The sequence below is a fragment of the Acinetobacter sp. IK40 genome (assembly GCF_035615075.1).
Classification (GTDB): domain Bacteria; phylum Pseudomonadota; class Gammaproteobacteria; order Pseudomonadales; family Moraxellaceae; genus Acinetobacter; species Acinetobacter courvalinii.
Genome location: NZ_JANBOE010000010.1, coordinates 115,343 through 170,454 on the forward strand (window position 1 = coordinate 115,343; position 55,112 = coordinate 170,454).

Genomic DNA, 55,112 nt, shown 5'->3' on the forward strand with positions numbered 1-55,112 from the left:
TGCCATCCGAGTGGAAGTCCAAATAATCTCAACCCTTTAAATTCGAGGGGAGAAAACATCATTTGAATGGCAATGACTTTGGTCACATAACCAATAAAGCCGCTGATAAAGGGAATGGAAATATATAGCCAGAAATTTTGGTGAAAATCCGCAATCATTTCTTGAAACATTATTTTATTGGTCCTTCAAGTCCTAATTGTTGCTCGTAGTCGGGCAAGCGCTAGATGATAGTAAAATGTTTTAGGACCTTGGTGATTTACCAAGACCTTGTGATGCTTAATTACCTTTTTATTTTTCCTTTCATTCAGGACATCACAATCGCATAAAAAGGCAATGATGCTGTCGATTGAATACCTGTCCGTGGTAATCCCTATTTCGAGTCATCATCTTAGCACCAATTTTTGTTTTGTGTGGAGCAGAATAGGCAAGAATTGTTGATTTAACTCTCCTTATTCTGGAGGTATTTATGGAATTTTACTTTAAATTTCAGTGCCGATTTTCAGGTCCAATTAAAAAACAAGATAGATGATGAATTGCGGTGCGTCAAAGCGTGAAAAATGTTAGAATGTGGCGCTTAATTCATTTGCCTTTAAGATGAACCATGACGACCAATACTCAAATTACTGAAGATCGTATCCTTATTCTGGATTTCGGCTCTCAATATAGCCAGCTCATTGCACGTCGTGTACGTGAAGCGGGTGTCTATTCTGAAATGTATGCATTCGATATGTCTGAAGAAGACATTCGTGCGTTTAATCCGAACGGGATTATTTTATCAGGTGGCCCTGAGAGCGTACATGAAGAGGGAAGCCCACGCGCACCGCAAGTTGTATTTGAATTAGGCGTACCGGTATTGGGTATTTGCTATGGTTTACAAACCATGTCTGAGCAACTTGGCGGTAAGGTAGAGCCAGGCACAGTACATGAGTTTGGTTATGCGGAAGTTGATATTCTGGTCCGTGATAAATTGATCGGTAACTTGCAAGATCGCGAAAACCAGCTCCATGTCTGGATGAGTCATGGCGATAAAGTCAGTGCGATTCCGGAAGGCTTCCAGGTGACTGCAAGCACGCCAAGCTGTCCATTTGCTGCAGTAAGTGATGAAGCACGTCGTTTCTATGGCGTTCAGTTCCACCCAGAAGTGACTCACACCGCTAAAGGCGCTGAATTACTGTCTAACTTTGTTCATCAGATTTGTGGTTGCCGCGGTCTGTGGACTCCTGAGCACATTATCGATTTACGTGTAGAACAGTTACGTGAACAAATCGGTGATGAAAAAGTTCTGTTAGGTTTATCTGGTGGTGTAGATTCATCAGTGGTTGCTGCGCTATTGCATAAAGCCATTGGCGACCAGTTAACTTGCGTATTTGTAGACAATGGTTTACTTCGTTTAAACGAAGGTGATCAAGTGATGCAGATGTTTGCAGACAACATGGGCATCCGTGTAATCCGTGCACAGGCTGAACAACGTTTCTTGTCGGCATTGGCAGGTGAAGTTGATCCTGAGAAAAAACGTAAAATCATTGGTCGTGAATTTATCGAAGTCTTTGCTGAAGAAGCGCGTAAACTGGATGGCGTGAAATTCCTGGCGCAAGGTACGATTTACCCAGACGTGATCGAATCTGCTGCAAGCAAGCAAGGTAAGGCACACGTGATCAAATCACACCACAACGTGGGTGGTTTGCCAGAAGATCTAGCTTTTGATCTGGTTGAGCCATTACGTGACCTGTTCAAAGATGAAGTCCGTAAATTAGGTACCACGCTTGGTTTACCGCATAGCATGATTTACCGTCATCCATTCCCAGGTCCAGGTTTGGGCGTGCGTATTTTGGGTGAAGTGAAGAAAGAATATGCTGATATTCTTCGTCTTGCAGATGACATCTTTATGCAAGAGCTTCGTGACAGCGGCTGGTACGACAAAACTGCTCAAGCATTTGCAGTCTTTCAACCAGTGAAATCAGTCGGTGTTGTCGGTGATGGCCGTCGTTATGCATGGGTGATTGCACTTCGTGCGGTTGAAACCGTTGACTTTATGACAGCCCGTTTTGCGCACTTGCCATATGAACTGGTTGATAAAATCTCAACCCGTATCATGAACGAAATTAAAGATGTTTCACGTGTTGTATATGACGTGTCATCTAAACCACCAGCTACGATTGAGTGGGAATAATGAAATGAAAAGGCAGGATGAACATCCTGCCTTTTTTTATGCGATTAACAAAGAGGTAAAGCATGTCCGAAACCTTGCAACTGGAACAGTTAACAGGATATTTACAGCAGCTTTTGGGTGAATCCCTCTTTGCCATTTATCTGTATGGATCGGCTGTTGATGGCGGGCTAGCTCCAGAAAGTGATCTGGATGTTTTGGTTGTGCTGAGTCAAGCAATCACACTTCCGCAACGACAGCAACTAGCAGAAACCTTATTACAAATTTCGCATCCGATTGGTGCTGCACAACGTGCACTTGAAGTCACCATCGTACGCAAAGACCATATTCTTTCGGGATGTTATCCCCTCAGCTACGAACTACAGTTTGGGGAATGGTTGCGGGATGAGTTAAGCCAAGGCGATATACTTAGCGAACATGCAGACCCAGATCTGAGTATTTTGCTGAAGAAAGCGCAAATGCATCACCAAACCTTGTTTGGGCCAGATCTAAATTCTTGGTCGGTTATGATTCCCGATCAGCAACTCTGGCAGGCGATGGCAGACACCTATCCATCGATAGTGGCGCATTGGGATGAAGATGCGGATGAGCGTAACCAGATTTTGGCCTTATGCCGTATTTATTTTAGTTTGGTGACGAATAAAATTGCACCTAAAGATCAGGCTGCGCAATGGGTGATTGCTCAGTTACAACCGCAACATCAGCCTGTTTTGCAGCGAATGGTGCAAGAATATAAAGGTGAGATTGAAAAGCAAAACTGGCAACAACAGCATCATGCTTTACAACCTGTTGTTGATTTCCTGTCTTTAAAAATTGATGAACAGTTTAGACAGAGAGGCTTATTAAGGATTGATGAATAAAGAAGCTATTTGCAATTTCTTAATCGAATCCATTCTAGCAAAAGTACCAAAGAGCTATTTTTTATTTAAAAAATAATCTATTCCTCATTTTATATAATTTAAGACATATCCAACTTGCTGAAGCAGAAGCTTGATGATTAATCAACGATTAACAATTTAGCTCCTTTTGAAGTAAAAGACTGATGCGGTTCTGAATGATCACCCACTTGATAACTCATGCCTGCGGTTAAAATAAATTTCCTTCCATCTTTTAACCTGCTTTCTAACTCGCCTTCTAAACAGAATAAGATATGACCTTTTTCACACCAATGATCAGCTAAATAATTAGCAGAATACTCAACGAGTCTTACTCTAATTTTATTGCCTTCTTCTCCAAAATATTGTGTTCTCCAATATGCTATTCCTGTTTCACCATAATGCTCTGTTTTTTCTATTTGAGCCCAATCGGTTATTTGAAATGGGAAAGGTGCAATATTCATATCATTTTTACTCCATACATTTAATTATTTTTACAACAATGATCAAAATCGTTCTATTCAATCTAAATACTAAAAAATAATTTATTAGATATCAAAATTTTAAAAATTAAAGATATATCTTAGCTTGCTATAAGATATATTAAGATATATCTTATAATGTATAAATTAAGCAATTCGAGAACAATAAAGATGAAACAGGCATCAGCTCATCACGACAGCCAAGGTGATCTTCAGCATGCAGAGCAGCATCGCTCAGGCCGCCGTGGACGCCTTTTTGAATCAGGCCGCATGAAACTTTTGGTTCTGCATCTCATTCAGCAAAGTCCAAAGCATGGCTATGAAATCATTAAAGAAATTAGTGATCTGGTCGGCGATGGCTATTCACCCAGTGCAGGGACTATCTATCCCACCCTGACAGCTTTGGAAGAGATGAATTGCATCTCGTTGCTTGATGCTGAACGTAAGCAATACCAGATTACCGACTATGGCGACAGCTATTTAAAAGAGCAGCAAGACATGCTGTTGGCACTTCTACAAAAGCTGCGACTAAGACGTGAAATTCACAATAATGACCAGCTGATTGATATTCACCGTGCCATGGAAAATCTCAAAACCGCATTACGTTTAAAACTGAATATCGCGGACTTAAAGCCCGAGCAAATTCACCAGATTGCAGAGCAGATCGATCAGGCTGCGATTGCCATTGGGCGGCTATAGACGGGAATGAAAGCTGTGAGCGTGACAGCAAAAAAACAAATAGGTGCAATTGCTGCGTTCATTAAAAATTGTATTTAATCCATATCAAGTTCACCTGATGCAGGTCGAAATTAAGAAGAGTGCCTAAGCATTCTGGAGTAGAACGATGAAACAACATCAATATCATGTGACTGTACAACACTTAAAAGATAACAAAGGACAGGCGTCGACCTATACCGAACGTCTGGAATTTTATACTGGCAATCATGATGACATTTTCGAGATTGTTGAGCGTTTAAAGAAGGGCGAGTTTTTTGATGATCAAACCACCAAATCATTTGCAGTGGGTTTAAAGCTGTTTAGTGAAGTCATGCTGGAACATCGTGATCATCCACTCTTTGAAGATTTCTGGCCGCAGTTTGGTCAGTTTATGAAACACCTTAAACAGCAAGTGAAGAAATAGAGATGAAACTGTACACCTCGAACAATCTGATTTTATGGAAGCACTTTTAACATGCAGGAATTGAAAATAACCCCACGCCTGATCAGTAAATTGCCTGCCAAATATGCCGCCTGGATTTTGCCGCTGATTTTATCTTTTTTAATGAGTGGAGCACTGTCGTTTGTGAATATGTGGATGAGCCTAGGGTTTATTCCAGAATTTCTGCATAAATGGCCAGCGACATGGATGTTTTCTTGGTTGATTGCTTATCCGTTGGTGCTGGTTTTACTGCCATTGGTTCGGCGTCTAACGGCTTTGATTGTCGACATGCAGCCTAAATAATTATTGAATGGTTCAGTGCTAAAGATAAGCTTTTATGCTATCCGGGACTAAGATTGTCTCATGCATGACACTCTGCGTATTACCAAAAGACTATATTGAATGGGGGTGGTATTGTTAAGATCAATAAAACGACTCATTGCAATGGCATAGGTAGAAGAGAGCAATATCATGAGCAATAATAACGAATACGATATTTCTGATTCAAAAGACTGTGAAACGTATATCAATCAATTTATTCAGGAATTTACCATTCGCTCGGCTGAAATTGGGAAAGGAACCGTAATTAAGCGGGCTTTACCGAGCCGCCAGAAGCGCTTGGTGGGTGCCTGGTGTTTCCTTGATCATGCGGGGCCGGTCAGTTTTCCGGCGGGCGATGGTCTGGATGTAGGACCGCATCCGCATATCGGTTTGCAGACCTTTACCTGGATGATTGAAGGCACCATGATGCATACCGACAGTCTGGGTTCAAAACAGTTGATCCGTCCTAAACAGGTGAACTTGATGACTGCCGGTCGCGGTATTTCGCATACTGAAGTGGCGCCTGATAGTGAAACCAAAATGCATGCGGCGCAGCTCTGGATTGCCTTGCCTGATGATAAGCTCAATATGGATCCTAAGTTTGAGCATTACCCTGAATTGCCAGTGGTCAGCCAGGAACAGGTTGAGTTTACCGTGCTGGTCGGTGACTTTCTGGATACCACCTCACCTGTGCAGGTGCATACCCCTTTGGTCGGCGTTGATTTAACGGCACAAGCCGATACCAAAACCCGCATTCCACTTAATCCAAAATTTGAATATGCCTTTATGGCTTTAGAAGGCACAGCGCGTGTAAATGGGCATGAACTCACCGCTGATAACATGGTGGTGCTGGACACTGGATTGACCGAAATTGAAGTCGAGTTAAGCCAAGGCCATCGCTTGCTGTTAATTGGTGGTGAACCGTTCGAGTCACCAATCCTGCTGTGGTGGAACTTTGTAGGACGTACCATGCAAGACTTGCAGCAAGCACGCGAAGACTGGATTAATCATGATGCACGTTTTGGTGAAATTCCTGATTATCAAGGCAAGCGCTTAGAGGCGCCGGTATTACCCGACCAGATGAGGGCATCAAAATGAGCATCATTGCCAGCAGCAAAGTCTTGACCTTGCCTGAACCCTGGAAAGGTGAGGTCAGTAGCGGCACACATCAGTTTCTTACCGATAAGCCCGAACAGTTTGGTGGACATGATACAGGCCCGGCGCCGTATGATTTCCTGACGGCCAGTCTGGCCTCGTGTACCATGATCACCTTACGTATGTATGCGCAGCATAAGCAGATCGATTTGGGTGAATTTACGGTTGAGGTTGACTTTCATACCAATCGGGAACAGCAGGAGCGTATTGAACGCCGAGTTGTATTCCGGCAACCTGTGTCACAGGACTTGCAAGAAAAACTTCTCAATGTCTGTAGTAAAACCCCGGTGACTAAAACTTTGTTACGTAGTTTAGACATTCACACCATGATTCTTTAAGACTAAAGTGCTATTGTGCTTGGGCAAAACATAATTCTAAGTGCAATTGTGAGAGGGATCTGAAATCGCAATTGCACAGTAAAAAAGCAGGCACAAAAATGATTACCTTACATTATCTACAATGCTCACGTTCGTTTCGTATCCTGTGGGCATTAGAAGAACTTGGGATGGATTATCAGGTTGAGTATTATCAAAGGCTGCCGAGTTATGGGGCACCAGAGAGTCTCAAGAATATTCATCCTTTGGGTAAAGCACCGATTCTGGTAGATGATGACGAGGTGATTGTAGAGTCTGCCGTAATTCTGGATTATTTACAACAACAGTATGATTCTCAACAACAATTCAAGCCAACATCCGACAAAGACCAACGGCAGTATGCTTACTGGATGCACTATGCTGAAGGTTCTTTAATGCCTTTGCTGGTGATGACCTTGGTGATGAATAGTGTTAGCAAGCATGTACCCTGGGTAATTCGTCCGATTGCAGAGAAAATTACCGGTGGGGTAAAAGCCAGTTTTGTTCGTCCACGGGTAAAAGAACATATTCTGTATCTTGAGCAATATTTATCAGAACATGATTATTTTGCGGGTGACTTTTCTTTCGCGGATATTCAAATGGCCTTTCCACTGATTGCGATTCAAAATCGCTTGCATGGCAAGTATCCGAATATTCAAGCTTTTGTTCAACGTGTTCAGCAACGTTCTGCCTTTCAAAGGGCGGAGCAGAAAAGCTTGCATTCGCAGTGTGCCTAAAATTGAAGATTAAAAAGGGGAGCATCTTGCTCCCCTTTTTAATCGGTATCTGTTTAGCGCTTGATTACAATCGAATCAATGCCACTATGTTGTAAGGTTTGTTGCGCTGCAAGTGCTGAGTCCTGGCTATCATAAGGGCCAGAGAACACACGATACCAAGTCTGACCATTTTCCACACTTTTCACCACATCCGCAGACAAGCCATTCAGGATAATTTCGGCACGACGCGCATCGGCACTGTCAGGATCAGGATAGCTGCGGACTTGTAAAATATAAGTTGCGTGTGCTGGTGCAACCGGTTCAGTTGGGGTGAGGCCTGCTGGATCTTCTGCTGCTGGGGCTTCAGGTTTTGGCGATTCAATGATTACCACATTCCCTTGCTGTTTGGTCTCAGGAACTGCCTGTTCAGGAATTGGAGTCACTTGCTGTTGAGGCAGCAAATCATAGAAGCGGTAATCTTTATTGGTGTTTTCTTCTTGGTAATGCTCGGAAGTGACCTGATTTTTGGTCGGGACAGGTTGCCAAGGCTGCCAAAGCATCAGCATCACAGCTACGCATAGGATCGCAAGAATAGCGACAAGCATTCCTAACCACTTCGGAATGAGTGGTTTTTTAGGCTTGTTTGGTCGTTCAGATACACCACGTTGCGTTTTTCCAAACACCGGAAATTCCTCTTGATCCTATTGATTTATTTGTAACTTGAGTTTACTTAAAAACAAAGCATTATGTTTAAAAATAATGCTTTGTTTACCATATTGTTTAACAACGATGGCTTAAGTTTACATGGCTTTAAGCTTTGCTGATTACATCGTCTCAGGCGCTGATACACCGAGCAATTCCAAGCCATTGCGTAATACTTGCTGGACGTTGATTGAAAGCAACAAACGCGCTTGTGTCAGTGCCACATCATCGCCCAATACTTTATGTTCATTGTACCAAGCATGGAATAGGGCAGCTAACTCTTTAAGATAGTTACCAATCTGATGCGGTTCGTAGGCATTGGCTGCACGCACCAGAATATCAGGATAAGCAGCAAGTTTAGACAAGATCTCGGTTTCAGCATCCAGCTCTAAACGGTTGGCATGTTCGCGTGCTGCGCTAAGGTCGAAATTAAAACCAGTCGTCGCTGCTTTTTCTAACATACGGCAAATACGTGCATGCGCATATTGGATGTAATACACTGCATTATCTTTGCTTTGTGAAACGGCAAGGTCAAGGTCAAAGTCGATGTGCTGTTCAGATTTACGCATCACATAGTAGAAACGGGCAGCATCGTTACCCACTTCCTTACGCAAGTCACGTAAAGTCACGAACTGACCTGAACGCGATGACATTTGCACCATCTCGCCGCCACGCCATAAGCTCACGAACTGAACCAAAAGTACGGTGAGTTTCTTCGAATCATAACCCATGGCATCAATGGCAGCTTTTACACGTGAAATATAACCGTGGTGGTCTGAGCCCCAGATATCAATCAGGTCGGTATAGCCACGTTGTAATTTATTCAAATGGTAAGCAATATCAGAGGCGAAGTAAGTGGTTTGACCATTACGACGTTTGACCACACGGTCTTTTTCATCACCGAATTCGGTTGATTTAAACCAGATGTTGCCGTCTTTTTCGTAGAGGTAGCCACGTTGATCCAGTGTTTCAAGAGCTTCGTCAATCTTGTCGGTCAATGAATCTTCGCTGAACCATTTGTCAAAGGTGACACCAAAGTCAGCCAGGTCATCTTTAATATCATCCAGAATGGCATGTAAAGCTGCCTGATGGAACACGCGATAAGCTGCACCCAAGTGTTGTTGCGAGTTCGCAATCAAACCATCAATGTGCTTTTCTTTATCGCCTGAAAGCACAACTTTATTGCCTTCAGCATCAAGTTCTTCAGCATATTGCACATCTTCTGGTACATCTTTATAGATGTCGGCAACGGCACGAACGTGTGCATCGCCATCTTTATCAATAATTTCCTGTGCGATTTCTTTAACGTAGTCGCCTTGATACGCATTCTTCGGGAAAACCAGTGTTTGCCCGGTCAATTCTAAATAACGTAAATAAGTTGAAGTCGCCAAGATATCCATCTGACGGCCAGCATCGTTGACATAGTATTCGCGGTCAACTTTTGCACCCGTTGCTTCGAGTAAGTTCGCAACGGTCATGCCATAAGCTGCACCACGACCATGGCCGACATGCAGGCTAGAGGTCGGGTTTGCCGATACAAATTCGACCTGAATTTTTTTAGTCGCGTTGGCCTGACTACGACCATAGGCATCTTTTTGTGCCTGAATCTGGTCGAGCACCGCATAGCGCTGGTCTGCATTTAAAAAGAAGTTAATAAAACCCGGACCTGCAATTTCTGCTTTGGTAATGTCTGCCACTTCTGGTAGTGCTGCCAGAATTTTTTCAGCCAGATCACGTGGTTTCATGCCCGCGGCTTTAGAACCGATCATGGCAATATTTGAAGCAAAGTCTCCGTGACTTCGGTCTTTGGTACGGGTTAAATGGCTCGTGTTGGTCCAATCTGAAGGGAGTACACCTTGCTGTTGCAGGGTTTGTACCGCATGATCAAGAGCTGCTTGTATTGCCGTATTCATAGTTACCGAAAATAAATGTCGCGGAAAAACGTCAAATATAGCAAACTTTGCAGGCTTAAGGGGAGAGTGATTTGGCTGGAATTCACATATTCCGGTAAATCTTTTGTCAGTTCTTGTTTTTTTCGTTACAGGGTGGATGCTATATTATTGAATAACATAGCATCTTTCGATTTTTTAATCTGCTAAAATCTGTTCCAGCAATTCATCGCTTGGCGCAAAATAATAAGCGCCGTCGATTGCAGTGGTGAAATGCAATAAACGGTCATGGATCCCATCTCTGGCTGTTCCAAACATGCGTTTCAGCATTTCATCAATAATACTTAAATTATTGGTATACGCCACAAAGAAAAGCCCCTGTTCACCCTTGCCATCGCCATAAGGCAGGCTGTGACGCAAGATTTCCATTTCTTCGCCTTCATCATCTTCCACCACGGTGCGCGCGACATGGGAGTTTTCCGGTTTGATGTCATCATCGAGTTCAATCGATTCCAGTTTGGTACGACCAAATACATGTTCCTGTGCATCGACTTTGAGCTGGCGCCATTTGACCAGATCATGGGTATAACGCTGGGCAAAGATAAAGCTGCCATCTGCAAATGCACCCGCTTGTTCAGGCAGTAAAGCCGCTTCAGCACGATCGTCAGGGAATTGTGGATTCTCTGTTCCATCAATAAAGCCGGTCATGTCGCGACCGTCAAAGAAACGGAAGCAGGCACGCTCATCAAGTACCTCAACTTTATCCTGAATGCCGGTAAAGAAGGCCTGGCTCATGGCAAAGCAGATATCTGCACGGGCGCTGGCAATATGGATAAAGACATCAGCAGGCACCACTGGCATGTTAAATGCGCCACTTTGTGGGTCAAGTTGTTTAAAACCTGCAGGTGTTTGCGGGTAGAGTCGAGCCCAAAGTTCAGGACCAAATGCGATGGCTGTTTTAATCTGGTCATTCGGATGTTGCGTGATTAAACGGTCACGCGTAGACAGTAGCACTTCAATCTGTTGTTTTAATTCGGCAATGGTGAGGTCTTTTAAGCGTAAAACAATAAAGCGTGCATGATCAGAAGGTAATGGAAGAATGACAGATTGCGCAGTCATTAAAATCTCCTTAGCTTTTAAGGGATAAAAAGAATAATTGTGCCTGATGTCGCTGCAGCTGAGTAGCATATTTGTGCAATTTTATTGCCTGTAATGTCATCCAGTCTTGCTTTAAATCGATATAATTTAGTTTTTATGAGTTGATAACATTGTTATGTCTGTGCAGGTCTGGTTTGCTTTTATGTTGGCGTGCTGGGTGATTAGCATTTCACCGGGCGCAGGTGCCATCGCTTCCATGTCGAGTGGTCTCAATTATGGCTTTCGGCATGGCTACTGGAATGCAATGGGTTTACAAGTGGCATTGATTGTTCAATTCATGATTGTGGCAGCAGGGGTGGGGGTGCTGTTTGCAACCACACCTTGGGCGTTTCAGGCGGTAAAATGGTTTGGCGTGGCTTATCTGGTCTATCTGGCATATAAACAGTGGACTGCACCGATTCAAACCATTGAGATTGAGCAGGAACAATATCAATCCGCTTTCGCCTTAATCATGAAAGGTTTTGTGGTGAACATGAGTAACCCTAAAGCGATTGTGTTTTTGCTTGCGGTGTTGCCACAGTTTCTGGATTTGAGCCGACCGCAATGGTTACAGTACCTGATCATGGCCATTACTATGGTAGGCATCGACCTGATTGTGATGGCGGGTTATACCGGGCTGGCATCCAAAGTTCTCAGATTACTGCGCTCACCGACACAACAAAAGTATTTAAATCGTGGGTTTGCCGTGATGTTTAGCGGTGCAGCACTCCTATTAAGTGCGATCCAACAATCAGGTTAACAGCCTGATTAGGCTGTTTGAGTCTGGCTTTTGAGTTTTTGCACAATGAAAATCGCGGCGAAGCACAACGACATACATAGCACAATGCTTAAGCCAGTGGAAATATTCAGGGCTGCACTCGACCATAGACCAACGGTCACGCCGACCTGAGCCATTACAAAGGCCCAGATCACCATTTGTTTTGGAGAATGGGCCAGCAGGCGAGCGCTTAATGCTGGAATCACCAATAAGGCACCCATCAATAAGGAGCCCACTGCACGTAACGCCAGTACTGTAAATAATGCCAGTAATAACATAAAGATCAGGCGCTGCCAGTTGGCACTGACGCCTTCACTCATGGCAATATCGGGATCAATCGCAATCTGGATCTGCGCTGACCATGAACGGTACAGCACGACCAATGCAGCTGCAATGACCACAGCGAACATCGGTAAGTCAGTCCATTCGATACTAAGCAGATCGCCAAATAAATAGCTCAGTAACTCTGGGCGCAAGCTTGGCACCTGCTGGATCAACAGCAGGCCAGAACAGAGCAGGGTGGCAGAGCTTAAAGCCAGCAGTGCATCATTCGGCAGGCGCGAGTCATGCAGCACCCATAAAATCGCCACCAATAAGCCTGCCAGAAAGGCCACGCCGAGCCATAACGGTAAATTCAGGATGCCCGCAATCGCGACCCCAAGCAGGGTGCCATGGGCCATGGTGTCGGCAAAGAACGACATTCTGCGCCACAGCATCAGGCAGCCGAGTGGCGCGGTCAGGAACACCAGCAATGACCCCATGATCCAGGCGGGTAACAGGAGTTGTAACCATTCCATCATGGCTTAGACCTTTGGCTCAGGGTGAATATGGGGGCGTGGATCATGTGAGCAGGGCTCGGCATGGTCGCTGTGTCCGCAGTGATTATGATGATGCTGATAGAACATCCGTTGAGTGCCAAAAATGGCCTGATACTCAGGGTGTTGCTGAATGCTTTCAGGTAAACCGCTACAGCAAATATGTTTATTCAGACACACCACACGATGCGTACCTTGCATAACCCACTGTAAATCATGCGACACCATCAAGACGGCACAGCCATAGCGTTCTGGCAGGCTGCGTACATATTCGTAGAGTTCCGCTTCGGACTGGATATCCAGACCTTGCATCGGTTCATCCAGTACCAGAATGTCAGGCTGACGTAATAGCGCCCGTGCCAGTAAAACCCGTTGCCGTTCGCCCCCAGAAAGCTGCTGTACTTTAGATGACTGTAATTTCAGGATACCCGTATCACGAATAATTTCTGCACGTAAATCTGCTTCGCAAATTTCCAGATCCAGTAAGTCCTGTACTCGTAAAGGCAGGCTGGCAGAAGGATTAAACTTTTGCGGAACGTAAGCCAGCTTTAATTTCTTTGAGAAATATATTTTGCCTTTGGTCGGCGACATGATCCCGAGTAGCACTTTAATTAAAGTTGATTTACCTGCGCCATTGGGACCGATCAGCGTCACAATTTCTTTTGGATGCAGTGAAAAATCGACATTTCTTAAAATATCCCGTTCATCACGTTGAACCGAGATACCCTCCAGTTGAATAAGTGGAGTGCTTACTGAAGTGTGCTGCACTGATGACATTTTCCAGAAATTTCAATAATGCTATGTTGAGCAGAAAACTGGTCTGAGGCAGCAAGTTGGTCCAGTTGTTGAATCAGTCCCTGCGCAGAAGCTTCTTTAACAGAATGGCATTCGGTGCAAATCAGAAATGCAGCCTGATGCCCTTCTCGCGGATGACAACAGGGAATATAGGCATTAATAGAGGTCAAACGGTGAATCAGACCTTTTTCCAATAAGAAGTCTAAAGTGCGGTATACCGTTGGCGGTGCAGCAGGACGGTCGGCCTGGCCTTTTATCTTGGCCAATAAGTCATAGGCACCCATTGGTGCAGAGGCATTCAAAATGAGTTCAAGCACTTCTTTACGCAAAGGTGTCAGGCGTGCGCCAACCGCAGTACATAAAATCTCTGCTTCAGCAAGTCGCGCTTTAATATCGTGATGACCGTGCACACCATGTAAAGCATTGTCATGTTCGTGTGAACAAGAACTCATAGATTGACCTCATTATTTTTGTAGAGCCTATTGATTCTTCACTGGCACCTAATGGCTCGCTGATGTCTCAATAGCCCTGTTATCATAACATGCAATTTAGGATAACTATCTATATAAGTGAAAGGCACGACGGATCGTGCGGCAAATCTGAAAATAGACATAGGTATTTTACAACTTTTGTTATATTATAACATGCTTCGCCAAACTGAGTAATCTTGTGATGTCCCGCCTAATCGTTCTCGTCTTGTTTTCAATGTTAAGCACATGGGGCTGGACACAAAGCTTGGTGGTTTCAACACATCCCATTTACCTGATTGCAAAAGAAGTTACAGAAGGGGTAGAAGAGCCAGTTCTTCTGCTAAAAGACCAAAGTGGTCACGATGTACAACTGACCCCGGCGCACCGTAAAGCAATTCAGGATGCCTCTTTGGTGATCTGGCTTGGCAAGTCTCACGAAGCACCACTGGAAAAGATGTTGAGTCACAACCGTAAGGCGATTGCCTTGCTGGACTCGGGGATCTTGACAGTGTTGCCGCAACGTAACCTACGTGGCGCATCATTGGCCAATACCGTAGATAGCCATGTCTGGTTAGAGCCGAACAATGCAGTGCGGATCGCTTTCTTTATCGCGACCTTGCGTTCACAGCAAAATCCGGAAAATAAAGCCAGATATATGGCCAACGCCAAAGCATTCTCACAGCAGATGCTGCAGGCATCACAACAATATGAAAGCTCAAGCAAGGCCAAAAGCTACTGGTCTTATCATGATGCCTATCAATATCTGGAAAGAGCGTTAAATCTGAAATTTGCAGGGGCTTTGACCGATGATCCGCATATTGCACCGACCGCAGCGCAAATTAAGTACTTAAGAGACAATCGTCCGCAGAATAAAATGTGCTTATTGGCCGAAACGACAGCAAGTTCGAGTCAGTACCAAAAAATGAACCCGGTAGTTTTCCAGTCCGTGGATGAAAGCATGCGCGGTGAGGACAATTTTGTAACAGCGTGGAAAAAATTGGCTTCAAAAACCGATAAATGCGTAATAAGTGCACAAAATTGATGAAAAAAATAAAAATCAATTGACTCTAGCGTCAAAAAATATGGTAACGAAAAAACCAGACTTAAGTCGAGAAAAGATTGCATGTTCAGGGGTGTAACTCTATAATGCCTGCGATTCGAAACGATCATGATTAAAACTTGTCAAGCAGTTCTGCTGTAAGTGGGTAAAAAATGAGCCAAACTAGTCGCATGATTGACCGACGATTAGCAAAAGCTTTGGTCTTCTTACAAGCATGTATGATTCCCGTTGCCGCTTTGCTGGCATGGGCAATGAAAGACACAACTGCTGCTTTGAGTGCTGCGCTTGGGGCTTTGGTATGTTGGTTGGCACATTGTTATTTTGCTTGGCAGTCGTTTAGAACGGCAGGCGCAAGAGCATCAAAACAAGTCATGCTGAATATGTACCGAGGGATGCTCGGTAAGTTTGCGATTGTGATCGTGGGTTTTATATTAATTTTGAGCAATGTTAAACCGCTGTCACCGGTTGCATTGTTTTGTGGATTTATTCTCGTACAAGCGATGTCGTGGGTCGCGCCATTTTGGGTGGCGCGTCTACAAAAGCGAGTGTAAGACACATTTTAAGATTTTTGGAAGTAGAAGCGGAATCATTGCCATCCGCACGATTCGTTTCTCTTCTTTTTAATGATTGACATTGACCAGGTGTGATTTATGGCTGCTGAAGAACATGCCCTGACTTCGACCGAGTATATCAAGCATCACTTGACCAATATGACCTATGGCAAAATGCCTGACGGTACATGGAAATTGGCTGAGACTGCTGAAGAAGCTCAATCGATGGGGTTCACTGCAATTCACTTGGATTCAATGGGTTGGTCTATCGGACTTGGTGTTATTTTCTGTTTGATGTTCTGGATTGTTGCAAAAGCTGCTAACGCAGGTGTGCCAACAAAATTCCAGTCAGCAATCGAAATGATTATCGAGTTTGTTGACTCAAGTGTTCGTGATACTTTCCACGGCAAATCACGCTTAATTGCGCCATTGGCATTAACCATTTTCGTGTGGATTTTCCTCATGAACTTAATGGACTTAATCCCGGTTGACTGGGTTCCTTACCTAGCTCAACAAATTGGTGCAAGTGTGTTTGGTATGGACCCTCACCACGTGTATTTCAAGATTGTTCCATCTACTGACCCTAACATTACTTTAGGTATGTCTTTGTCAGTATTTGCCTTGATCTTGTTCTACAGTATTCGTGAGAAAGGGATCGGCGGTTTCGTCGGTGAATTGGCACTTAACCCATTCAACCCAAGTAACAAATTTGCAAAAGCGTTATTGATTCCAGTGAACTTAGTTTTGGAATTAGTAACTTTCCTTGCTCGTCCAGTTTCGTTGGCTCTACGACTGTTCGGTAACATGTATGCGGGTGAGTTGATCTTCATCTTGATCGCATTATTACCGTTCTGGATCCAGTGGGCGTTATCTGTGCCTTGGGCTATCTTCCACATTCTCGTAATCACGCTGCAAGCATTTATCTTTATGATGCTGACCATCGTTTACTTGAGCATGGCAAGCGAAAAGCATTAATGGTATTGCCTAACTGTCACCTGATGGTTGGGCTTAAATTTTAGTTTAATTTGGTAATAACCTAACCTCTGAGGAATTTTTCATGGAACTCACTTTAGGTCTAGTTGCAATTGCATCTGCTATCTTGATCGCTTTCGGTGCTTTAGGTACTGCGATTGGTTTCGGTCTTTTAGGTGGTCGCTTCTTAGAAGCTGTTGCTCGTCAACCAGAATTGGCTCCACAACTTCAAACTCGTATGTTCTTAATCGCGGGTCTTCTTGATGCTGTGCCTATGATCGGTGTTGGTATTGGCTTGTTCTTCATCTTCGCTAATCCATTTGTAGGTTAATAGCTTAATTCCTAAATCCACATATTGAGGAATAGCGAAATGAATATCAACCTCACATTGATTGGCCAAGCGATTGCATTTGCGTTCTTTGTCGCATTCTGCATGAAGTTTGTTTGGCCACCACTAATCAATGCGATTAGTGAGCGTCAGCGTAAAATCGCTGATGGCTTAAATGCTGCTGAAAAAGCTAAAGCTGACCTTGCTGATGCGCAAGCACAAGTTAAGGCAGAGTTAGACGCAGCAAAAGCACAAGCGGCTCAATTGATCGAACAAGCGAACCGTCGTGCAGCACAATTGATCGAAGAAGCGCGTACCCAGGCATCTGCTGAAGGTGAGCGTATCCGTCAACAGGCGAAAGAAACTGTTGATCAGGACATCAATTCTGCTCGCGAAGAATTACGTCAACAAGTTGCTGCTTTGGCAGTTGCTGGCGCAGAAAAAATTCTGAACCAACAAGTTGACGCAGAAGCTCATAATGCCATGCTGAATCAGCTGGCTGCTAAACTTTAAGCGAGGCGAATATGGCTGAACTCTTGACGTTAGCACGCCCGTACGCCAAAGCAGCATTTGCTTATGCATCTGAGCAGAATGCAACTGACGCTTGGTCAAATGCGTTACAACTGCTCGGTGCTGCGGTGCAAGACGAAGCATTTTCCGCTTATTTAAATCGCCCTGAGCTGACTCCTGCGGAACAAGTAGGTCTTTTTGCAAAGGTTTTAGGTGAAGATCAATCACAATCAGTGTCTAACTTTTTGACATTGCTTGCGGATAACGATCGTTTGGTTTTATTGCCTGAAATCGCTGCAGAATACGAATTACTTAAATCGCAGAACAACAACACATTGGAAGTAGAGATTGAATCTGCTTTCCCAATGGATGCGACACAAGAGCACATTTTGGCTCATGCGCTTGAAAAACGTTTTAACAGAACCGTTCAGGTCACTGTTAACGTTAATCCGGCGCTCATCGCAGGTGTTGTGATTCGTGCAGGCGACCAAGTGATAGATGACTCTGCGCTTAACAAGCTTGAAAAAATGCGGACTCGTCTTCTTGCCTAACAGCAAAAAGACTGAACTTAAAAAAGATTGAGGAATAGCGCAATGCAACAACTGAATCCATCCGAGATCAGTGCGCTCATTAAACAGCGTATCGGCGATCTGGACACCAGCGCGACCGCTAAGAATGAAGGTACCATCGTCATGGTATCTGACGGTATCGTGCGTATTCACGGTCTTGCGGATGCAATGTACGGTGAAATGATCGAATTCGACGGCGGCTTATTTGGTATGGCACTGAACCTAGAACAGGATTCAGTGGGTGCCGTTGTTTTAGGTAACTACCTAAGCCTGCAAGAAGGTCAAAAAGCTCGTTGTACAGGTCGTGTATTAGAAGTTCCGGTTGGTCCTGAACTTCTTGGCCGTGTCGTAGACGCTTTGGGTAACCCGATTGATGGTAAAGGCCCTATTGATGCAAAACTTACTGATGCTGTTGAAAAAGTAGCACCAGGTGTAATTTGGCGTCAGTCTGTCGACGAACCTGTTCAAACTGGTTATAAATCAGTTGATACCATGATCCCTGTAGGTCGTGGTCAGCGTGAGTTGATTATTGGTGACCGTCAAACTGGTAAAACAGCAATGGCGATCGATGCGATCATCGCTCAGAAAAACTCTGGCATTAAATGTGTATACGTTGCGATTGGTCAAAAACAATCAACAATTGCAAACGTGGTACGCAAGCTAGAAGAAACTGGCGCTATGGCGTATACCACTGTTGTCGCAGCTGCGGCCGCTGATCCTGCAGCAATGCAGTATTTGGCTCCGTACTCTGGCTGTACAATGGGTGAATACTTCCGTGATCGTGGTGAAGACGCGTTAATCATTTATGATGATTTGTCTAAGCAAGCTGTTGCTTACCGTCAAATTTCATTACTTTTACGTCGTCCACCAGGTCGTGAAGCGTATCCAGGTGACGTATTCTATCTTCACTCGCGTCTTCTTGAACGTGCTTCGCGCGTTTCAGCTGATTATGTTGAGAAATTCACGAACGGTGCAGTAACTGGTCAAACTGGTTCTTTAACTGCATTACCGATCATTGAAACTCAAGCTGGTGACGTATCTGCATTCGTACCAACGAACGTAATTTCGATTACTGACGGTCAGATCTTCCTAGAAACATCATTATTCAACGCAGGTATTCGTCCTGCTGTGAACGCGGGTATCTCGGTATCTCGTGTTGGTGGTTCTGCGCAAACCAAGATCATCAAGAAATTGTCAGGTGGTATCCGTACCGCTCTAGCGCAATACCGTGAATTGGCTGCGTTTGCTCAGTTTGCTTCTGATCTTGACGAAGCAACGCGTAAGCAACTTGAGCATGGTCAACGTGTAACTGAGTTAATGAAGCAAAAACAATATGCTCCTTACTCAATCGCTGACCAGGCTGTATCTGTTTATGCATCTAACGAAGGCTATATGGCTGACGTAGAAGTGAAGAAAATCGTAGACTTTGATGCTGCGTTAATCTCTTACTTCCGTTCTGAATATGCTGCGTTAATGCAACAGATCGATGAAACTGGTGATTACAACAAAGACATCGAAGCAGCAATCAAATCAGGTATTGAGAGCTTCAAAGCGACTCAAACTTACTAAGTTTATCTTTAGTTAAGTTTGGTTCACGGATCAACCTTCGGAAGCTCGAAAGAGCTTTCGACTACTAGGTTAAGCGTATGGCAAATTTAAAAGAAATTCGCGCCAAAGTAGCTAGTATCAAGAGCACGCAAAAGATTACTCGCGCGATGCAAATGGTAGCTGCTTCGAAAATGCGTCGTGCGCAAGAGCGCATGGCTCAGGGCCGTCCGTATGCCGATAATATGCGCCGTGTAATTGCTCACTTGGTCCAAGCAAACCCTGAATACAAACACCGTTATATGGTTGAACGCCCGGTTAAGCGCGTTGGCTATATCGTGGTGTCTTCAGATCGTGGCTTGGCGGGTGGCTTGAACATTAACTTGTTCAAGAAAGTTGTGCAGCATGTCAAAGCACAACAACAGCAGTCAATTGAAGTTGAATTTGCTTTGATTGGTCAAAAAGCGGTTTCGTTTTTTAAGAATTACGGCGGTAAAGTGCTTGGTGCAACCACCCAACTTGGCGATGCGCCGAGTTTGGAACAGTTAACAGGCTCAGTACAGGTAATGCTTGATGCATTTGATAAAGGCGAACTAGATCGTATCTATCTCGTTTCAAATGGCTTCATCAATGCAATGACTCAGCAGCCTAAAGTAGAACAACTTGTTCCTTTAGCACCGGCAGAAGAAGGCGATGACCTCAACCGTACTTATGGTTGGGACTATATCTACGAACCAGAAGCAGAAGAATTGTTAAATGGTTTGTTGGTTCGCTATATCGAGTCTATGGTTTATCAAGGTGTGATTGAAAACGTTGCATGTGAGCAGTCAGCTCGTATGGTCGCGATGAAAGCAGCGACAGACAACGCAGGACAACTGATTAAAGACCTACAACTCATTTACAACAAGCTGCGTCAAGCCGCGATTACTCAGGAAATTTCCGAGATCGTTGGCGGTGCCGCTGCCGTTTAACATTATTAAGTTTGAATTGAGGAGACAGCAATGAGTAGCGGTCGTATCATTCAGATCATCGGCGCGGTTATCGACGTCGAGTTTGAGCGCAATAGCGTTCCTAAGATCTATGACGCTCTCCAAGTTGACGGTACTGAAACTACTTTAGAAGTTCAGCAACAGCTTGGCGATGGTGTTGTTCGTACCATCGCAATGGGTTCTACAGAAGGTCTTAAACGTGGCCTTAATGTAACTAGCACAAATGCACCGATTTCTGTTCCAGTAGGTCCAGCGACTCTTGGTCGTATCATGGACGTATTGGGTCGCCCAATTGATGAAGCAGGTCCTGTAGCGACTGAAGAGCGTTTGCCGATTCACCGTCAAGCACCTTCTTATGCTGAACAAGCAGCTTCGACTGACCTTTTAGAAACTGGTATTAAAGTCATCGACTTACTTTGCCCGTTTGCGAAAGGTGGTAAAGTTGGTCTGTTCGGTGGTGCCGGTGTTGGTAAAACCGTTAACATGATGGAGTTGATCAACAACATCGCGAAAGCTCACTCAGGTTTATCTGTGTTTGCTGGTGTTGGTGAGCGTACTCGTGAAGGTAACGACTTCTATCACGAAATGAAAGATTCTAACGTTCTTGACAAAGTAGCAATGGTCTACGGTCAGATGAACGAGCCACCAGGTAACCGTTTACGCGTAGCGTTAACTGGTTTGACCATGGCTGAATACTTCCGTGATCAAAAAGACGAAAATGGTAAAGGTCGTGACGTATTATTATTCGTCGACAACATCTACCGTTATACACTTGCGGGTACTGAAGTATCAGCATTGTTAGGTCGTATGCCATCTGCAGTAGGTTACCAACCGACACTTGCAGAGGAAATGGGCGTTCTTCAAGAGCGTATTACGTCGACTAAATCTGGTTCGATCACATCGATCCAGGCAGTATACGTACCTGCCGATGACTTAACAGATCCATCGCCTGCAACAACGTTTGCTCACTTGGATGCTACCGTTGTATTGAGCCGTGACATCGCATCTTCTGGTATTTACCCAGCGATCGATCCACTTGACTCAACTTCACGTCAGTTAGACCCGTTAGTGGTTGGTGCTGAGCATTATGAAATTGCACGTTCTGTACAGAACGTATTGCAACGTTATAAAGAGCTTAAAGACATCATCGCAATCTTGGGTATGGACGAGTTAGCAGAAGAAGATAAATTGGTTGTTTACCGTGCGCGTAAAATCCAACGTTTCTTCTCTCAACCGTTCCACGTCGCTGAAGTCTTTACGGGTGCACCTGGTAAATTAGTACCACTTAAAGAAACGATTCGTGGCTTTAAAGGTCTATTAGCTGGTGAATACGATCACATCCCAGAACAAGCGTTCTATATGGTTGGTGGTATTGACGAAGTGATTGCTAAAGCCGAGAAACTTTAATTAGCAACTCTAATTTAAGGAGATTCTCATGGCGACGATGCAATGTGATGTTGTAAGTGTTAAAGAGTCGATTTACTCTGGACAAGTTACGATGTTAATCGCAAAAGGTGCGGGCGGTGAGCTTGGTATTTTACCAGGACATGCGCCACTCGTAACTTTGCTCCAACCGGGCCCGATTCGTGTTCAGTTGGAAAATGGTACAGAAGAAATCGTTTATGTATCAGGCGGTGTGTTAGAAGTTCAACCTCACGTTGTGACCGTGCTTGCAGATACTGCAATTCGCGCTGACAACTTGGATGAAGCGGCAATTATGGAAGCTCGTAAACAAGCTGAACAATTGCTAGCCAACCAAAAGAGTGATTTGGATTCTGCTGCTGCGCTTGCTTCGCTTGCAGAAACTGCAGCTCAGCTTGAAACGATTCGTAAAATCAAAAACCGCGCACTTTAATTATTGCTGGTTAGAGATTAAAAAAAGCCACCGTCAGGTGGCTTTTTTTATTTTCAAGGTATTGAATAATTATAAATTTTCTATAAATTACCAAGCATATTTAGAATTATTAAACCAAAGAGTAAAATCATCATGAAAATGATAAAAAGTCTTCCATTCTTGATTGTTGCGGGTTTTGTCGGGTGTGCATCGGTACCACCAGCGAACGATCAACTGAATGAACAAGCCAAGAAGCTTGCAGCGCCTTCAGAGGGCAAATCAGCAATTTATGTTTATCGTTCAAATAGTATTGTCGGTGCGGCGCTCAAGAAAGATGTATGGGTGGATGGGGAATGTTTAGGTGAAACTGCTCGTGGTACATTTTTCTTAAAGGAAGTTTTAGGAAATCAAGAGCATACAATTTCGACTGAATCAGAATTTTCACCAAATCATTTAGTATTGAAAACAGAAGCAGGTAAAAATTATTTTGTTCAGCAATTTATGAAACCTGGCGTAATGGTTGGTGGAGCAAATTTAAAACAAGTCGATGCCTTAACAGGTGAAAAAGCGGTGAGTGAATATAAACTTGCCCAAGCGGGTAAGTGTAGTAAAGCAACGATCACGCTGGATAAAAAGTAAAAATAAAGCCACCGTCAGGTGGCTTTTTTATGCTGCATCGAAAATTAAAATAAATATAGTTTAAGCGTTTGAAGCATCTTTATTGCCGAGTACCAAGGTTGCCAGTTTCACCATATCCATTTGAATGGTATTGAACTGTTTCTCGATCTTGGCAAAATCAATTTTGGAAAGATCGGTTTGACCATGCAATAACGGCATATTGAGCAGTTGCTGATTTGCACTCAATAAACTTTGGCGGATCTGATCGACTTCATTACTTTTCAAATTTAACGATAATAAAGCGTCATGTAAGCCATGCAGTTCCTGGTTTAAATCGCCTGTTGTATGCTGTAATTTTTGAACATTTTTATCCTGAATCGCTTGTTCAAGATTGCTTTGCGATTGCTTGAGCAGGGTGACATAGTCATCAGTTTCAATTTGCAACTTGGCCATATCGCGGGCGATATTCAGCATATTACCCTTGCTCAGGTTTTGGGTGTCCTGAGCAATGCTTGCTTCACGTTCTGTATTTTCAGAAGTTGTTATTGTTTGTTCAATCTCAGTGTTTTGCTCAGCTTGCTCATTGTCATGAGGGACCTGATCGCAACCTGTCAGTGTGAATAGGCTCACTGTCAGTGTGAATAGGCTCACCAAGGTGGTTACTGAGAGAATGGCTTTGATAGAGAAACGTTCCATCATGGCTGAACTACACCAGATTATGAGAAGAGCGTCACTATAATGAGAAAATGTGGAGAAAAAAGTGATTTTTGCAATTCATCAACAGTTTAATCTAAGAAAATAATAGAAGGAACTGTCTAGGAAGTTAAAAGAAAAGAATAGATAAACTATTCTTTTCTCTATATTTTTAATGCTTATTTTGCTAGTTCAGCTTCAATCGCGCTCACAATGCGTTCGTCGTCAGCAGTGATATCAGGTGCAAAACGGGCAACCACATCACCCTTCTTATTGATGAGGAATTTTTCAAAATTCCATAATACTTCAGGTGGGTTGTTTGGTGTTAAGCCGTAATCAACCAGATCTTTCCACCAAGGGCCTTCACCTGTACGCTCAGGAATGGCTTGGGTCAAGGTTTGATATAAAGCATGCTTATCATCACCCGCAACCGAAATTTTGGCGAAAAGTGGGAAATGCACGTCATAATTTAGTGAACAGAATTGCTGAATTTCCTCATTGCTGCCCGGTTCCTGTTCCAGAAAGTTGTTGGCAGGGAAGCCAAGAATTTCCAGACCTTGATCTTTCTTGGCCTGATAAAGTTTTTCCAAGCCTTCGTACTGCGGGGTTAAGCCGCATTTAGATGCGACATTGACGATCAAGAGCACTTTACCTTGATATTGATCAAGATCAACATCCTGACCTTTAATGTCCTTAACAGGGATGTGATAAACCGACTGACTCATGAGATAGGTCCTAATTTGTTGTTGTGACAATACCCGTTTGTTTTAACTGCTATTGCTGCAGAGTGCAATGCTCTTGATATGAATCCATACAAATAATCAGAAAAACCAAGCCTTTATTTTAGAGGGAAGCATTCTTTAGCTGAATCGGGGTTTGTCCAGTATAGCGTTTAAAGAACTCAATAAAGCTGGAACTGTGATGATAACCCAAAGCAAAAGCCAACTGTTTAATGGTCATCCCTTGGCGGATCTGATTGATCGCAAAAATGATCTTTGCCCGATTACGCCATTCTGATAATGACAGTTGCAGCTCTTGCTGGCTGAGACGGAGTATATGACGCTCACTGACCGCAAAATTTCCTAAGATTTTCTGCAGGCTGAGTTGAAATAAAGCTGGATCTGACAGTTGCTCCAGAATTGGGGCGAGAACGGGATGGGTACTTTGCGGAAGATAATGCGAATAAGCAGGGGCCTGTTTGAGTTGATCATATAAAACTTGCAGCAGGTGCTCCAGATACTCGGGTGCAGCAGCCAGTTTTTGCTGTTCCAGAATATGAATCACCAGCGCACGGAAAAAAGGTTCAATACTAAAACAGCGGCAAACATCACCTAAAAAAGCGCCGAGCCGCGGATGTAATCGAATACAGATATAGTGAATTTCATGCTCGACGGGCAGCGACTGATGCTCGGTACGTGGTGGCAGCCATAATCCATAGCTGGGTGGAGACAAGTAATATTGCCCTTCAATATCAAACTCTAAAGTTCCGTTTAAACTAAAGTTAAAATCTCCCCAGATGGAAGAATGCGGGCTGACAATATCATCTTTTTGATATAGAAATTCATGGACTTCTATATCACGTAACAAGGGAAATTGTTCAGCAACATTCTGCTTCATCCGGAGGGACTCACTATTAGTTTTCACATGTCATTTTAGGATTATTTAAGCCTTTGGCTAAAGTAAAGATACTGATCAATGCCAGGGCCACAAAGCTGATGACGCCATAAATCAGGATATTTTCATTGAAATGGTCGACCACATAACCGCCGAGTAAGGAACCGGTCGCAATCATGACCTGAAACATGCCGACAAACAAAGGCATGCCTTTTTCTACCGCATGCGGGGCATGCACAAACATCCAGATATTGGCTGAGGTAGGGAAAGCACCGAAGGCAAAGCCCCACAGTGCGGTTAATACAATCGCACCAAACTCATGAACCGCAAAGATCGGGAAGCCAAAGAACACAATCGCAAAACAGATCCCGACAAAGGCCAGGGTATAGCGTACATTCAGGTTACCACTATAGCCTGCAAATGCATTGCCGAAAATACCTGCAATTCCATAAAGTAATAACAGCGAGCTGATGGTGGTACCGTTAAAGCCTGCAATGTTTTTAAAGAAGGGTGCCAGATAGCTATACGCACAAAAATGCGCGAGACCAATCAGTAATACGATTAACATGCCACTACGGGCTTTTGGTGTGCGCAATAACGCAGGTAAATCACGGAAATGAATGGCAGACTCAGGTTTCAGTTCAGGCAAGCAAATCAGCTGGACCACCAATACAATCAAACCAATAGCAGCAGTAATACCGAATGCACTGCGCCAGCCATAAAACTCGCTGAGCCAGGTGCCGATCGGAACACCAAGCACAGTGGCAAAAGTTACGCCTGCCATGACGATGGCAGTGGCTTTAGCGATGGGTAAATGAGGCGGTGCCAGTTTACCGCTTAAAGCAATCGCAGTTGCCCAGAAACCACCAATCGAAATGCCTAACACCAAACGGCTTAACAGCAGCACATGAAAGCTCTCTGCAAAGGCGGTAATGGTATTGGCAATCACCATGATTGCGGTGAGCAAGATCAATACATAGCGTCGATCGAGCTGTTTTACCGATACGGGTAACAGTGGTGCTGCAATCGCAGCCATCACCCCGGGAAGGGTAATGATCAGACCTGCTGTACCGACTGAGATCTGCAGGTCGGCTGCGACACTATTGAGTACGCCGACAGGTAAAAATTCGCTAGTGACCAATGCAAAGGCCGCAATGGCAACAGCCAAAATGGCGTACCAGCTTCCTTGTGTGGTTTGCGTGGGCTGCTCGTCTGATGAGATGGATGCTTGCATGGGATTTTCCTGATTTGTCAGCACAAGGACAAAAGCTAATGATGAAATTTTATTTTATAACGATCGTTATTAAATAAAATAAAGAATAAAACAGAATCCGTCAATTAATTTTATAGTGATCGTTATGAAAATATCTGGGCCACTTATGCAAATTGTGCATGAGCTGCCATAATACCTACGCAGGAGATGATTCAAGAAAAATACAGTCGCCCTGAATCATGGGAGTGGGCGAACTGTAAAAGAGGAAAAGCAAATTTCTGGGTTGTTCTCACAGATCAAACAGAAGTCGTTTAATTTTCTGTTTGACCTGTAGCTTAAGGATTAATTTTTATAAATGACTTTGGGATTATTTAAGCCCCGTGCCAGTGTAAAGATCAGCACGAGCGAACAAAGTACCAGTGGAAGCATGGCAAAAAATAAGATGGTGCCATCAAAATGGTCAACAATCAGGCCACCGAACATGCTGCCCAGCGCAATCAGGATTAAAAAGGTTAAAGTCACCATCGGCATGCCTTTTTCAACCGCTTCGGGTGCATGGGTAAACATCCAGATATTCACCGCAGTTGGAATGATCCCGTAGGCGAAGCCCCATAAAGCCGTTAATACAATCGCAAGCATGACATTTGCTCCGACTAGCGGAAGGGCTAAAAATGCCAGCAAGAACGCAGCGCCACTGACTGCAAAGGCATAACGGATATTGATCTGGCCGAGGTAGCCTGCAAAAACATTCCCGAAAATTCCCGCAATGCCATAGACCAGCAGTAAACGGCTAATCAGGCTATCCGAAAAATCGAGCTCATGTTTAAAGAAGGCTGAAAAGTAGCTATACGCAGCAAAATGCGCAAAGCCCATAAATAGAAAAATGATCAGGCCTTTACGGGCGGCAGGGTGTTGCAGCAGAATCGGCAGTTCTTTCCAGCGCAAAGATGAAGACGGTTTGAGTTGAGGCAGATAAAGGTATTGGAAGATCAAAAGCAGGACACCCATAAGGGAAATCGCCGTGAAAGAGGTTTGCCAGCCATTATATTGAGCCAGCCATGTCCCCATCGGTACCCCTAATACGCTGGCTAAGGTCACCCCGAAAGCCACCCAGGCAGTCGCTTTGGCAATAGGTAAATGCGGTGGTGCCAGTCGACCGCTTAATGCCACGGCTGTTGCCCAGAAGCCTCCCACCGCCACACCCAGGATGATACGCCCGAACAATAAAATCATGAAATTAGGTGCAAATGCAGTCAGCAGATTGGCAATGATCATCAACAGAGTAAGCATCAACAGCAAGGTACGCCGATCTAGTGTCTTCGCCGAAACTGGAATCAGTACCGCAGCAAACATGCCGACGATTGCAGTTAAAGAAACGGTAAGACCAGCTGTTCCAACCGAAATCTGAAAGTCACGTGCAATGTCATTGAGGACACCAATGGCCAGGAATTCACCTGTCACCAAGGCAAATGCGCTAAAGGTGACGGAAAGTAAGGCAAACCAGTTCCCTTGAGATGGATTGGATTCAAGTGCACTGAGGTCTGCCGGAGTGGAGTTTTCCATAATAATTCCCTTTATTGTTATAGGGATAACAATAAAATTGAAAAAACATTAGTTTTTATAACGATCGATATAAAATAAAATAGTTGATTAAAGTTGAGTCGTCAATTAATTTAATAGTGATCGTTATGAAATATTTGTGACAGCTATGACCAATGCACATGAGCCAACAGTAGCACCCTGTGATGACAGCTTGAAAAAAAAGCGTGGTCGTCCGAAGTGTTTTGACGAACAGCAGGCGCTGGAAAAAGCGATGTTATTGTTCTGGGCGCATGGCTATGAAGCGACCTCGATCAGTGATTTGACTCAGGCTCTGGAACTGACTGCGCCGAGTCTATACAGTAGTTTTGGTGATAAAGCCGGGCTGTTTTATAAATGCATTGATTATTATCTGGCCCATGAAGCCTGTCCGATTGTTCCTATTTTTTTAGAAGCCAAAACCGCCAAAGTTGCATTTGAGCTATATCTATATGACAACGTCAAGCGTTTGGCGCAACCCAATAAACCTGCAGGTTGTATGCTGGTGGTGGCGACCATGAACTGCTCGGATAATGCGCAGGCAGTGCAACACAATATTCTGGAAAAACGTTTACAGACCAAGCAAAAACTGTTGGAGCGTTTAGAGCAGGGGGTTGCGGATGGTGATCTGGCGGCAACCGCGCCTTTACAGGAAATGACCGACTTCTATGCAACGGTTGTGCAGGGGCTAACCATTCAGGCTCGAGATGGGGCAACGGTTGAGCAGCTGCATAAAGTGGTGGAGCATGCGATGCGAGCCTGGGAGCTGTTCTAGGCAGCAATGTCGTGAGCGCGATATAAATGTCTGAAATACGATATTTCAATTATTTTGGACATCTACCACAATACATCCATTGCTGAGATATTGTGAGAAAAATGATGGGTCAGTTTACCAAATACCAAAAATGGGCATTTGTATTGCCTTTGATTGCGGTGTTGATCTGGTCACTTAACATCGCGGTAACGCGCTACGTGGCCGATTATATTTCACCGGTCAGTATCAGTTTTTATCGCTGGTTTGTGGCCTTCCTGATCTTGACACCATTTATGTTGCCCAAGGTTTGGAAGCAACGTGCTTTGATCCGCCCCTTCATCCCCAAGCTGGCGGTACTCAGTGCATTTGGTATGGTGCTCTATCAAGGTTTGTCTTATACCGCAGCACATTATACCACCGCGACCAATATGGGCATTGTGAATGCCTTTGTGCCTATTTTTACTATTTTTATCTCCTATCTCATTTTAAAAGATGCACCGAATCGCTATGCAATTTTCGGCAGTTTACTGTCTTTTGCCGGTCTGATTTATGTGATGAGCCAGGGCCGTATTGCCAGCCTGTTTGAGCAGGGCGGTCACTGGGGCGATGCCGTCATGGTCTTGGCGGTAGGATTTTATGCTTTCTATGGGGTATTTCTGAAAAAATGGCAAGTGCAGCTGCCATTGATGACCAGTCTCTATGTACAGATTGCTTTTGCTTTGTTGTATCACGTCCCATTTTTACTGTGGCTGGGGCTAGATGGCATCAATGCTGACAATGCCGCCAGCGTGCTCTATGCCGGTGTGTTCCCGTCATTAATCGCACCGTTATTGTGGATGGTTGCTGTGCAGGCGATCGGGCCAAACCGGACCAGTATTTTTATGAACCTGATGCCGGTATTTACTGCCATTATTGCCAGTCTGTGGCTGTCGGAACACTGGACCATTTATCATACCATTGGTGGTGTGATGATTCTGGTGGGCATTATCATGGCACAGAAGAAAACCGTAAAAGCTTCGGTGAAATTGGCAGAGTCAGCGTCGTAAAGATGAATTTAAAAGGTGCTTTTGTTTAAAAAATAAACAAACGCACCAATTTATTTTTTAAATGATTGTTCTTTGTATCTGATTTGCAACTATATTTTCAAAGATCAGCGAAGTTTATGCTCAAAAAAAGCTGAATAAAAATAAAAATATAATTTTATTAAAAAGGCGAAAGTGACAAAAAAGGTACGCTTTTCACCTTTTTTGTTAGATAAATAATATATTTGTATAAATGAAATGATTAGCTCATAATACCAGCAACAGCAAGATCATTCATTTTAGAATGAATAAGTTGCTCACCGAATTGATGAACCCTCTGGATGTGATTATACACATCCTTTTTATGCTCAGTTATCCCTATATAACTGAGCTTTTTTTTGTCCGCTATTCACCTAATCAGGCGCGAACAATTTCACCCGTGAGCGCGTTTAAAATGCGACTCGGTTCACGGCTGAGTCCCAGATCGCCTTCAAGATAATGCAATGCATCGCCAAAATAGGCTTGGGCCTCTGCTAGACCATGGGCTGGTGTCTGACCTGCGGGATTGGCACTGGTCGAGACAATAAACCCACCAAAATCCTGACACAGTTGCATACATAAAGGATGAGTGGTGACACGCACCGCCACCAGCGGATGCTGGCCTTTGATCCAGGTCGGGATGTGCTGATCGGCAGGCAGGAGCCAGGTGGTGGCACGTTCAGTTGGCTGGCGGTTAGACCAGCTGCTGATAACCTGCTGACGAAGCTCGGAAGTTAAACCCTGTAGTAAATGTTCGACCTGATCTAAATGGCCGGCCAGTAAAATCACGCCTTTTTCTACAGGCCGATGTTTGAGTTCCAGAATATCCTGAAAAGCCTGCTCATTGTAGGGATCACAGCCCAGTCCCCAGACCGCTTCGGTCGGGTAAGCCAGAACCTGTCCTTGTTTTAAAAGTTGTGCTGCTTCAGCAATAGAGGACGTCATCATAGGGAGAATGAAACGATAAAAGGGAGATGTGAGTAGTTTAATGCATTGGACGGCAACGTAAATAGCGTCCTGCCTGTTGCATGCTTAAACCGAGTAATTCCAGTTCCATCAATTGGGCGGTTAATTCAGCAATGGAGACAGGATAATGTTGAACCAGCTGATCCAGATCCTGTCCGACCCAGTCTAAAACCTGATACAGCTCAATTAAATGTGCGGGTAGTGTTGGCGGTGCCGAGCTGCTTTCTGTTGCTGACCGCTGCTGTGCTTGCCATTGCGTCGGTAAAGCCAGATCTTCAATCACCTGTTCAGGATGATCGACCAGAATCGCGCCTTCGCGAATCAGTTGATGACAGCCCTGATGATGCTCACTATAAATATGTCCAGGAATGGCGAATACCATTTTGCCCTGAGTGGCTGCCTCATTGGCGGTAATCAATGAACCGCTTTTGAGTGCGGCTTCGACCACCAATACGCCCAGACTCAAGCCACTGACAATCCGGTTTCGTCGTGGGAAATGTTGTTGTAAAGGCATGGTGGTGGGTAGAAATTCAGTCACAATCGCGCCTGACTGGCGAATCTGTTGCGCGAGCTGTTTATGCTGGGCAGGGTAGACACTGTCGAGTCCTGTACCCGTCACTGCGATAGTGCGCTGATGCGCCAGTCCACCCTGATGCGCGGCCTGATCAATCCCATGGGCCAGACCACTACTGATATAAAAACCCTTTTCACTTAAATAGTAAGCAAAATCATAAGCCACCTGTCGCCCATGAGGACTCGGCTTACGACTGCCGACCATGGCAATCTGGGGTTGTAATAGCGCTTGGGCCTGACCCTGTCCAAATAGGATCGGTGGGCGGTCGCTATAAGGCAGTAGCTGCGTCGGATAGCCAATATCGTCGGGCGTTAAAATAAAATCACTATGACGGCAAATCAGTTGCAGCAGCTGTTCAAACTGTTGCTGGCCTTGTGCGGTCTGAAATTCTTTTAGACGTTTTAAATGGTTGGCATGCAGGCCCAGTTGCTCCCATTCCGAAAAACGCTGCGGTTGGGTTGCCTGTTCACAGCTGCCAAAATATTGCTGAATCTTGTGAAAGCTGGAAAGCGAATGTTGAACCAAGTACCACACCAGCACGGTATGGTAGTGATGAGGCGATAATTGATTCAACATTTGAGACCTTAATCGTCGAGACGTGGTGGCTTGATGTCTGAGCCCAGCTTGATCGGTAATTCGCTTTCAAGTACGTAGGCATAGCTGATACGGTCAAAGCTTTTAAAGATCATGGCACTCCCTAAATACTGGCCAGGTAGTTTCACTTGCTCTTTGGTTTTTGGATCACGAACGGTTTCGCCATCTTGATAGATACTGAATACCTGACCAACCTCAATCCCATCCACAGTGCCACGATCGACAGTCACGACACCATTTTTTGCAGCTGTACCGATCGATCCCATCACCCGGATAATTTTACCGCCGTCTTTGACCTGATTGGCATCGGTTGGGTAGAACAGGGTTGGCAGCATGGCATCCTGTTCAAGCATGACCCGGTCACCGCGACGCACTTCGCCGTTATAACTGTCGGTCAGTTCAACCGTGGTGATGTCATTTTCACTACGAATGGCCACACCTGAAGCGACTTGGGTCAGCTCAATACCAAGATTCTGCTTCTTGCCATTCTGATCCAGAACGATATAAGGTTCGCCTTCACGGAATACGCCATAGCGTTGACCATTTTCAAGGCCCTGGCCACGCACATAAACACTTTGACCTTTACCGGCCATAACACGGTTATCCGCGGTGCCCAGGATATAAGGGGTGTTGGCAATTGCCTCTGCAGGCAGTACCGAAGTGCGTTCCAGCCATTGCTGAATATGGGTCAAGGGGATAACCGGGACGCTATTGTTCAGTGCTTCAATACGGACTTGCGGGCGCAAGGTCGTGGTATTGCCGGTATAGCGACGAATGATACCGTCACAACCGTCACCTTCATCTTTACCAATCAATGGTTTACCGTTCAGGCTACATAACAGCAGGCGATCACCCGGATAAATCCAGTGTGGATTCTTCACATGTTTATTGCTTGCCCAGATTTCAGGCCAGCGCCAGGGCTTCTTTAAAAATTTGCCGGAAATATCCCACAGCGTATCGCCTTTTTTCACCACATAAACATGCGGAGCGCCTACTTTAACTGCAGGTGGGCTGACATTCGGGCTGGCAGCATGGGCAAAATTGACAGTCATTCCCAATCCCGCACAAATTGCAGCCGCAATCAGTTGTTTTTTTAACCCCAAGGCATGAAAAGATGGTATGCCGTTTAAAACCTTTTTCATTATCATAATTCCTAAAAATTATGTGTGTAGTTGCGCTATAATAACGACTTTACACACAATTTTTTTGATCAAGCATTCCCTTCAGTTGGTTTTTTGATCAATGGCATAAGTGAGGACGACAGTATGGCCTTATTACCTATTTTAAGTTTTCCTGATCCCCGCCTTCGTACCATTGCCAAGCCAGTCGAAGAAGTCACTGATGAAATTCGTCAGCTTGCAGCAGATATGTTTGAAACCATGTATGAAGCACCAGGTATCGGTTTGGCGGCAACTCAGGTTGATCATCATATTCAGCTTATTGTTATGGACATCTCGGAAGAGAAAAACCAACCGATGGTGTTCATTAACCCCAAAGTCATTCCACTGACCGAAGAAACTCAGCCTTATGAAGAAGGCTGTCTCTCTGTGCCTCAAATATACGACAAAGTTGAGCGTCCGTCACGCGTAAAAATCGAGGCAATTAACCTTGAAGGTCAAGCATTTGAGTTAGAAGCTGACGAACTTCTCGCTGTTTGTATCCAACATGAAATGGATCACTTAAATGGCAAACTTTTTGTCGATTATTTATCGCCTTTAAAACGTCAGCGTGCCCGTGAGAAAGTGGAAAAAGTGGTGCGCCAGCGTGATAAAGAGAAAGTCGCTGTTAAACGTTAAGTAATCGATACTGTTTAAGATGTTGTCTTTGTTTCGTTGTGGTTTGCTGCTGGCTTTGACCGCGGTCTGTTTACAGATTGCGGTTTTCTTGCAGCCGCTGCTTCCGAAGCAATATCAGATTGCGCCGGTGTGTGAAACCATCACCCAGGCGCTGCTGTTACCCAAAGCACAAAGCACACAGAGCCATTCGGCACATAGTTCACATTCGCATGAACATCAGCTTGAGCAAGCTCAGGCCCCGCTGCCGCATCATGACCATCATGATCCTAATCACCAATGTCAGTACTGTACGGTCTATGCCAATCTGGTCTTGCCGCCTGAATTGGGTGTGAAAGAAGTACTGGTCCGGATTCAAATCCGTTTAGTGGCTTATCAGCAAGCGTTTAAGCATGTTTATTTTGCACTGCAACGCTTATTTCTATTGCCCCAAGGGCGTGCCCCACCACTCTTTGCATAAATAAAACGTTATTTTCATTAGGGTTTTTTAAAACTCTAGCCTAGTTTTACTTATGTTTTAAGAGAGACCACTCATGGCTCAACCTAAATTTTTATTACAACCGCTCACGGTTGCGATTCTTGCTGCCTCAAATACTGCAATGGTGTGGGCAAATCCAGTCGATTCGTCTGTATCTGCACATGCCCATGTGTCACTGGCACCGATTGTCGTGACGGCTCAACAACCAAATGAGCGCAATGGTCTGGTGGTTCAAGCCGATCCCAAACAACCGATTCAGCCGATTCCTGCAACGGATGGTGCTGACTATCTGCAAAGTATTATGGGTTTCAATGCCATACAGAGTGGCGGAACCAATAGTGATGTGACCTTCCGTGGCATGTTTGGCTCACGCATCAAGATCCTGACCGATGGTACGGAAAATCTGGGTGCCTGCCCAAGTCGTATGGATGCACCGACTTCTTATATTTCACCTGAAAGCTATGACCGTATTTCGGTGATTAAAGGACCACAGACCGTTCAATATGCCAATACCGGTTCAGCGGCAACCGTGATTTTTGAACGTCAACCTGAGAAACTGACTCAGGTCAAACCGTATCGTGGGCAGGCGAGTGTACTGTGGGGTTCATTTGGGCGTTTAGATCAGAATGTTGAAGCTGCGGTGGGGGATGAGAAAAAATATATCCGTTTAAATGCCAATCGTTCCGAGTCGAACAGCTATCAGGATGGTAATGGTAAAACCGTGCCGTCTTCATGGGAACGCTGGAATGCCGATGTGGCATTGGGCTGGACACCGGATGAAAATACCTGGGTAGAACTGACTGGCGGCAAGGCAGACGGCGAGTCTGAATATGCAGGCCGGGAGATGGACGGTGCTCAATTCGCGCGTGAAAGTTTAGGCCTGCGCTTTGAAAAGAAAAATATCACCGATGTGATCAAGAAAATTGAAGGTCAGGTGAACTACAGTTACAACGATCACATCATGGATAATTTTAGCCTGCGAACCCCGCCTATGGTTGAAATGAAGCATGGTGACCATGTCATGAAAATGCCGATGCCAATGGACATGCAAGTGACGCGCCGTACCTTGAACTCACGTCTGGCCATGACCTCTGAATGGGATCAGTGGAGCCTGATCACCGGGGTTGACTCGCAGTTCAATAAACATGGCGGCAGTATGTCATCACCGACCATGCCATCCATGAATGTTCCATTCCGTCAGGATATGCGTTTCCAGTCTTATGGTGCTTTTGGTGAGTTGAGCTATCAACTCAATCCGCACAACAAGATCGTGACAGGTGCTCGAGTAGACCAGGTCAAGGTGGATGATGAGCGTGCTGACTCTAAGGCCAAAGGTTTCAATACCCAGCTGGAAAAAACCTTGCCGAGTGCTTTTGTGCGTCTGGAAAATGAAAATGCCGAGCATGGCCTTAACAGCTATGTCGGACTGGGCTATGTCGAACGTATGCCTGATTATTGGGAGCTATTCAGTCCTGAGCACGGCAATGCCGGTTCGAGCAATACCTTTAACGGTGTGCGTCCAGAGAAAACCTTGCAGCTCGATCTTGGTTTTACCCAGCAACAGGGCGCATTTAACTCATGGGTATCTGCTTATGCCGGACTGATCGATGACTATATCTTGATGAACTACCACGATCATAGCCACTTACATGCAGGTGGACATGGCGGGCATGGTAGTGGCGGAATCACCGCAGGTGCCAAGAATGTCGATGCCACCATTGCAGGGGCTGAGGCTGGCGTTGGCTATCAGTTTACCGATCATATTCAGGCCGACCTGAGTGCGATGTATGCCTGGGGTAAAAATACCAGCGACAATACGCCATTGCCACAAATTGCACCTTTAGAAGGCCGTATGAATCTGCGTTATGTTGCTGATAAATATACACTCGGTATGTTATGGCGTGTGGTGGATCAACAAAATCGTGTCAGTTTGCATCAGGGCAATATTGTGGGATATGACCTGAAACCAAGTGCAGGTTTTTCAACCATTTCTTTGAATGGCAGTTATAGTCTGAATAAAGATGTCGATCTTTCAGTGGGCGTTGATAACCTGCTCGATAAAACCTATACCGAACACCTCAATAAAGCGGGCAGTTCAGGTTTTGGTTTTGCCAGTGAAGAGCAATTCAATAATACCGGTCGCAACTACTGGATGCGGATGAGCATGAAGTTCTAAGCTGAGTTAGAATCAGTCAGCTCAATGATCTGCATTGAGCTGATTGCGTTTTGACGAGGCTTACATGCATCATCTTCAGGATTCCAATACAATTATTCAAGAACTACAACAACAAGGTTATGTCCGTATTCAGGTCACTGAATGGACAGAGCAGACACGTGATGGTCTGAAGCAACGCTTGTTGCAGGCAGGTATTCAAGATTATCAAATACATAAAATCAAGAATGAAGCACACGATTATCTGATTGTACGCAAAGGCACTGACACCCCGCTTCCTTATCAGTTAGAAAAAGTTTATCCATCCAGAACGTCTTTTGTCATGGTGTTGCCTTTAATTGTGGCGATGGGCCTGATTGCCGTGACAGTTCTGTTAAGCAGTTATTCGCAAGATCTGATGTCCTTTGTGATTGTCTTGGTTATTCCTGCACTATTGGGCGCATTATTTGAATACTTTATGATTCGAAAACAGCCCAATCCTATTTTCCTGACCAAGCTTTTCAAGATTCAGCCGCTGGTTTTTGTGATCGTGATCGTGTTTTGCGTGATCGTGTTAAGAGAAGGGATTATCTGCCTGATCATGCTGCTTCCGATTTTACTGATTGGCCTGCTGCTGGGTGCAGGTTTCATGCGCTTGATTTGTCATTATTTATGGAAACCCAGCGCCAAAATCTATTCTTTCGCACTGCTGCCGTTGATTTTATGGTTGTTATTACCTGATTTTAGTCGTACCGAATACGGCCAAACCCAGCGCTCAGTTGTGATTCATGCGCCAGCACAGCAAGTATTTCAGGCCATTAACCAGATTGGCACGATACGACCAGAGGAAGTCAAAGACAGTTTTATTTTTACCATGGGCTTTCCCAAACCTGTTTTTGGCATGACCGAGCAGCGTCAGGGAGAGCTAGTTCGTACTATCCAGTGGGAACGTGGCATCAAGTTTGAAGAAAAGGTGACCGCATCACATGCACCGTATCTATTGTCCTGGACATACCAGTTTGCGCCAGATTCGTTTCCGAAGGGGTCCTTGGACGATCATCTGGAAATGGGCGGGAAATATTTCGATTTGCTGAAAACTGATTATCAACTGGAACAAATCGATGCACACACCACCAGATTGATTCTGAGCATTGATTATCGGTTATCCACCGAATATAACTGGTATAGCCGTTTATGGGGGCATTATGTTTTAAATGAATTTAGTGATGTGGTGATGCAGATTCATAAACAGCGTTTAGAAAAAAATGCTTCTTAAGCTCAATATCAAAGCGAAGCCACAATCTTGATTGTGGCTTCGACTGCTTAGGCCAGACAGTCCTGTTTTGGCATCAGGCTATCGCAATATAACGGATTTAATGCGCATTGCAGATCATCAATCTGTTCTTGGGTGACATAAGCTTTGCTCTTAAGGTATTCTGCCACGCGGTCGTCACGCAGACTTAAAAAGGCGGCATCGTAAACGCCTAAATCAACAAATAAAGCAGCGGTTTCCAGACTATTAAAATGATCGAGGAAGACATCATTATCATGCATCAGGAAAATGTGGGTGAATGGTGCATTGACCTCAACTTTTAACCGTTGCGCCAATTGCTCAGGACGTGTCTTGATAAACAGTAAATCGGAAAGTTCATCAAACTGGCTTTTGTCCAGTTGGTTTGCATCACCTTTGACATGGCTTAACCAGGCTTTAAAGACCAGAACAGCACCGCCACGTAATAGCATGCTCCAGATCTGATGACGTGTTTCATGGTCGAGATGGGCAGACTCTGCCTCAAGTACATCTAAAAACTTCTGTTCTTGTTGAGCCAGTTTTTCAAATAAGCCCAACCCTTGTGGATGGTAGGCCGCAGGCGTAAACACATCAAAATTCAGTTCATGGAATACATTCAGGGCCAGCGGGACCGCCGCCTGATAAAGCGCATCCAGGGCACGTAAATGTGTATCTTCAAGTTTGCTATGTACAAAAATATGTTGCCAGTCCAGTTGTGGTAATAAGGCGTTGGCACTGTATTGGCGATAAAACTGTTGCGAGCTATGGTCGGTGGTGGGGTGACTATTATTCATGATCAATGTCCTTTTCGACAGTCTGTTGCAAGAAACCCAACACGATGAGACACAGGTTTCCATTTATTGATCAATTTATGCGGGATCAACAAAGCAAGTAGAATACGACTAAAGTTGTAGGGCGGTTTTTAGGTGTAAAATTTATGAATAAAAACAAGTGTTTAATTAATTGTAAGTAAGTGTACAAACGTTCACTAATGTAAGTGAACGTTTTTGCCATAGTCAAAAATCATTTGAGCATTTTGGTCAATTTATCAGCGCTCAAAGTGCTGCTTTTTGATGATTTTTGCCTATGACTGCAAAATATTTGGTCATTTATTGCATCGGCATGATTTTTAAACCGGATAACCAAGCCCGTAAACCGGCAGGCTTGAGCGGCTTTTTCAGCAACACAATATTCTGCTGTTTTAAGTATTGCGGTAACTCCGGATCAGAATCTGCAGTAATTAATGCCACAGGAATATGGGCCAGTCGGTGTTGTTCAATAAAGTCCAGACCTCGTTGATCATGATTCAAATGCTGATCGATCAGCCAGACCTGAATGTCTTCCTGCTCAATCAAGCGTAGTGCTTCTTCCGGTTCGGTTGCGGTGAAGATCTGATAGCCCCATTTGCTCAGCAAGGTTCGCATGCCTTCCAGAATGGTTTCATCATTGTCCAGACATAGCACTTTATAGGCCGTATGCTGCAATGCCGTTACCTGAGGTGTTGCCATTTGAATTTTGGGTGCTTCGGCTAAAGGCACTTCGATCATGAAACAGGAGCCTTTGCCCAGCTCGGAATAGACATGCACGGGGAAATCTAGCAGGCTGGTCATCCGTTGTACGATGGCCAGTCCGAGACCCAGACCCTGTTCACCCCACGGTGAGGTGTGCCCACAACGTTCAAATTCCTGAAACAGTTTCAGGCGTTGCTGTTCATGAATACCCGGGCCGGTATCCCAGACCCCGATGCGAATATGATGAGGACGCTGGGCTGAACGTAGCACACCGACCACGACACGACCCCGAGCGGTATAGCGTAAAGCATTGCTGACAAAGTTCTGGATAATCCGTCGCATCCATTGCGGATCGGTGTCGACCCAGAACTTGGTATCGTGCACGGACAATTGAATATCACGCTGGGCTGCAATGGATTTGAACTGTAACTCCAGATCATTCAAGAGATCGTGCAAGGAATAGGCCTGACGTTTGGGTTGGATGGTGCCACCTTCTAAACGGGCAATATCAAGCAGGGCAGAGAGCATACTTTCCGCGCCATACAGTGCCCGATCCAGCTGTTGCAAGGTCTGTTGATCTTCTGCCGAATGGACACTTTGTTCTAGCGCAGTACTAAACAGACGTGCTGCATGCATGGGCTGGAGTAAATCGTGACTGGCGGCGGCCAGGAAACGGCTTTTCGATTGATTGGCTTTATCTGCCTGTTCCAGTGCCAGTTGCTGTTCGGTCAGGGCATTGGCAAGCTGCTGGGTGCGGTCACTGACGCGCTCTTCCAGCACTGCTTCATTTTCACGGAACGCGGTAATATCGGCAAAGGTGGTGACGAAACCACCGCCTTCAATAGGATTTCCCCGCATCTGGATCACCAGACCATCTTTACGAATTCGCTCGAACTCATGGGCGCTACCTACTTTCATCCAGTGCAGTCGTTTACGCACATGTTCTTCGACCGGGCCCGGACCACACTCACCACGTTCCGCGTTATAACGAATCAGGTCTGCGATCGGGCAGCCGACGTAAACCAGATCTTTTGGATAATCAAACAGTTTCAGGTATTGATTGTTCCAGGCCACCAGACACATATTTTTGTCTACCACACTGACGCCTTGGGTCATATGGTCGATCATGGTCATTAATAGGTTCTGGTTAAAACGCTGCCATTGCGAGGCCTGGTCGAGAATATTGGCGACTTGTCCGAGTGCCAGACCATTGTTAATCATGGCAGTGGTCAATAAGGTACGGGCAGAGGCTGCCCCAATAATCCCGGCCAGATACTGCTCGGTAAAGCGCCACCACATGCCATTGGCCACATGATTTTCATTTAAAACCACATGATTCTGTTCACAAAATTGCTGAAAAGCCTGTAGCGTCGGTTTATCGCCTGTGACCCGTTTGGCCAGCGCCAGTAAGTCGCCGACTTTCAGGCGGGCGGCATTCAGGTGCAGATCAGTAAGATCGGTATTGGACTGGGCTGATGGCAGCGGTTTGCTTTCATAATAGAAGAAGCTTTCCGCCTGAATTTGTTCCGCCACGCTGGGTCGGTACAGACGCGATACCCAGATATACAGCACCACATTCAAACCTAAAGACCACAATACCCCATGTGTCAGCGGAGCAAAGGATTCAAAACCCAATAAGGCCTCTGGACGCAAGCCATTAATATCAAACGGTCCAAACAGTAAAATATGCTGTGCCAAATCCTGATATTGGTCGGGCAGGCTACGCAGTACTGTCGGGAACAGTAAGGTATAACTCCACATGGCGAAGCCCATCAATAGCCCGACATAAACACCCTGACGGCTTGCACCACGCCAGTATAGACCGCCAATCAAGGCCGGTGAAAATTGTGCCACGGCGCTAAAGGCCAATAAGCCAAAAACTGATAGCTGGTTGATATCATTAAAGAAATGGAAAAATAAAAAGCCCAGTAACATCACGCTAATAATACTAATGCGCCGGGTCAGTTTGAGCACGCGCGGTAAATGCTGATCATGACGGGAAATAATTTTAAACCGCCACAGGGCTGGCATGATCAGGTCATTACTGAGCATGATCGATAAGGCCACTGAAGCCACTAACAGCATGCCAGTTGATGCGGAAAAGCCTCCGAGAAAGGCCAACAGCGCTAACCAATCCTGCTGATAGCTCATCGGTAAGGCCAGTACGGCAATGTCTGGTGTGCCCAGCGATTCGGGTAGAGAATGCAGCGCCCAGCTGGCAATTGGGATAATTGCCATGACGGTCAGGATCAGATAGGCCGCAAACCAGCGCCGTGCACCACGAATATGTTTTTCATCGCGTAATTCCACCACTGCCACATGGAACTGGCGTGGCAGGCAGATCATGGCGAGACCTGCCAGTAATGTTTGCACCCAGAAAGTTTCAGGCACACCCAGTTGTTGCAGGTCATGAAAATGCTGATGTACATCGGTACTGACCTGTTTAATATTGTCGGGTGACTGTAATAGGAAGAAGGCTGCTACACAGAGCAGGGCAAACAGTTTCACAAAGGACTCAAAGGCCACGGCTAACATTAACCCACCGTGTTGTTCGGTATGGGCAATATGCCGGGTACCAAAAATCATCGCCAAAATCGCCAGTACCGCAGTCAGTACCAGAACACTATTGGTGGTGGTATGGATATGCGCGTTTTGTTCCAGAATCACCGAGGCACTCAGTGCAATGGCGCGTAGTTGCAACGCCAGATAGGGCACAATCGCAATCACCGCAAGAATGGTCACCAAGGCGGCCAGACTTCCGCTTTTACCATAACGGGCAGCGACGAAATCGGCAATTGATGAAATGGCATGATGCTGGCGGATACGACCCAATCGTTTCCAGATGTCATAACCAAACCAGATAAATAGCAATGGTCCCAGATAAATCGGCAGGAAAATTACGCCTTGGCGAACCGCAGCACCGGTGGCGCCATAAAAGGTCCATGAAGAGCAATATACGCCCAAGGTTAAGCTGAACAGCAGCATCCGACCGCGCATACTTAAACGGCTGGCGTGCTTTTCACCAAAAAAGGCACAGCCAAATAGCAGCACGATGTACAGGGCCAATACCCCGAGAATAAGCCAACTGTTCATATTGCTCACGTGATCAACTTCCATTTTTAATCATACCCGAAGCACAGGTACAGCAAGGAGTAGAGAATTGCATTTAGAGACCAAAGTCTAAGTTACGAGTCAAGCATAATCTTGTTAAGTTGGATAATGAAAAATCCCACGTAAAAAGGGGTCCATGGTTGGACACAAAAATAAGGAGTTGATTATGGATGATTCTCAGGTAGATCGAATTCTACATAATCCAAAGTTTCAGGAAATGGTCAGCAAAAAGCGTACATTAAGTTGGACATTAACAGCAATCATGCTGTTTATCTACGTTGGATTTATGCTTTTGGTTGGCTATAACAAAGAATTTTTAGCAAGTTCATTTAGCGGTGGTGTGACCACTTGGGGTATTCCCCTGGGTTTAGGCATTATTGTGTTGTCATTTGTGTTATGTGGTGTGTATTCCTACATTGCCAATAACAAGCTTGACCAGTTGAATGAAGCAGCCCTCAAGGAAGTTGAGGCCATTGCACGTGAAAAAGGAATGCACTGAGATGAAAGGGACCTCATTCAAAGCGGTACTGTTCACACTGTTGAGCTTTTGCTGCACAAGTATTGCATTCGCCAGTCCGGATCTAGGTACCGCTGAACAGCAGGCGACCAACTGGCACGCGATCATTATGTTTACGATCTTTGTCGGTTTTACCCTGTTCATTACCAAATGGGCAGCCAAGCAAACCCAGTCTGCACAAGATTTCTATACCGCTGGTGGCGGGATTAGCGGTTTCCAAAACGGTTTGGCGATTGCCGGTGACTATATGTCTGCCGCATCGTTCCTGGGTATTTCTGCACTGGTGTTCAGTTCGGGCTTTGACGGCTTGCTCTATTCACTGGGTTTTATGGTCGGTTGGCCGATTGTTCTGTTCCTTGTCGCAGAGCGTTTACGTAACCTGGGCAAATATAACCTGTCCGATGTGGTGTCGTTCCGTCTGGAAGAAAAACCTGTCCGTACCTTGGCGGCTTTCAGTTCACTGGTTGTGGTGGCGTTCTACCTGATTGCACAGATGGTCGGTGCAGGTCAGTTGATCAAATTGTTATTTGGTTTGAACTACAACATTGCGGTGGTGATCGTGGGCCTGTTGATGATGGCGTATGTGATCTTTGGCGGCATGTTGGCAACCACTTGGGTACAAATCATTAAAGCGGTGATGCTACTCAGCGGTGCGACCTTCATGGCCTTTATGGTGATGAAAGCGGTTGGCTTTAGCTTCACCAATATGTTTAACCAGGCGATTGGAGTGTATAGCCAGGCGCATAGCATGAGCTGGGATGAGGCTGCTAAGATCATGGGGCCAGGTAAACTTGCCGCCAATCCGATTGATGCGCTTTCACTCGGTCTTGCCTTGATGTTTGGTACCGCAGGTTTACCGCATATCCTGATGCGTTTCTTTACGGTGAAAGATGCCAAAGAAGCACGTAAATCAGTTGTGGTGGCAACAGGCTTTATTGGTTACTTCTATCTGTTAACTTTCATCATTGGTTTTGGTGCGATCTTGTTTGTTGCCAACAACCCGCAATTCCTTGACCTTGCTAAAGCAGCGGTCACAGGCAAATTAGAGTTGGTGGGCGGTAACAACATGGCGGCAGTTCACCTGAGTGATGCGGTGGGCGGTGACTTATTTATGGGCTTTATCTCGGCAGTAGCATTCGCAACAATCCTTGCGGTAGTTGCTGGTTTAACACTTTCAGGAGCCTCTGCAATTTCACATGACCTGTATGCCAACGTATTCAAGAAAGGCCAAACCACCCCTGCGTCTGAGTTAAGAATGTCAAAAATCGCAACTTTAGGTTTAGCGATCTTTGCCATGATCTTGGGTATCTTGTTCGAGAAACAAAACGTTGCCTTTATGGTTGGCTTGGCATTCTCGGTAGCCTGTTGTGCAAACTTCCCAGTACTCGTGTTATCCATGTTCTGGAAAGGCTTAACCACACGTGGTGCAGTGATTGGTGGTGTCGTAGGTCTGGTCGGTGCAGTCAGCCTGATCATTCTGTCGAAAGCGGTTTGGGTGGATACGCTGGCGATTTCTGAAACGGCGCCAAACCCATTCAATGGCCCAGCATTATTTGCAATGCCACTGTCATTCTTCTGCTGCTGGTTCTTCTCTGTCACGGACAAGTCAGCACGTGCTGAGAAAGAACGTAAAGCTTTTGATGCTCAGTTTGTTCGCTCAATGACCGGGATCGGTGCGTCTGGCGCGTCAGATCACTAATTCGCTTGAGCCAAAAGAAAGCCCTCATTGATTGAGGGCTTTTTTTATGGCTTATTGATGCATGCTGGCCAGCTGCTGCGACTGATTGCGATATAGTGACAAGCCAATACGTTGCAAATGACGTCCATTTTGCTCAAGAAAGTGATTCAATTTTGGAATATATCGGGCACTGCTATACAACGCTAAATTTCGACCAATCAGATAGTAGGCAAACCAGGAAGCCGATTGCGGAGCTAAGCCGAGTTTTTGCATGTTCTTACGGCCAATAAAGAACTGGGTAATTTCTAAGTGTTGCTTATAGGCCAGTTTCTGCTGAAAAGTGCGTAGATAACGGTATTTGCGTTCAAAGGGTTCTTTAGAAAGACTGGAACCAAGTGAAATACTGCTGGCATCGGACTGTGGATGGGCAAATTGCATCCAATAAATCAGTTTCCAGCCATCGACTTCTTGATCGACTAACCATTTTTCTTCAACGCCCATTAGCCAGCCTGCATATTTCCAGAAATGTAAAAAGCTGTCGATTTCTTGCTTGCTTGGAAAAATTCCCAAAGCGCGAATGCCAATCAGCACTACACCACTAAAGGCAATATTGGTCATGGCCTGATCATATTGATTAATCGGGATTCCCCAAGTTTCGGCATCCCATTTCTCGGATTTTTGCAATTGGTGACGAACCAAAGCATGGATAAAACGGACAAAAATGGTAGAGGTAAATCCTTTGCTAAAACGGGAAAAACCATCCGGTTCAGTAATATCGACCCACCATTTGGTGGTTTCCGCTAGCCGTGTGCCTGCCTGTTTTTTTAATGCGCCGGTCAGGATCAAAGGCTGGTTGAAACCCGGATACAGGTAGCCGGTCATTAAGGATAAATCCCGCAGGATCAGGCCATTATTGATGCCGAGACGATAGGTGAATTTAAGCGCCTCATCGATTTTAGCTTGCTCATACCAGACCGGTTTCTGCTCTACTCGTTGGAAGAAAATCGTAAGTTCAGGAATTTCATGTGGCAGTTTATCGAGGCCTTGATACAGCGCCGTTTCAAAATATTTACGGTGTTGTTTTGGATTCTGGAGCACCCAAAGCAGCAGTTGATCCATGGGTTCATCACCACTTTGCAGAGCGGTATTCAGTGCCTGATAGTCTTGATAACTGGGCTGAACCTGCTGATGGGTCATATAACTCAGAATCTTGGTTTTGAGATTGGATTGACTCATATCTTCAAATGCCGCTAAGCGTTTAGGTTTAACGATGCCGTGCATTGCATAAAGTCCCTGATTGTTATTTAATCAAAGCTTAATATGAATAATTATTCGCATTCAATTCGCATTTCAATTGAGGCTGAGCATGAGAAAACGACCACAGCAGCAACGCGCCAAAATGATCGTTGAAAGTATTCTGGAAGGGGCACAGCAATGTATTTCTGAACATGGGGTTTTGCAGGTGACTACACCTAAAATCGCTGAAAAATCAGGCGTGAGTGTCGGATCGATTTATCAGTATTTTGAAAATAAAGAGCAAATCATTGCGGAATTATTGCTACGTAAAAGCGAAAACTTGGGACAGGCGGTAAAGCAACTGGTGATGCTACAACAGCAAACTACTATTCAGGACATCATCACATTAAGCATTGCCTTTGGCTTTGAGTCGTTAAAATCTGATCAGGGGTTTTTTATCGAAATCTTAAAAAACTGGCATGCCTATAGTGACTCGGAAGCGGCACAGGTGTTAGAGCAGCACTTTTTAGAAGTCGGCATGTACCTATTCGGCCGTTATTATCCGCACTGGGATTTTGAGACCTTAAAACATAAGTCGTTTGTGATTATTAACAGTACCTTATTTACCATGATGCGTTATGCCAGTAAAAATACTTTTCTGATCGAAGAACAACGCCTGCAACAAGAACTGTCTAAAATGATTGTTTCTTTTTTAGATGCAGTATGATGCACTCAACAAAAATGAAAAGCATAACAAGATTCAGGAAACTACATGCAAAGCTTAAAACAATTCTGGCGTACCTTTCGTTTGCTGCCATCCGCATGGTTGTTGCTGGTTCAGCTAGCCTTATTAATTCTGTATATGCTGACCTATGGTGATAGTGAATATCGTGCCTTGACCTGGTCATTGGGCGTATTGGCGCTGTTAATTATTGCCAAGGTGATCAGGCAAACTCCGGTATTTACCTTTTGGGGGCTCATCTTTGTCAGTGGTGCCTTTGTCTTTTCGATTATGCTGTTTAATGGCTATAGCACACCGACCATCCAGATCATGGCCTACAGTTTTGAAGCGATGGCCTATTTCTATGCCGCTTATGGCTTGCTTCGTTATATGTTTGCCGACCGCTATCTCACCAAAGACGAATTGTTTGCTGCAGGTGCAGTATTTACCCTGATCGCCTGGGCCTTTGCCTTTTTATACAGTATTTGTCAGCTACTTTTGCCGAACAGTTTCCTGAATCCCAATCAGCCCCAAGCGCTGCAAAGCTGGCTAGATTTACTGTTCCTGAGTTTTAGTCTGCAATCGGCAACCGGTTTATCGGACTTGATGCCGATGAGCCCAGCCGCCAGAGTGCTTGCCATGCTGCAAATGTTTGGCGGAGTGATGTATCTGGCCGTGGTGGTCTCGCGTCTGATTGCACTGCAATATATTGCGCATTTACCCAAAAATCAGTAATTCGTTGTAGCATTGGAACGGGTTGTGGTTTCCTGTTCCAGCCATTCGATGAATTTCAGCATAATCGGATTATGCGGCTGTTCGGCATAAACAAAATAATAGCAACGTGAACCACTGAGTTTGTGTGATGACACGATCATCAATTCTCCTCGACTCAGTTCTTTCTCGATCAGCATTTGTGGAATCAGGGCCACACCAAGATGGTGGGTTGCCGCCACGGCCAGCATCGAAAACAGTTCATGGCGTTGACCTTCCATCGCATAAGGCGCGTTATAGGCTAGGCTGTCGAACCATTCCTTCCAGATCGCTGGACGGGTGGTCTGTTGTAATAAGGGCAGTTGTGAGAGCTGTTCCGGAGACAAATCTAGTGTCGAGCTTGATTGATTTTGAATCAAATCAGGGAAGAACTTTCTAATCAGCGTCGGCGAGCAAACGGCAACCACGTCTTCCTGCATCAAAAAATGTGCAGTCGTGCCAGGCCAGTTTTCTACCTGAGCGGGTGTACCTGCATAGATGGCAGCATCAAAAATCTGCTCACTGAACAGAAATGGTTTGGTACTGGTTTCCAGATGGATGGTAATTTCGGGATATTTTTCATTAAACCGATGCAGGCGTGGCAGCAGCCAGCGTGTCGCAAATGTGGGTACTACGCCCAGTTTGAGCGTACCGCCTAAACCTTGATGCGACATCAGGTCGAGTGTGCTGTGTTCCAGCCCGAGCAAATGCGTCTTGATATTTTTCAGATATTGTTCACCCGCAACGGTCAGTTCGACGCCATGTCGTACCCGATGAAACAGCGGTAGATTCAGAAACTCTTCCAGTTGCTGAATCTGTCGGGAAACGGCACTTTGGGTCATGCTCAGTTCCTGCGCCGCATGAGTATAGGTTTTATGTTTGGCAGCGGCTTCAAAACAGATTAATGATTGCAGTGAAGGAATCATACGTCGCATAACAGCGTCCTTGTGTTGCGTGCGAAAATCGGCAATGAGGTTTGGATAGCTCAAGCTTTGTAGATTATTCTCTGCTTTATTTTTAACAGAAGCATGCCACGGATTGCAATTGAGCTATGCATAAAACGCATAGCTGTATGAAAAAACATCGTTTGCCTGAGGGCACAATCTGGCCTAGCATCAAGAGCAGAATGTATATCAAAATTAATCAACAGGAAGATCACAAGTCATGGCAAATCAAGGAAAGCGTGTCTCTTTTAACTGGCAAGATCCCTTTTTACTCGAACAGCAACTCAGCTCGGAAGAACGCATGATTCGGGATAGCGCTCAGGCCTATTGTCAAGACAAACTCATGCCACGGGTACTGGAACAATTCCGTCATGAAAAAACCGATCCAAGTATTTTTCGGGAAATGGGTGAGCTAGGTCTATTAGGCCCAACCATCTCGGAGCAGTATGGTGGTGCGGGGCTAAACTATGTCAGTTATGGTTTGATTGCACGCGAGATTGAACGCGTAGATTCGGGCTATCGTTCGATGGCCAGTGTGCAAAGTTCACTGGTGATGGTGCCGATTGCCGAATTTGGTACCGAAGCACAAAAACAGAAATACCTGCCTAAACTGGCGACAGGTGAATACATTGGCTGTTTCGGATTGACCGAGCCGGATCATGGCTCTGATCCGGGCAGTATGCTATGTCGTGCCAAAAAGGTTGCAGGCGGTTATCGCCTCAGTGGTAGCAAAATGTGGATTACCAATAGTCCAATCGCAGATGTATTTGTGGTGTGGGCCAAAGAAGTCTCGGAAACTGGCAATGTCGGGGAGATTCGTGGTTTTATTCTGGAAAAAGGCTGGGAAGGGCTATCTGCGCCTGCGATTCATGGCAAGGTCGGGCTGCGAGCATCGATTACCGGTGAAATCGTGATGGATCAGGTCTTTGTGCCGGAAGAAAATGCTTTTCCTGAAGTGCGCGGCCTAAAAGGGCCATTTACCTGCCTGAACAGTGCCCGTTATGGCATAGCTTGGGGCGCAATGGGGGCCGCTGAATTTTGTTGGCATACTGCCCATCAATACACCATGGACCGTAAACAGTTCGGTCGACCACTGGCAGCCAATCAGCTGATTCAGAAGAAACTGGCGGATATGCAGACCGAAATTGCGCTGGGCCTGCAAGCGGCTTTGCGTTTTGGGCAAATGAAAGATGCAGGCATTGCTTCAGTAGAAGGGACTTCGCTGATCAAACGCAATAACTGTGGTAAAGCGCTGGAAATTGCCCGTTTGGCGCGTGACATGATGGGCGGCAACGGCATCAGTGATGAGTTTGGTGTGGCCCGTCATCTGGTCAATCTGGAAGTGGTGAATACCTATGAAGGCACCCATGATGTACACGCCTTGATTCTTGGGCGTGCACAAACCGGTATCGCTGCATTTTCTAACTAAAACTTCTGCATTGTTTAAACGCAAAGATACGCTTGCGGGCGTATCTTCGGGCAAACTCATGCCTAAAAAATTGACTTATAGCAATTAAAATCGTCAAGGATTCATCAAGCACATTTCCGGTAGAAAATGACACTTTGCCAAAACAATAAATAGCACTGTCGCAAAGGATTCATCACTTGAATGGTTGATGAAAGACCAGACCCATTTGAGAAAATGAGGTGTCAAATGAACAATGATGTTCAAACGGTAGCAAGCTCAGCGATGAGCAAATGGCCTTCTAATCTGGGAACCTATGCGCGGATTACGCCGCACACATGGAAATTTGCCTTGCTGTTTGCCTACTTCGCCATGGTGGTAGATGGCATCGATATCATGCTGCTGTCATACAGTCTCACCAGTTTAAAGGCAGAATTTGGATTATCGACCTTTCAGGCGGGTGCGCTGGGGAGTGCCTCTCTCGCCGGGATGGGAATTGGCGGTATTCTGGGTGGCTGGGCCTGTGATAAATATGGACGGGTCAGAACCATTGCCCATTCTGTGACTTTCTTTTCAATTGCCACCTGTCTATTGGGTTTTACCCAAAGCTTTGAACAGTTTATGTCGTTACGTTTTATCGGCGCTTTAGGGATTGGCGCCCTTTATATGGCCTGCAATACCTTAATGGCGGAGTATGTTCCGACCTCCTATCGCACCACAGTACTGGGCACCTTGCAAACCGGACAAACGGTTGGCTATATCGTGGCAACCTTACTGGCAGGTGCCATCATTCCGGAACACGGCTGGCGTATTTTATTCTTCATTACCGTGATTCCAGCAGCGATCAATATCATCTTACAGCGCTTTGTGCCTGAGCCTAAATCCTGGCAGCTGACGAAAATGAAGAGTTTGACTCCGCAAACGCAGCAAGTTATTACGACGCAACCGCAACCGAAAAGCCAAAGTATCTATCAACAGATTTTTGCCAATTTCAAACATCGCAAAATGTTCCTGCTCTGGATGACGACAGCTTTCTTTTTACAGTTCGGTTATTACGGCATTAACAACTGGATGCCGAGTTATCTGGAAACTGAAGTGAATATGAACTTCAAGTCGCTGACCAGTTATATGGTGGGTTCGTATACGGCAATGATTCTAGGCAAGATTCTGGCGGGTTATCTGGCAGATAAATTTAACCGCCGTGCCATTTTCGTGTTTGGAACACTGGCCAGCGCAATCTTCCTGCCGATCATTATCTTCTTTAATACCCCTGACAATATTCTGTATTTACTCATTACCTTTGGATTTCTTTATGGGATTCCATATGGGGTCAATGCCACCTATATGGCGGAATCTTTTTCAACGGATGTTCGCGGTACGGCCATTGGCGGAGCCTATAACATTGGTCGGGTTGGGGCGGCGATTGCACCGGCCACCATCGGTTTTTTAGCCTCTGGCGGAACATTCGCCATGGCCTTTATTGTCATGGGTGCCGCTTATTTTATTGCGGGTGTGTTACCGGGGCTATTTATACGGGATCGCCAATACGATCCACAACAATCATAAGCAAGGAGGATGGAACATGGGTGCATTAACAGGCTTACGTGTACTGGATCTGAGCCGGGTGCTGGCAGGACCGTGGTGTAGCCAGATTCTGGCTGATCTGGGGGCTGAAGTGATCAAGATTGAGCGTCCGCAAACCGGCGATGATACCCGGATGTGGGGGCCGCCGTGGATGAAGGATGATGCAGGGCAGCCCACGCGCGAGGCGGGCTATTATCAGTCTGCCAACCGGAATAAATACTCGGTCACCATTGATATTGCCTCAAAACAGGGTCAGGCCTTGTTACGGGAAATGGTCAAGGACAGTGATGTGCTGATTGAAAATTATAAAGTCGGTTCACTGCATAAATATGGTCTGGACTATGCCAGCCTGCGTGAGATCAATCCGGGACTGGTCTATTGCTCGATTACCGGATTTGGGCAAACCGGACCTCGTGCGTCTGAGCCGGGTTATGATTTTGTCATTCAGGGTATGGCCGGATTGATGAGTATTACCGGTGAAAAGGATGATTTGCCGGGTGGCGGCCCACAAAAGGTGGGAGTTGCAGTCACGGATTTACAAACCGGATTATATGCCACCATTGCGATTCAGGCAGCGCTCTGGGCGCGTCAAACTACAGGCAAAGGACAACATATTGATCTATCCTTACTGGATGTACAGGTTGCGGGTTTAGCCAACCATGGCATGAACTATCTGATTACCGGTCAGGCACCGCAACGCTGGGGCAATGCGCATGCCAATATTGTGCCTTATCAAACCTTTAAGGCAAAAGATAAGGACTTTATTATTGCCTGTGGCAATGATGCCCAGTTTAAAGCCTTGTGTCAGGCCATCGGTCAGGCGGAATGGGCAGCGCATCCAAAGTTTAGATTGAATCAGGACCGGATTGCGCATCGGGGTGAATTGACCACGTTAATGGATCAGCATTTTCTCACGCAATCTGCACAATACTGGGTAGAGCGGATTCATGCGGTCAAAGTGCCGGTCGGCATGATCAATAATGTGGAGGAGGCATTACAGGAACCGCAGGTACAAGCAAGAGAAATGGTGGTGTCGATTCCACATCCACAATATCGTCAATTTAAAATGATTGCCTCGCCATTAAAGTTGTCTGCCACACCTGTGGAATACCGTCTTGCACCACCACGTTTGGGAGAACATACCCAACAGGTCTTAGCACAATACTGTTCCACAGAGCACTTGGCGGAGTTAACCGAGCAAGGTGTGATTGGGCATTGATCAACAATGCCCAAAGTGATTGCGATGACCAAGAACTTAAACTTTATTTTTATTAAATCAAATATTTATAATTTGTTTCATATCCTGTTACAGCATTACAACTGCGTTATTGTTGATATTTTTTATACTAGAGCTCGAGTTTTACATTGCATGAGCTCGCTTTTATTCACGCTGTGAATGTCTTATTTGACCCTTGCGGTCTATCCACTATCATTAAAATAACGTGAGGGAATTATGCCTTCCAAGCCATCTTCGCAGTTTGCGAATGTGAATCCAAACGTGTTTTTAAGCACGGTCATTATTATTGCGATTTTTCTCGCAATCGTCATTGTCGCCCCCAGTTCCTTTGAACTTTTGACCCAACAGCTTAAACAATGGATTACTGATTCATTTAGCTGGTTTTATGTTTTATCCGTCGCCGTCTTTTTGATTTTACTGATTTATATTGCCTGTTCCGCCAGCGGAAAAATCAAGTTAGGGCCTGATCACAGTCAGCCTGAATACAGTAATGGTTCATGGTTTGCCATGCTGTTTACGGCCGGGATGGGGATTGGTTTGATGTTCTTTGGTGTGGCAGAGCCAGTGATGCATTATGTCAGCCCACCCAGTGGTGATCCTGAAAGTGTAGAGTCGGCTCAACAAGCCTTACGCATCACCTTCTTCCATTGGGGATTACATGCCTGGGCGATTTATGCCGTTGTTGGTTTGGCACTGGCCTACTTTGCCTATCGTCATAATCTCCCCCTAAAAACCCGTTCCGCACTTTATCCGATTATTGGTAAGAAAATTTACGGTCCTATAGGCGATGGTATTGATACCTTTGCCACCATTGGTACGGTTTTTGGTGTTGCTACCTCTTTAGGCTTTGGGGTGACCCAGATTAACTCAGGTCTCCATTATTTATTTGGTGTTGAACAGAGTAGCTATATTCAGGTTGGCCTGATTATCTTTGTCAGTATCTTGGCATCAATGTCTGTCTTTTTGGGGTTGGACAAAGGCGTGAAACGTCTTTCCGAGCTGAACCTGATCTTGGCACTGGTGTTGTTGGCCTTTGTCTTTATTGCTGGGCCAAGTATCTATTTGCTACAGACCACTATTCAGAATGCGGGTTCTTATTTCTCCAACCTATTCAGCATGACCTTTAACTTATATGCCTATCAACCCAATGGCTGGATTGGTGGTTGGACCATCATGTATTGGGCATGGTGGATTTCATGGTCGCCATTTGTGGGGATGTTTATTGCACGTGTGTCACGTGGCCGGACCATTCGTGAGTTTATCGTCGGCGTATTACTGATCCCAACCGGTTTTACCATTATCTGGATGGGTTTCTTAGGCAATGCTGCCTTATTCAGTATTATGCAAGAACACAACGTGACCTTGCTGCAAGCTGTACAAAATGATTCATCCGTGGCGTTGTTTGAATTTCTGAATCACTTGCCCTTGGCTGGCGTGATGAGTTTGTTGGCAACCGTACTGGTGATGCTGTTCTTTGTGACTTCAGCTGATTCCGGCGCCTTGGTGACAGATTACCTGACAGCTAAAACAGAAAACTCACCGACATGGCAAAGACTGTTCTGGACCGTATTGATGGCTGTTTTGGCGATTATTCTACTCTTGGTGGGTGGTCTGGCTGCTTTGCAGGCCTCAATCATTATGAGCGCCTTGCCATTTACATTCGTTATGTTACTGATGAGTTGGGGGCTGTTAAAAGCCTTGAAGATCGATGTGACGAAAATGCAGGCGATTCAGGAAGCGCGTATTACACCGCGAGCAATTCATAATCCGCGTAGCTGGCAGCAACGTTTGGGGCTAATCATGCATTACCCGCATACTGAAGCTGAGGTCAGGGAATATATAGAGACACAGGTCAGAAAAGCGTTTGAAAGTATTCAGAAAGAGTTTAAACGCCGTCATCTGGAAGTGAACATTCAAAATACTGAACAAGGCTTGCAACTGCGCGTTGATCATCATCATGAGATTAACTTCATCTATACGGTCTATGCGCATGAAACCGTACCGCCAAGTTTTATGCTGGGGCAGGGCGATGCTGATGAAGCGAAATATTTCCAGGCTGAAGTATTCTTGAGAGAAGGCGGACAAAACTATGATGTTATGGACTGGACTCAGGAAGACCTGATTCAGGACATTATTGATCAATATGAACGCCATCTTTACTTCTTGAATATTGTAAGAGGCACATCGTCTTAACAGGGGATGTTAACTGAAAACAATAGCAACACCGGTTTTGAGCACCTCAGAGCCGGTGTTTTGCTTTTTGGAGATATTTTTTCAATATAATTTTTAGTTGGAGCCCTGTTTATTGATAAAAAAGTGAACCTGTGAGAAAGAAATGATCAAAATCAAAAAGCTTTTCGCTGATAATTAAAACAAATATGGATAAAAAATTATAAATAACAGTAGTTTGAGCTATTTAAATGTTGGCTAAATTAATTTTTAAGATAATGAATAAATTTTAAATTATATAAATCAGTAAATTAGATAAGTTAAAGTTTAAAAATAAAACAACCGAATAATTTAATTTTTAAAAGTGCTTGCGTCTGGTCTGAAATGCTGTAGAATGCACATCCATCGGCGGTGATGCAGATAAAAACTTGTTGAGAAACAAGGATTTGGCTAAAATGGTTAGATTCTTGGGTTGGTTGATAAGTTTGCTAAATATCTAAATTACCTGTTGACTTTTAAGAAATTGAGAGTAATATAGCCGACCTAGCTTGATGATGACGAATCATCGAGAAGATCATTAAGAGAATAGAAGAACAACTTGTGTGGATTTTTACTGGTTGATCGATCGAAAATATTTCATTGATTAATTGGTTTAAATTTCTCGAAGTTTATTTGAGCAAATATTAAGTCAGTAATTG

Annotated in this window: 54 protein-coding genes (1 of these 54 cut by a window edge); 34 read left to right on the forward strand and 20 right to left on the reverse strand. The window is 45.1% G+C overall.

Going from position 1 to position 55,112, the window contains the following annotated elements:
• Window positions 1–158, reverse strand: partial view of a DUF445 family protein gene (locus tag MSG93_RS16780; protein WP_171062171.1) — the start only. Its footprint begins 1,069 nt before the window's first position; the window shows 158 of its 1,227 coding nt (coding positions 1–158); its start codon is at window positions 156–158; its stop codon lies beyond the left edge, outside the window.
• A gap of 443 nt (window positions 159–601) precedes the next feature.
• On the opposite strand from MSG93_RS16780, the gene guaA reads away from it, so the two are divergent.
• Together guaA and MSG93_RS16790 are read left to right on the forward strand one after the other, a co-directional pair.
• A complete protein-coding gene (gene guaA, locus MSG93_RS16785) occupies window positions 602–2,170 on the forward strand; it encodes a glutamine-hydrolyzing GMP synthase (protein ID WP_005228357.1) in 1,569 nt (522 codons plus the stop codon).
• Between the two features lie 62 nt (window positions 2,171–2,232).
• Window positions 2,233–3,027: an ANT(3'')-II family aminoglycoside nucleotidyltransferase gene (locus tag MSG93_RS16790; RefSeq protein WP_324622574.1), complete on the forward strand. Its 795-nt coding sequence runs from the start codon at window positions 2,233–2,235 to the stop codon at window positions 3,025–3,027.
• Window positions 3,028–3,164: 137 nt separating this feature from the next.
• Here the strand turns inward: MSG93_RS16790 and MSG93_RS16795 are convergent, their stop codons facing one another.
• The gene (locus MSG93_RS16795) at window positions 3,165–3,506 is read right to left on the reverse strand and encodes a DHCW motif cupin fold protein (protein ID WP_199950019.1); all 342 of its coding nucleotides are present in this window, start codon (window positions 3,504–3,506) and stop codon (window positions 3,165–3,167) included.
• 189 nt (window positions 3,507–3,695) lie between these two features.
• On the opposite strand from MSG93_RS16795, the gene MSG93_RS16800 reads away from it, so the two are divergent.
• The 6 genes from MSG93_RS16800 (at window position 3,696) to MSG93_RS16825 (ending at window position 7,249) form a co-directional block, all read left to right on the forward strand.
• The gene (locus MSG93_RS16800; protein ID WP_199950020.1) at window positions 3,696–4,223 is read left to right on the forward strand and encodes a PadR family transcriptional regulator; all 528 of its coding nucleotides are present in this window, start codon (window positions 3,696–3,698) and stop codon (window positions 4,221–4,223) included.
• A gap of 145 nt (window positions 4,224–4,368) precedes the next feature.
• A complete protein-coding gene (locus MSG93_RS16805; RefSeq protein ID WP_005228360.1) occupies window positions 4,369–4,665 on the forward strand; it encodes a DUF3861 domain-containing protein in 297 nt (98 codons plus the stop codon).
• A gap of 51 nt (window positions 4,666–4,716) precedes the next feature.
• Window positions 4,717–4,986 carry a DUF2798 domain-containing protein gene (locus MSG93_RS16810; RefSeq protein WP_324622575.1) on the forward strand — a complete coding sequence of 90 codons (270 nt, stop codon included), beginning with the start codon at window positions 4,717–4,719 and terminating at the stop codon, window positions 4,984–4,986.
• 168 nt (window positions 4,987–5,154) lie between these two features.
• Window positions 5,155–6,102 (forward strand): pirin family protein, encoded by a 948-nt coding sequence (locus MSG93_RS16815; RefSeq protein ID WP_324622576.1) that lies wholly within the window; start codon window positions 5,155–5,157, stop codon window positions 6,100–6,102.
• Window positions 6,099–6,497 (forward strand): OsmC family protein, encoded by a 399-nt coding sequence (locus MSG93_RS16820; protein WP_032870975.1) that lies wholly within the window; start codon window positions 6,099–6,101, stop codon window positions 6,495–6,497. The genes MSG93_RS16815 and MSG93_RS16820 overlap by 4 nt, the downstream gene beginning before the upstream one ends.
• A gap of 98 nt (window positions 6,498–6,595) precedes the next feature.
• Window positions 6,596–7,249, forward strand: coding sequence for a glutathione S-transferase (locus MSG93_RS16825; protein ID WP_032870978.1), 654 nt, complete (start codon window positions 6,596–6,598; stop codon window positions 7,247–7,249).
• 53 nt (window positions 7,250–7,302) lie between these two features.
• On the opposite strand, the gene MSG93_RS16830 is transcribed toward MSG93_RS16825, so the two are convergent.
• The 3 genes from MSG93_RS16830 to MSG93_RS16840 form a co-directional block, all read right to left on the reverse strand.
• Window positions 7,303–7,911 (reverse strand): SPOR domain-containing protein, encoded by a 609-nt coding sequence (locus MSG93_RS16830; RefSeq protein WP_005228366.1) that lies wholly within the window; start codon window positions 7,909–7,911, stop codon window positions 7,303–7,305.
• Window positions 7,912–8,052: 141 nt separating this feature from the next.
• Window positions 8,053–9,843, reverse strand: coding sequence for an arginine--tRNA ligase (gene argS / locus MSG93_RS16835; protein ID WP_324622577.1), 1,791 nt, complete (start codon window positions 9,841–9,843; stop codon window positions 8,053–8,055).
• 174 nt (window positions 9,844–10,017) lie between these two features.
• On the reverse strand, window positions 10,018–10,938 hold the full coding sequence (locus MSG93_RS16840) for a Dyp-type peroxidase (protein ID WP_324622578.1): 921 nt from the start codon (window positions 10,936–10,938) through the stop codon (window positions 10,018–10,020).
• Window positions 10,939–11,092: 154 nt separating this feature from the next.
• Here MSG93_RS16840 and MSG93_RS16845 point away from each other — a divergent pair, with 154 nt between their 5' ends.
• Entirely contained in the window at window positions 11,093–11,716 is a 624-nt protein-coding gene (locus MSG93_RS16845) for a LysE family transporter (protein ID WP_324622579.1), read from the forward strand.
• Between the two features lie 8 nt (window positions 11,717–11,724).
• On the opposite strand, the gene znuB is transcribed toward MSG93_RS16845, so the two are convergent.
• From znuB to MSG93_RS16860, 3 genes are read right to left on the reverse strand one after another with little or no spacing between them, the layout of a single operon-like run.
• The gene (gene znuB / locus MSG93_RS16850; protein ID WP_324622580.1) at window positions 11,725–12,534 is read right to left on the reverse strand and encodes a zinc ABC transporter permease subunit ZnuB; all 810 of its coding nucleotides are present in this window, start codon (window positions 12,532–12,534) and stop codon (window positions 11,725–11,727) included.
• 3 nt (window positions 12,535–12,537) lie between these two features.
• The gene (gene znuC, locus MSG93_RS16855) at window positions 12,538–13,326 is read right to left on the reverse strand and encodes a zinc ABC transporter ATP-binding protein ZnuC (protein WP_324622581.1); all 789 of its coding nucleotides are present in this window, start codon (window positions 13,324–13,326) and stop codon (window positions 12,538–12,540) included.
• A complete protein-coding gene (locus tag MSG93_RS16860; protein ID WP_005228375.1) occupies window positions 13,299–13,796 on the reverse strand; it encodes a transcriptional repressor in 498 nt (165 codons plus the stop codon). The genes znuC and MSG93_RS16860 overlap by 28 nt, the downstream gene beginning before the upstream one ends.
• A 220-nt stretch (window positions 13,797–14,016) precedes the next feature.
• On the opposite strand from MSG93_RS16860, the gene MSG93_RS16865 reads away from it, so the two are divergent.
• The 11 genes from MSG93_RS16865 to MSG93_RS16915 all read left to right on the forward strand — a co-directional run bounded on the left by MSG93_RS16865 (window position 14,017) and on the right by MSG93_RS16915 (window position 22,811).
• A complete protein-coding gene (locus MSG93_RS16865) occupies window positions 14,017–14,856 on the forward strand; it encodes a metal ABC transporter substrate-binding protein (protein ID WP_005281233.1) in 840 nt (279 codons plus the stop codon).
• 170 nt (window positions 14,857–15,026) lie between these two features.
• Entirely contained in the window at window positions 15,027–15,425 is a 399-nt protein-coding gene (locus tag MSG93_RS16870; protein ID WP_004773236.1) for an ATP synthase subunit I, read from the forward strand.
• Between the two features lie 99 nt (window positions 15,426–15,524).
• Window positions 15,525–16,400 carry a F0F1 ATP synthase subunit A gene (gene atpB, locus MSG93_RS16875; RefSeq protein WP_004773235.1) on the forward strand — a complete coding sequence of 292 codons (876 nt, stop codon included), beginning with the start codon at window positions 15,525–15,527 and terminating at the stop codon, window positions 16,398–16,400.
• A gap of 82 nt (window positions 16,401–16,482) precedes the next feature.
• Window positions 16,483–16,728: a F0F1 ATP synthase subunit C gene (gene atpE, locus MSG93_RS16880; RefSeq protein WP_000424060.1), complete on the forward strand. Its 246-nt coding sequence runs from the start codon at window positions 16,483–16,485 to the stop codon at window positions 16,726–16,728.
• A gap of 39 nt (window positions 16,729–16,767) precedes the next feature.
• Entirely contained in the window at window positions 16,768–17,238 is a 471-nt protein-coding gene (locus tag MSG93_RS16885; RefSeq protein WP_005228377.1) for a F0F1 ATP synthase subunit B, read from the forward strand.
• Window positions 17,239–17,249: 11 nt separating this feature from the next.
• The gene (locus MSG93_RS16890; protein WP_004773231.1) at window positions 17,250–17,786 is read left to right on the forward strand and encodes a F0F1 ATP synthase subunit delta; all 537 of its coding nucleotides are present in this window, start codon (window positions 17,250–17,252) and stop codon (window positions 17,784–17,786) included.
• A 42-nt stretch (window positions 17,787–17,828) separates the two neighbouring features.
• Window positions 17,829–19,373, forward strand: coding sequence for a F0F1 ATP synthase subunit alpha (gene atpA, locus MSG93_RS16895; RefSeq protein ID WP_004773229.1), 1,545 nt, complete (start codon window positions 17,829–17,831; stop codon window positions 19,371–19,373).
• 77 nt (window positions 19,374–19,450) lie between these two features.
• A complete protein-coding gene (gene atpG / locus MSG93_RS16900; protein WP_004773227.1) occupies window positions 19,451–20,320 on the forward strand; it encodes a F0F1 ATP synthase subunit gamma in 870 nt (289 codons plus the stop codon).
• A gap of 30 nt (window positions 20,321–20,350) precedes the next feature.
• Window positions 20,351–21,745: a F0F1 ATP synthase subunit beta gene (gene atpD / locus MSG93_RS16905; protein WP_004656517.1), complete on the forward strand. Its 1,395-nt coding sequence runs from the start codon at window positions 20,351–20,353 to the stop codon at window positions 21,743–21,745.
• Window positions 21,746–21,773: 28 nt separating this feature from the next.
• A complete protein-coding gene (locus MSG93_RS16910; protein WP_005228378.1) occupies window positions 21,774–22,193 on the forward strand; it encodes a F0F1 ATP synthase subunit epsilon in 420 nt (139 codons plus the stop codon).
• 132 nt (window positions 22,194–22,325) lie between these two features.
• Window positions 22,326–22,811 carry a DUF2846 domain-containing protein gene (locus MSG93_RS16915; protein WP_150956757.1) on the forward strand — a complete coding sequence of 162 codons (486 nt, stop codon included), beginning with the start codon at window positions 22,326–22,328 and terminating at the stop codon, window positions 22,809–22,811.
• A 60-nt stretch (window positions 22,812–22,871) separates the two neighbouring features.
• On the opposite strand, the gene MSG93_RS16920 is transcribed toward MSG93_RS16915, so the two are convergent.
• From MSG93_RS16920 to MSG93_RS16940, 5 genes are all read right to left on the reverse strand, one after another.
• Complete coding sequence (locus MSG93_RS16920) at window positions 22,872–23,489, reverse strand: hypothetical protein (protein WP_324622615.1); 618 nt, start codon at window positions 23,487–23,489, stop codon at window positions 22,872–22,874.
• 173 nt (window positions 23,490–23,662) lie between these two features.
• Window positions 23,663–24,208, reverse strand: a complete 546-nt coding sequence (locus MSG93_RS16925) for a glutathione peroxidase (protein ID WP_324622616.1) — start codon at window positions 24,206–24,208, stop codon at window positions 23,663–23,665.
• 118 nt (window positions 24,209–24,326) lie between these two features.
• Window positions 24,327–25,100 (reverse strand): helix-turn-helix transcriptional regulator, encoded by a 774-nt coding sequence (locus MSG93_RS16930; protein WP_324622618.1) that lies wholly within the window; start codon window positions 25,098–25,100, stop codon window positions 24,327–24,329.
• Between the two features lie 16 nt (window positions 25,101–25,116).
• Window positions 25,117–26,331: an MFS transporter gene (locus tag MSG93_RS16935; RefSeq protein WP_324622619.1), complete on the reverse strand. Its 1,215-nt coding sequence runs from the start codon at window positions 26,329–26,331 to the stop codon at window positions 25,117–25,119.
• A 321-nt stretch (window positions 26,332–26,652) separates the two neighbouring features.
• A complete protein-coding gene (locus MSG93_RS16940) occupies window positions 26,653–27,873 on the reverse strand; it encodes an MFS transporter (RefSeq protein ID WP_324622620.1) in 1,221 nt (406 codons plus the stop codon).
• A 136-nt stretch (window positions 27,874–28,009) separates the two neighbouring features.
• Between MSG93_RS16940 and MSG93_RS16945 the strand changes: the two genes are divergently transcribed.
• Together MSG93_RS16945 and MSG93_RS16950 are read left to right on the forward strand one after the other, a co-directional pair.
• Entirely contained in the window at window positions 28,010–28,663 is a 654-nt protein-coding gene (locus tag MSG93_RS16945) for a TetR/AcrR family transcriptional regulator (RefSeq protein WP_165569319.1), read from the forward strand.
• A 104-nt stretch (window positions 28,664–28,767) separates the two neighbouring features.
• A complete protein-coding gene (locus MSG93_RS16950; protein ID WP_324622638.1) occupies window positions 28,768–29,688 on the forward strand; it encodes a DMT family transporter in 921 nt (306 codons plus the stop codon).
• A 393-nt stretch (window positions 29,689–30,081) separates the two neighbouring features.
• Here the strand turns inward: MSG93_RS16950 and MSG93_RS16955 are convergent, their stop codons facing one another.
• The 3 genes from MSG93_RS16955 to MSG93_RS16965 are packed head-to-tail and all read right to left on the reverse strand — an operon-like array spanning window position 30,082 to window position 32,979.
• A complete protein-coding gene (locus tag MSG93_RS16955) occupies window positions 30,082–30,651 on the reverse strand; it encodes a Sua5/YciO/YrdC/YwlC family protein (RefSeq protein WP_005281204.1) in 570 nt (189 codons plus the stop codon).
• A 37-nt stretch (window positions 30,652–30,688) separates the two neighbouring features.
• Complete coding sequence (gene dprA / locus MSG93_RS16960; RefSeq protein WP_262769401.1) at window positions 30,689–31,819, reverse strand: DNA-processing protein DprA; 1,131 nt, start codon at window positions 31,817–31,819, stop codon at window positions 30,689–30,691.
• An 8-nt stretch (window positions 31,820–31,827) separates the two neighbouring features.
• On the reverse strand, window positions 31,828–32,979 hold the full coding sequence (locus MSG93_RS16965; protein WP_324622622.1) for a LysM peptidoglycan-binding domain-containing protein: 1,152 nt from the start codon (window positions 32,977–32,979) through the stop codon (window positions 31,828–31,830).
• Between the two features lie 123 nt (window positions 32,980–33,102).
• Between MSG93_RS16965 and def the strand changes: the two genes are divergently transcribed.
• From def to MSG93_RS16985, 4 genes are all read left to right on the forward strand, one after another.
• Window positions 33,103–33,633, forward strand: a complete 531-nt coding sequence (gene def, locus MSG93_RS16970) for a peptide deformylase (RefSeq protein WP_005281196.1) — start codon at window positions 33,103–33,105, stop codon at window positions 33,631–33,633.
• A gap of 19 nt (window positions 33,634–33,652) precedes the next feature.
• On the forward strand, window positions 33,653–34,090 hold the full coding sequence (locus tag MSG93_RS16975) for a DUF2946 family protein (RefSeq protein WP_009510458.1): 438 nt from the start codon (window positions 33,653–33,655) through the stop codon (window positions 34,088–34,090).
• Window positions 34,091–34,163: 73 nt separating this feature from the next.
• Window positions 34,164–36,284, forward strand: coding sequence for a TonB-dependent copper receptor (locus tag MSG93_RS16980; RefSeq protein WP_324622624.1), 2,121 nt, complete (start codon window positions 34,164–34,166; stop codon window positions 36,282–36,284).
• Window positions 36,285–36,348: 64 nt separating this feature from the next.
• A complete protein-coding gene (locus MSG93_RS16985; protein ID WP_324622626.1) occupies window positions 36,349–37,536 on the forward strand; it encodes a hypothetical protein in 1,188 nt (395 codons plus the stop codon).
• 47 nt (window positions 37,537–37,583) lie between these two features.
• Here MSG93_RS16985 and MSG93_RS16990 read toward each other — a convergent pair whose 3' ends face one another.
• Both MSG93_RS16990 and MSG93_RS16995 read right to left on the reverse strand, forming a co-directional pair.
• Complete coding sequence (locus tag MSG93_RS16990; protein ID WP_005228405.1) at window positions 37,584–38,345, reverse strand: hypothetical protein; 762 nt, start codon at window positions 38,343–38,345, stop codon at window positions 37,584–37,586.
• 315 nt (window positions 38,346–38,660) lie between these two features.
• Window positions 38,661–42,155 (reverse strand): PAS domain-containing hybrid sensor histidine kinase/response regulator, encoded by a 3,495-nt coding sequence (locus tag MSG93_RS16995; RefSeq protein WP_171067680.1) that lies wholly within the window; start codon window positions 42,153–42,155, stop codon window positions 38,661–38,663.
• A 184-nt stretch (window positions 42,156–42,339) separates the two neighbouring features.
• Between MSG93_RS16995 and MSG93_RS17000 the strand changes: the two genes are divergently transcribed.
• Both MSG93_RS17000 and MSG93_RS17005 read left to right on the forward strand, forming a co-directional pair.
• Window positions 42,340–42,672, forward strand: a complete 333-nt coding sequence (locus tag MSG93_RS17000) for a DUF485 domain-containing protein (RefSeq protein ID WP_005228407.1) — start codon at window positions 42,340–42,342, stop codon at window positions 42,670–42,672.
• Window position 42,673: 1 nt separating this feature from the next.
• Window positions 42,674–44,389 carry a cation acetate symporter gene (locus MSG93_RS17005; RefSeq protein ID WP_005228408.1) on the forward strand — a complete coding sequence of 572 codons (1,716 nt, stop codon included), beginning with the start codon at window positions 42,674–42,676 and terminating at the stop codon, window positions 44,387–44,389.
• A 51-nt stretch (window positions 44,390–44,440) separates the two neighbouring features.
• Here MSG93_RS17005 and MSG93_RS17010 read toward each other — a convergent pair whose 3' ends face one another.
• Entirely contained in the window at window positions 44,441–45,649 is a 1,209-nt protein-coding gene (locus tag MSG93_RS17010) for an oxygenase MpaB family protein (RefSeq protein WP_324622628.1), read from the reverse strand.
• 85 nt (window positions 45,650–45,734) lie between these two features.
• On the opposite strand from MSG93_RS17010, the gene MSG93_RS17015 reads away from it, so the two are divergent.
• Together MSG93_RS17015 and MSG93_RS17020 are read left to right on the forward strand one after the other, a co-directional pair.
• Complete coding sequence (locus MSG93_RS17015; RefSeq protein WP_005281178.1) at window positions 45,735–46,331, forward strand: TetR/AcrR family transcriptional regulator; 597 nt, start codon at window positions 45,735–45,737, stop codon at window positions 46,329–46,331.
• Window positions 46,332–46,376: 45 nt separating this feature from the next.
• Window positions 46,377–47,060: an ion channel gene (locus MSG93_RS17020; protein WP_005228414.1), complete on the forward strand. Its 684-nt coding sequence runs from the start codon at window positions 46,377–46,379 to the stop codon at window positions 47,058–47,060.
• On the opposite strand, the gene MSG93_RS17025 is transcribed toward MSG93_RS17020, so the two are convergent.
• Window positions 47,054–48,010: a LysR family transcriptional regulator gene (locus tag MSG93_RS17025; RefSeq protein ID WP_324622630.1), complete on the reverse strand. Its 957-nt coding sequence runs from the start codon at window positions 48,008–48,010 to the stop codon at window positions 47,054–47,056. The two genes, MSG93_RS17020 and MSG93_RS17025, sit on opposite strands and share 7 nt — an antisense overlap.
• Before the next feature lie 229 nt (window positions 48,011–48,239).
• On the opposite strand from MSG93_RS17025, the gene MSG93_RS17030 reads away from it, so the two are divergent.
• From MSG93_RS17030 to MSG93_RS17045, 4 genes are all read left to right on the forward strand, one after another.
• The gene (locus MSG93_RS17030) at window positions 48,240–49,448 is read left to right on the forward strand and encodes an acyl-CoA dehydrogenase (RefSeq protein ID WP_005228422.1); all 1,209 of its coding nucleotides are present in this window, start codon (window positions 48,240–48,242) and stop codon (window positions 49,446–49,448) included.
• Between the two features lie 225 nt (window positions 49,449–49,673).
• The gene (locus MSG93_RS17035) at window positions 49,674–50,990 is read left to right on the forward strand and encodes an MFS transporter (protein ID WP_324622632.1); all 1,317 of its coding nucleotides are present in this window, start codon (window positions 49,674–49,676) and stop codon (window positions 50,988–50,990) included.
• Window positions 50,991–51,006: 16 nt separating this feature from the next.
• Complete coding sequence (locus tag MSG93_RS17040) at window positions 51,007–52,227, forward strand: CaiB/BaiF CoA-transferase family protein (protein WP_324622633.1); 1,221 nt, start codon at window positions 51,007–51,009, stop codon at window positions 52,225–52,227.
• Window positions 52,228–52,461: 234 nt separating this feature from the next.
• Complete coding sequence (locus MSG93_RS17045) at window positions 52,462–54,438, forward strand: choline BCCT transporter BetT (protein ID WP_324622635.1); 1,977 nt, start codon at window positions 52,462–52,464, stop codon at window positions 54,436–54,438.
• Window positions 54,439–55,112: the final 674 nt, after the last annotated feature.

Excerpts from the sequence above, each read along its gene's own strand:
- guaA (WP_005228357.1), top strand. The coding sequence starts at position 602 with ATGACGACCAATACTCAAATTACTGAAGATCGTATCCTTATTCTGGAT.
- MSG93_RS16790 (WP_324622574.1), top strand. The coding sequence starts at position 2,233 with ATGTCCGAAACCTTGCAACTGGAACAGTTAACAGGATATTTACAGCAG.
- MSG93_RS16795 (WP_199950019.1), bottom strand. The coding sequence starts at position 3,506 with ATGAATATTGCACCTTTCCCATTTCAAATAACCGATTGGGCTCAAATA.
- MSG93_RS16800 (WP_199950020.1), top strand. The coding sequence starts at position 3,696 with ATGAAACAGGCATCAGCTCATCACGACAGCCAAGGTGATCTTCAGCAT.
- MSG93_RS16805 (WP_005228360.1), top strand. The coding sequence starts at position 4,369 with ATGAAACAACATCAATATCATGTGACTGTACAACACTTAAAAGATAAC.
- MSG93_RS16810 (WP_324622575.1), top strand. The coding sequence starts at position 4,717 with ATGCAGGAATTGAAAATAACCCCACGCCTGATCAGTAAATTGCCTGCC.
- MSG93_RS16815 (WP_324622576.1), top strand. The coding sequence starts at position 5,155 with ATGAGCAATAATAACGAATACGATATTTCTGATTCAAAAGACTGTGAA.
- MSG93_RS16820 (WP_032870975.1), top strand. The coding sequence starts at position 6,099 with ATGAGCATCATTGCCAGCAGCAAAGTCTTGACCTTGCCTGAACCCTGG.
- MSG93_RS16825 (WP_032870978.1), top strand. The coding sequence starts at position 6,596 with ATGATTACCTTACATTATCTACAATGCTCACGTTCGTTTCGTATCCTG.
- argS (WP_324622577.1), bottom strand. The coding sequence starts at position 9,843 with ATGAATACGGCAATACAAGCAGCTCTTGATCATGCGGTACAAACCCTG.
- MSG93_RS16840 (WP_324622578.1), bottom strand. The coding sequence starts at position 10,938 with ATGACTGCGCAATCTGTCATTCTTCCATTACCTTCTGATCATGCACGC.
- MSG93_RS16845 (WP_324622579.1), top strand. The coding sequence starts at position 11,093 with ATGTCTGTGCAGGTCTGGTTTGCTTTTATGTTGGCGTGCTGGGTGATT.
- znuB (WP_324622580.1), bottom strand. The coding sequence starts at position 12,534 with ATGATGGAATGGTTACAACTCCTGTTACCCGCCTGGATCATGGGGTCA.
- znuC (WP_324622581.1), bottom strand. The coding sequence starts at position 13,326 with ATGTCATCAGTGCAGCACACTTCAGTAAGCACTCCACTTATTCAACTG.
- MSG93_RS16860 (WP_005228375.1), bottom strand. The coding sequence starts at position 13,796 with ATGAGTTCTTGTTCACACGAACATGACAATGCTTTACATGGTGTGCAC.
- MSG93_RS16865 (WP_005281233.1), top strand. The coding sequence starts at position 14,017 with ATGTCCCGCCTAATCGTTCTCGTCTTGTTTTCAATGTTAAGCACATGG.
- MSG93_RS16870 (WP_004773236.1), top strand. The coding sequence starts at position 15,027 with ATGAGCCAAACTAGTCGCATGATTGACCGACGATTAGCAAAAGCTTTG.
- atpB (WP_004773235.1), top strand. The coding sequence starts at position 15,525 with ATGGCTGCTGAAGAACATGCCCTGACTTCGACCGAGTATATCAAGCAT.
- atpE (WP_000424060.1), top strand. The coding sequence starts at position 16,483 with ATGGAACTCACTTTAGGTCTAGTTGCAATTGCATCTGCTATCTTGATC.
- MSG93_RS16885 (WP_005228377.1), top strand. The coding sequence starts at position 16,768 with ATGAATATCAACCTCACATTGATTGGCCAAGCGATTGCATTTGCGTTC.
- MSG93_RS16890 (WP_004773231.1), top strand. The coding sequence starts at position 17,250 with ATGGCTGAACTCTTGACGTTAGCACGCCCGTACGCCAAAGCAGCATTT.
- atpA (WP_004773229.1), top strand. The coding sequence starts at position 17,829 with ATGCAACAACTGAATCCATCCGAGATCAGTGCGCTCATTAAACAGCGT.
- atpG (WP_004773227.1), top strand. The coding sequence starts at position 19,451 with ATGGCAAATTTAAAAGAAATTCGCGCCAAAGTAGCTAGTATCAAGAGC.
- atpD (WP_004656517.1), top strand. The coding sequence starts at position 20,351 with ATGAGTAGCGGTCGTATCATTCAGATCATCGGCGCGGTTATCGACGTC.
- MSG93_RS16910 (WP_005228378.1), top strand. The coding sequence starts at position 21,774 with ATGGCGACGATGCAATGTGATGTTGTAAGTGTTAAAGAGTCGATTTAC.
- MSG93_RS16915 (WP_150956757.1), top strand. The coding sequence starts at position 22,326 with ATGAAAATGATAAAAAGTCTTCCATTCTTGATTGTTGCGGGTTTTGTC.
- MSG93_RS16920 (WP_324622615.1), bottom strand. The coding sequence starts at position 23,489 with ATGATGGAACGTTTCTCTATCAAAGCCATTCTCTCAGTAACCACCTTG.
- MSG93_RS16925 (WP_324622616.1), bottom strand. The coding sequence starts at position 24,208 with ATGAGTCAGTCGGTTTATCACATCCCTGTTAAGGACATTAAAGGTCAG.
- MSG93_RS16930 (WP_324622618.1), bottom strand. The coding sequence starts at position 25,100 with ATGAAGCAGAATGTTGCTGAACAATTTCCCTTGTTACGTGATATAGAA.
- MSG93_RS16935 (WP_324622619.1), bottom strand. The coding sequence starts at position 26,331 with ATGCAAGCATCCATCTCATCAGACGAGCAGCCCACGCAAACCACACAA.
- MSG93_RS16940 (WP_324622620.1), bottom strand. The coding sequence starts at position 27,873 with ATGGAAAACTCCACTCCGGCAGACCTCAGTGCACTTGAATCCAATCCA.
- MSG93_RS16950 (WP_324622638.1), top strand. The coding sequence starts at position 28,768 with ATGGGTCAGTTTACCAAATACCAAAAATGGGCATTTGTATTGCCTTTG.
- MSG93_RS16955 (WP_005281204.1), bottom strand. The coding sequence starts at position 30,651 with ATGATGACGTCCTCTATTGCTGAAGCAGCACAACTTTTAAAACAAGGA.
- dprA (WP_262769401.1), bottom strand. The coding sequence starts at position 31,819 with ATGTTGAATCAATTATCGCCTCATCACTACCATACCGTGCTGGTGTGG.
- MSG93_RS16965 (WP_324622622.1), bottom strand. The coding sequence starts at position 32,979 with ATGAAAAAGGTTTTAAACGGCATACCATCTTTTCATGCCTTGGGGTTA.
- def (WP_005281196.1), top strand. The coding sequence starts at position 33,103 with ATGGCCTTATTACCTATTTTAAGTTTTCCTGATCCCCGCCTTCGTACC.
- MSG93_RS16975 (WP_009510458.1), top strand. The coding sequence starts at position 33,653 with ATGTTGTCTTTGTTTCGTTGTGGTTTGCTGCTGGCTTTGACCGCGGTC.
- MSG93_RS16980 (WP_324622624.1), top strand. The coding sequence starts at position 34,164 with ATGGCTCAACCTAAATTTTTATTACAACCGCTCACGGTTGCGATTCTT.
- MSG93_RS16985 (WP_324622626.1), top strand. The coding sequence starts at position 36,349 with ATGCATCATCTTCAGGATTCCAATACAATTATTCAAGAACTACAACAA.
- MSG93_RS16990 (WP_005228405.1), bottom strand. The coding sequence starts at position 38,345 with ATGAATAATAGTCACCCCACCACCGACCATAGCTCGCAACAGTTTTAT.
- MSG93_RS16995 (WP_171067680.1), bottom strand. The coding sequence starts at position 42,155 with ATGAACAGTTGGCTTATTCTCGGGGTATTGGCCCTGTACATCGTGCTG.
- MSG93_RS17000 (WP_005228407.1), top strand. The coding sequence starts at position 42,340 with ATGGATGATTCTCAGGTAGATCGAATTCTACATAATCCAAAGTTTCAG.
- MSG93_RS17005 (WP_005228408.1), top strand. The coding sequence starts at position 42,674 with ATGAAAGGGACCTCATTCAAAGCGGTACTGTTCACACTGTTGAGCTTT.
- MSG93_RS17010 (WP_324622628.1), bottom strand. The coding sequence starts at position 45,649 with ATGCACGGCATCGTTAAACCTAAACGCTTAGCGGCATTTGAAGATATG.
- MSG93_RS17015 (WP_005281178.1), top strand. The coding sequence starts at position 45,735 with ATGAGAAAACGACCACAGCAGCAACGCGCCAAAATGATCGTTGAAAGT.
- MSG93_RS17020 (WP_005228414.1), top strand. The coding sequence starts at position 46,377 with ATGCAAAGCTTAAAACAATTCTGGCGTACCTTTCGTTTGCTGCCATCC.
- MSG93_RS17025 (WP_324622630.1), bottom strand. The coding sequence starts at position 48,010 with ATGCGACGTATGATTCCTTCACTGCAATCATTAATCTGTTTTGAAGCC.
- MSG93_RS17030 (WP_005228422.1), top strand. The coding sequence starts at position 48,240 with ATGGCAAATCAAGGAAAGCGTGTCTCTTTTAACTGGCAAGATCCCTTT.
- MSG93_RS17035 (WP_324622632.1), top strand. The coding sequence starts at position 49,674 with ATGAACAATGATGTTCAAACGGTAGCAAGCTCAGCGATGAGCAAATGG.
- MSG93_RS17040 (WP_324622633.1), top strand. The coding sequence starts at position 51,007 with ATGGGTGCATTAACAGGCTTACGTGTACTGGATCTGAGCCGGGTGCTG.
- MSG93_RS17045 (WP_324622635.1), top strand. The coding sequence starts at position 52,462 with ATGCCTTCCAAGCCATCTTCGCAGTTTGCGAATGTGAATCCAAACGTG.